The sequence below is a fragment of the Streptomyces cyaneofuscatus genome, assembly GCF_042718795.1.
Taxonomy (GTDB): Bacteria; Actinomycetota; Actinomycetes; order Streptomycetales; family Streptomycetaceae; genus Streptomyces; species Streptomyces cyaneofuscatus_A.
The window spans coordinates 1-54,365 of sequence record NZ_JBHXOX010000041.1 but is presented as its reverse complement, the minus strand read 5'-3'; the positions used below and the strand labels follow the sequence as shown (position 1 = coordinate 54,365).

At 72.2% G+C, this 54,365-nt stretch carries 57 protein-coding genes (1 of these 57 running past the window's edge); 26 read left to right on the top strand and 31 right to left on the bottom strand.

The window, feature by feature from the left end:
- The 3 genes in view from ACFWRT_RS34355 to ACFWRT_RS34345 are tightly spaced (each overlapping or abutting the next) and all read left to right on the top strand, a layout consistent with a single transcriptional unit that may run on beyond the window.
- Window positions 1-175 carry the 3' end of a putative cobaltochelatase gene (locus ACFWRT_RS34355; protein WP_380954297.1) on the top strand. 1,859 nt of this gene lie to the left of the window's left edge, so only the last 175 of its 2,034 coding nucleotides appear in the window; its start codon lies beyond the left edge, outside the window; its stop codon occupies window positions 173-175.
- The gene (cobO, locus tag ACFWRT_RS34350; RefSeq protein WP_026237554.1) at window positions 175-774 is read left to right on the top strand and encodes a cob(I)yrinic acid a,c-diamide adenosyltransferase; all 600 of its coding nucleotides are present in this window, start codon (window positions 175-177) and stop codon (window positions 772-774) included. The genes ACFWRT_RS34355 and cobO overlap by 1 nt, the downstream gene beginning before the upstream one ends.
- Complete coding sequence (locus ACFWRT_RS34345; protein WP_380954298.1) at window positions 768-2,117, top strand: cobyrinate a,c-diamide synthase; 1,350 nt, start codon at window positions 768-770, stop codon at window positions 2,115-2,117. Before cobO ends, ACFWRT_RS34345 begins: the two co-directional genes overlap by 7 nt.
- Before the next feature lie 34 nt (window positions 2,118-2,151).
- Here the strand turns inward: ACFWRT_RS34345 and ACFWRT_RS34340 are convergent, their stop codons facing one another.
- Window positions 2,152-2,874 carry a ZIP family metal transporter gene (locus ACFWRT_RS34340; RefSeq protein WP_018512214.1) on the bottom strand — a complete coding sequence of 241 codons (723 nt, stop codon included), beginning with the start codon at window positions 2,872-2,874 and terminating at the stop codon, window positions 2,152-2,154.
- Window positions 2,875-3,045: 171 nt separating this feature from the next.
- Between ACFWRT_RS34340 and cobC the strand changes: the two genes are divergently transcribed.
- Complete coding sequence (cobC, locus tag ACFWRT_RS34335; RefSeq protein WP_380954300.1) at window positions 3,046-4,626, top strand: Rv2231c family pyridoxal phosphate-dependent protein CobC; 1,581 nt, start codon at window positions 3,046-3,048, stop codon at window positions 4,624-4,626.
- Window positions 4,627-4,707: 81 nt separating this feature from the next.
- Here the strand turns inward: cobC and ACFWRT_RS34330 are convergent, their stop codons facing one another.
- Both ACFWRT_RS34330 and ACFWRT_RS34325 read right to left on the bottom strand, forming a co-directional pair.
- A complete protein-coding gene (locus ACFWRT_RS34330) occupies window positions 4,708-5,724 on the bottom strand; it encodes an SCO1860 family LAETG-anchored protein (protein WP_380954302.1) in 1,017 nt (338 codons plus the stop codon).
- Between the two features lie 319 nt (window positions 5,725-6,043).
- The gene (locus ACFWRT_RS34325) at window positions 6,044-7,120 is read right to left on the bottom strand and encodes an amidohydrolase family protein (RefSeq protein ID WP_380954357.1); all 1,077 of its coding nucleotides are present in this window, start codon (window positions 7,118-7,120) and stop codon (window positions 6,044-6,046) included.
- Window positions 7,121-7,232: 112 nt separating this feature from the next.
- On the opposite strand from ACFWRT_RS34325, the gene ACFWRT_RS34320 reads away from it, so the two are divergent.
- The 6 genes from ACFWRT_RS34320 to ACFWRT_RS34295 all read left to right on the top strand — a co-directional run bounded on the left by ACFWRT_RS34320 (window position 7,233) and on the right by ACFWRT_RS34295 (window position 13,133).
- Window positions 7,233-8,339, top strand: coding sequence for a pyridoxal-phosphate-dependent aminotransferase family protein (locus tag ACFWRT_RS34320; RefSeq protein WP_380954303.1), 1,107 nt, complete (start codon window positions 7,233-7,235; stop codon window positions 8,337-8,339).
- Window positions 8,340-8,646: 307 nt separating this feature from the next.
- Entirely contained in the window at window positions 8,647-9,177 is a 531-nt protein-coding gene (ectA, locus tag ACFWRT_RS34315; protein ID WP_380954304.1) for a diaminobutyrate acetyltransferase, read from the top strand.
- Between the two features lie 173 nt (window positions 9,178-9,350).
- Window positions 9,351-10,613: a diaminobutyrate--2-oxoglutarate transaminase gene (gene ectB / locus ACFWRT_RS34310; protein WP_380954305.1), complete on the top strand. Its 1,263-nt coding sequence runs from the start codon at window positions 9,351-9,353 to the stop codon at window positions 10,611-10,613.
- Between the two features lie 84 nt (window positions 10,614-10,697).
- Complete coding sequence (locus ACFWRT_RS34305) at window positions 10,698-11,096, top strand: ectoine synthase (protein WP_380954306.1); 399 nt, start codon at window positions 10,698-10,700, stop codon at window positions 11,094-11,096.
- 6 nt (window positions 11,097-11,102) lie between these two features.
- Entirely contained in the window at window positions 11,103-11,996 is an 894-nt protein-coding gene (gene thpD / locus ACFWRT_RS34300; protein WP_380954307.1) for an ectoine hydroxylase, read from the top strand.
- A gap of 102 nt (window positions 11,997-12,098) precedes the next feature.
- Window positions 12,099-13,133 (top strand): VOC family protein, encoded by a 1,035-nt coding sequence (locus ACFWRT_RS34295; protein WP_380954308.1) that lies wholly within the window; start codon window positions 12,099-12,101, stop codon window positions 13,131-13,133.
- Here the strand turns inward: ACFWRT_RS34295 and ACFWRT_RS34290 are convergent.
- On the bottom strand, window positions 13,109-14,179 hold the full coding sequence (locus tag ACFWRT_RS34290; protein WP_380954309.1) for an alkene reductase: 1,071 nt from the start codon (window positions 14,177-14,179) through the stop codon (window positions 13,109-13,111). The genes ACFWRT_RS34295 and ACFWRT_RS34290 overlap by 25 nt on opposite strands.
- 203 nt (window positions 14,180-14,382) lie before the next feature.
- Here ACFWRT_RS34290 and ACFWRT_RS34285 point away from each other — a divergent pair, with 203 nt between their 5' ends.
- Window positions 14,383-14,889: a MarR family winged helix-turn-helix transcriptional regulator gene (locus ACFWRT_RS34285; protein ID WP_380954310.1), complete on the top strand. Its 507-nt coding sequence runs from the start codon at window positions 14,383-14,385 to the stop codon at window positions 14,887-14,889.
- Between the two features lie 16 nt (window positions 14,890-14,905).
- On the opposite strand, the gene ACFWRT_RS34280 is transcribed toward ACFWRT_RS34285, so the two are convergent.
- From ACFWRT_RS34280 to ACFWRT_RS34265, 4 genes are all read right to left on the bottom strand, one after another.
- Window positions 14,906-15,964, bottom strand: a complete 1,059-nt coding sequence (locus ACFWRT_RS34280; RefSeq protein ID WP_380954311.1) for an aminotransferase class V-fold PLP-dependent enzyme — start codon at window positions 15,962-15,964, stop codon at window positions 14,906-14,908.
- An 87-nt stretch (window positions 15,965-16,051) separates the two neighbouring features.
- On the bottom strand, window positions 16,052-16,768 hold the full coding sequence (locus ACFWRT_RS34275) for a DsbA family oxidoreductase (protein WP_380954312.1): 717 nt from the start codon (window positions 16,766-16,768) through the stop codon (window positions 16,052-16,054).
- Between the two features lie 239 nt (window positions 16,769-17,007).
- Complete coding sequence (locus ACFWRT_RS34270) at window positions 17,008-17,619, bottom strand: DUF1349 domain-containing protein (protein WP_380954314.1); 612 nt, start codon at window positions 17,617-17,619, stop codon at window positions 17,008-17,010.
- Between the two features lie 43 nt (window positions 17,620-17,662).
- Window positions 17,663-19,183 (bottom strand): aldehyde dehydrogenase (NADP(+)), encoded by a 1,521-nt coding sequence (locus tag ACFWRT_RS34265; RefSeq protein WP_380954315.1) that lies wholly within the window; start codon window positions 19,181-19,183, stop codon window positions 17,663-17,665.
- A 142-nt stretch (window positions 19,184-19,325) separates the two neighbouring features.
- On the opposite strand from ACFWRT_RS34265, the gene ACFWRT_RS34260 reads away from it, so the two are divergent.
- The 7 genes from ACFWRT_RS34260 to ACFWRT_RS34230 all read left to right on the top strand — a co-directional run bounded on the left by ACFWRT_RS34260 (window position 19,326) and on the right by ACFWRT_RS34230 (window position 26,352).
- A complete protein-coding gene (locus ACFWRT_RS34260) occupies window positions 19,326-20,096 on the top strand; it encodes an IclR family transcriptional regulator (RefSeq protein ID WP_380954317.1) in 771 nt (256 codons plus the stop codon).
- Window positions 20,097-20,112: 16 nt separating this feature from the next.
- Window positions 20,113-20,592, top strand: a complete 480-nt coding sequence (locus tag ACFWRT_RS34255; protein WP_380954318.1) for a GNAT family N-acetyltransferase — start codon at window positions 20,113-20,115, stop codon at window positions 20,590-20,592.
- A gap of 89 nt (window positions 20,593-20,681) precedes the next feature.
- Window positions 20,682-21,764, top strand: a complete 1,083-nt coding sequence (locus ACFWRT_RS34250; RefSeq protein WP_380954319.1) for a hypothetical protein — start codon at window positions 20,682-20,684, stop codon at window positions 21,762-21,764.
- Entirely contained in the window at window positions 21,761-23,086 is a 1,326-nt protein-coding gene (locus ACFWRT_RS34245; RefSeq protein WP_380954320.1) for a sensor histidine kinase, read from the top strand. Before ACFWRT_RS34250 ends, ACFWRT_RS34245 begins: the two co-directional genes overlap by 4 nt.
- Window positions 23,083-23,751, top strand: coding sequence for a response regulator transcription factor (locus ACFWRT_RS34240; protein WP_380954322.1), 669 nt, complete (start codon window positions 23,083-23,085; stop codon window positions 23,749-23,751). Before ACFWRT_RS34245 ends, ACFWRT_RS34240 begins: the two co-directional genes overlap by 4 nt.
- Window positions 23,752-23,863: 112 nt before the next feature.
- Window positions 23,864-25,315 (top strand): peptidoglycan D,D-transpeptidase FtsI family protein, encoded by a 1,452-nt coding sequence (locus ACFWRT_RS34235; protein WP_380954323.1) that lies wholly within the window; start codon window positions 23,864-23,866, stop codon window positions 25,313-25,315.
- A 98-nt stretch (window positions 25,316-25,413) separates the two neighbouring features.
- Window positions 25,414-26,352 (top strand): alpha/beta fold hydrolase, encoded by a 939-nt coding sequence (locus ACFWRT_RS34230; protein ID WP_380954324.1) that lies wholly within the window; start codon window positions 25,414-25,416, stop codon window positions 26,350-26,352.
- Window positions 26,353-26,412: 60 nt separating this feature from the next.
- Here the strand turns inward: ACFWRT_RS34230 and ACFWRT_RS34225 are convergent, their stop codons facing one another.
- The 5 genes from ACFWRT_RS34225 to ACFWRT_RS34205 all read right to left on the bottom strand — a co-directional run bounded on the left by ACFWRT_RS34225 (window position 26,413) and on the right by ACFWRT_RS34205 (window position 31,236).
- On the bottom strand, window positions 26,413-27,567 hold the full coding sequence (locus ACFWRT_RS34225) for an LLM class flavin-dependent oxidoreductase (protein WP_380954325.1): 1,155 nt from the start codon (window positions 27,565-27,567) through the stop codon (window positions 26,413-26,415).
- A gap of 26 nt (window positions 27,568-27,593) precedes the next feature.
- A complete protein-coding gene (locus tag ACFWRT_RS34220) occupies window positions 27,594-28,766 on the bottom strand; it encodes an SfnB family sulfur acquisition oxidoreductase (protein WP_380954358.1) in 1,173 nt (390 codons plus the stop codon).
- A 74-nt stretch (window positions 28,767-28,840) separates the two neighbouring features.
- Window positions 28,841-29,395 (bottom strand): NADPH-dependent FMN reductase, encoded by a 555-nt coding sequence (gene ssuE, locus ACFWRT_RS34215; protein ID WP_380954327.1) that lies wholly within the window; start codon window positions 29,393-29,395, stop codon window positions 28,841-28,843.
- A 109-nt stretch (window positions 29,396-29,504) separates the two neighbouring features.
- Window positions 29,505-30,677, bottom strand: a complete 1,173-nt coding sequence (gene sfnG / locus ACFWRT_RS34210) for a dimethylsulfone monooxygenase SfnG (protein ID WP_380954329.1) — start codon at window positions 30,675-30,677, stop codon at window positions 29,505-29,507.
- 292 nt (window positions 30,678-30,969) lie between these two features.
- Window positions 30,970-31,236, bottom strand: a complete 267-nt coding sequence (locus ACFWRT_RS34205) for a putative leader peptide (protein ID WP_380954330.1) — start codon at window positions 31,234-31,236, stop codon at window positions 30,970-30,972.
- On the opposite strand from ACFWRT_RS34205, the gene ACFWRT_RS34200 reads away from it, so the two are divergent.
- The 3 genes from ACFWRT_RS34200 (at window position 31,211) to ACFWRT_RS34190 (ending at window position 34,028) form a co-directional block, all read left to right on the top strand.
- Window positions 31,211-32,122 carry a LysR family transcriptional regulator gene (locus tag ACFWRT_RS34200; RefSeq protein ID WP_380954331.1) on the top strand — a complete coding sequence of 304 codons (912 nt, stop codon included), beginning with the start codon at window positions 31,211-31,213 and terminating at the stop codon, window positions 32,120-32,122. The genes ACFWRT_RS34205 and ACFWRT_RS34200 overlap by 26 nt on opposite strands.
- A gap of 90 nt (window positions 32,123-32,212) precedes the next feature.
- Window positions 32,213-32,743 (top strand): MFS transporter, encoded by a 531-nt coding sequence (locus ACFWRT_RS34195; protein WP_380954333.1) that lies wholly within the window; start codon window positions 32,213-32,215, stop codon window positions 32,741-32,743.
- 67 nt (window positions 32,744-32,810) lie between these two features.
- On the top strand, window positions 32,811-34,028 hold the full coding sequence (locus tag ACFWRT_RS34190; protein ID WP_380954334.1) for a TerD family protein: 1,218 nt from the start codon (window positions 32,811-32,813) through the stop codon (window positions 34,026-34,028).
- A 117-nt stretch (window positions 34,029-34,145) separates the two neighbouring features.
- Here ACFWRT_RS34190 and ACFWRT_RS34185 read toward each other — a convergent pair whose 3' ends face one another.
- From ACFWRT_RS34185 to ACFWRT_RS34165, 5 genes are all read right to left on the bottom strand, one after another.
- A complete protein-coding gene (locus ACFWRT_RS34185; protein ID WP_003969918.1) occupies window positions 34,146-34,376 on the bottom strand; it encodes a hypothetical protein in 231 nt (76 codons plus the stop codon).
- An 85-nt stretch (window positions 34,377-34,461) separates the two neighbouring features.
- The gene (locus ACFWRT_RS34180; protein WP_380954335.1) at window positions 34,462-36,060 is read right to left on the bottom strand and encodes a TROVE domain-containing protein; all 1,599 of its coding nucleotides are present in this window, start codon (window positions 36,058-36,060) and stop codon (window positions 34,462-34,464) included.
- A gap of 379 nt (window positions 36,061-36,439) precedes the next feature.
- Complete coding sequence (locus ACFWRT_RS34175) at window positions 36,440-37,987, bottom strand: hypothetical protein (protein ID WP_380954336.1); 1,548 nt, start codon at window positions 37,985-37,987, stop codon at window positions 36,440-36,442.
- Window positions 37,988-38,089: 102 nt separating this feature from the next.
- Entirely contained in the window at window positions 38,090-38,803 is a 714-nt protein-coding gene (locus ACFWRT_RS34170) for an antibiotic biosynthesis monooxygenase (protein WP_380954337.1), read from the bottom strand.
- Between the two features lie 85 nt (window positions 38,804-38,888).
- Complete coding sequence (locus ACFWRT_RS34165; protein WP_380954338.1) at window positions 38,889-39,554, bottom strand: DUF4232 domain-containing protein; 666 nt, start codon at window positions 39,552-39,554, stop codon at window positions 38,889-38,891.
- Between the two features lie 160 nt (window positions 39,555-39,714).
- On the opposite strand from ACFWRT_RS34165, the gene dapA reads away from it, so the two are divergent.
- Window positions 39,715-40,599: a 4-hydroxy-tetrahydrodipicolinate synthase gene (gene dapA, locus ACFWRT_RS34160; RefSeq protein ID WP_380954339.1), complete on the top strand. Its 885-nt coding sequence runs from the start codon at window positions 39,715-39,717 to the stop codon at window positions 40,597-40,599.
- 1 nt (window position 40,600) lies between these two features.
- Here dapA and dapD read toward each other — a convergent pair whose 3' ends face one another.
- The 3 genes from dapD to ACFWRT_RS34145 all read right to left on the bottom strand — a co-directional run bounded on the left by dapD (window position 40,601) and on the right by ACFWRT_RS34145 (window position 42,595).
- Window positions 40,601-41,599, bottom strand: coding sequence for a 2,3,4,5-tetrahydropyridine-2,6-dicarboxylate N-succinyltransferase (gene dapD / locus ACFWRT_RS34155; protein WP_380954340.1), 999 nt, complete (start codon window positions 41,597-41,599; stop codon window positions 40,601-40,603).
- Between the two features lie 106 nt (window positions 41,600-41,705).
- A complete protein-coding gene (locus tag ACFWRT_RS34150; RefSeq protein WP_380954341.1) occupies window positions 41,706-42,269 on the bottom strand; it encodes a TetR/AcrR family transcriptional regulator in 564 nt (187 codons plus the stop codon).
- On the bottom strand, window positions 42,269-42,595 hold the full coding sequence (locus tag ACFWRT_RS34145; RefSeq protein WP_326706460.1) for a DMT family transporter: 327 nt from the start codon (window positions 42,593-42,595) through the stop codon (window positions 42,269-42,271). The genes ACFWRT_RS34150 and ACFWRT_RS34145 overlap by 1 nt, the downstream gene beginning before the upstream one ends.
- 286 nt (window positions 42,596-42,881) lie before the next feature.
- On the opposite strand from ACFWRT_RS34145, the gene ACFWRT_RS34140 reads away from it, so the two are divergent.
- Window positions 42,882-43,865, top strand: coding sequence for a hypothetical protein (locus tag ACFWRT_RS34140; RefSeq protein WP_380954342.1), 984 nt, complete (start codon window positions 42,882-42,884; stop codon window positions 43,863-43,865).
- An 11-nt stretch (window positions 43,866-43,876) separates the two neighbouring features.
- Here ACFWRT_RS34140 and ACFWRT_RS34135 read toward each other — a convergent pair whose 3' ends face one another.
- From ACFWRT_RS34135 to ACFWRT_RS34095, 9 genes are all read right to left on the bottom strand, one after another.
- Window positions 43,877-44,242 (bottom strand): VOC family protein, encoded by a 366-nt coding sequence (locus tag ACFWRT_RS34135; protein WP_380954343.1) that lies wholly within the window; start codon window positions 44,240-44,242, stop codon window positions 43,877-43,879.
- 53 nt (window positions 44,243-44,295) lie between these two features.
- Complete coding sequence (locus tag ACFWRT_RS34130) at window positions 44,296-44,634, bottom strand: metal-sulfur cluster assembly factor (protein WP_380954344.1); 339 nt, start codon at window positions 44,632-44,634, stop codon at window positions 44,296-44,298.
- The gene (gene sufU, locus ACFWRT_RS34125; RefSeq protein WP_380954345.1) at window positions 44,631-45,086 is read right to left on the bottom strand and encodes a Fe-S cluster assembly sulfur transfer protein SufU; all 456 of its coding nucleotides are present in this window, start codon (window positions 45,084-45,086) and stop codon (window positions 44,631-44,633) included. The genes ACFWRT_RS34130 and sufU overlap by 4 nt, the downstream gene beginning before the upstream one ends.
- 10 nt (window positions 45,087-45,096) lie before the next feature.
- The gene (locus ACFWRT_RS34120) at window positions 45,097-46,365 is read right to left on the bottom strand and encodes a cysteine desulfurase (RefSeq protein WP_380954346.1); all 1,269 of its coding nucleotides are present in this window, start codon (window positions 46,363-46,365) and stop codon (window positions 45,097-45,099) included.
- The gene (gene sufC / locus ACFWRT_RS34115; protein WP_019762839.1) at window positions 46,362-47,126 is read right to left on the bottom strand and encodes a Fe-S cluster assembly ATPase SufC; all 765 of its coding nucleotides are present in this window, start codon (window positions 47,124-47,126) and stop codon (window positions 46,362-46,364) included. Before sufC ends, ACFWRT_RS34120 begins: the two co-directional genes overlap by 4 nt.
- Before the next feature lie 7 nt (window positions 47,127-47,133).
- Window positions 47,134-47,451: a bifunctional 3-phenylpropionate/cinnamic acid dioxygenase ferredoxin subunit gene (locus tag ACFWRT_RS34110; RefSeq protein WP_031125577.1), complete on the bottom strand. Its 318-nt coding sequence runs from the start codon at window positions 47,449-47,451 to the stop codon at window positions 47,134-47,136.
- Window positions 47,451-48,632: a Fe-S cluster assembly protein SufD gene (sufD, locus tag ACFWRT_RS34105; protein ID WP_355867485.1), complete on the bottom strand. Its 1,182-nt coding sequence runs from the start codon at window positions 48,630-48,632 to the stop codon at window positions 47,451-47,453. Before sufD ends, ACFWRT_RS34110 begins: the two co-directional genes overlap by 1 nt.
- Window positions 48,633-48,731: 99 nt before the next feature.
- Entirely contained in the window at window positions 48,732-50,153 is a 1,422-nt protein-coding gene (gene sufB, locus ACFWRT_RS34100) for a Fe-S cluster assembly protein SufB (protein WP_380954348.1), read from the bottom strand.
- Window positions 50,150-50,893, bottom strand: a complete 744-nt coding sequence (locus tag ACFWRT_RS34095; RefSeq protein ID WP_380954350.1) for a helix-turn-helix transcriptional regulator — start codon at window positions 50,891-50,893, stop codon at window positions 50,150-50,152. The genes sufB and ACFWRT_RS34095 overlap by 4 nt, the downstream gene beginning before the upstream one ends.
- 136 nt (window positions 50,894-51,029) lie before the next feature.
- Between ACFWRT_RS34095 and ACFWRT_RS34090 the strand changes: the two genes are divergently transcribed.
- The 3 genes from ACFWRT_RS34090 (at window position 51,030) to ACFWRT_RS34080 (ending at window position 53,784) form a co-directional block, all read left to right on the top strand.
- Complete coding sequence (locus ACFWRT_RS34090; protein WP_380954352.1) at window positions 51,030-51,956, top strand: ABC transporter ATP-binding protein; 927 nt, start codon at window positions 51,030-51,032, stop codon at window positions 51,954-51,956.
- Window positions 51,953-52,720: an ABC transporter permease gene (locus ACFWRT_RS34085; RefSeq protein WP_380954354.1), complete on the top strand. Its 768-nt coding sequence runs from the start codon at window positions 51,953-51,955 to the stop codon at window positions 52,718-52,720. The genes ACFWRT_RS34090 and ACFWRT_RS34085 overlap by 4 nt, the downstream gene beginning before the upstream one ends.
- Window positions 52,721-52,797: 77 nt before the next feature.
- The gene (locus tag ACFWRT_RS34080; RefSeq protein WP_380954355.1) at window positions 52,798-53,784 is read left to right on the top strand and encodes a COX15/CtaA family protein; all 987 of its coding nucleotides are present in this window, start codon (window positions 52,798-52,800) and stop codon (window positions 53,782-53,784) included.
- Between the two features lie 58 nt (window positions 53,785-53,842).
- Here ACFWRT_RS34080 and ACFWRT_RS34075 read toward each other — a convergent pair whose 3' ends face one another.
- Window positions 53,843-54,220: a hypothetical protein gene (locus ACFWRT_RS34075; protein ID WP_380955694.1), complete on the bottom strand. Its 378-nt coding sequence runs from the start codon at window positions 54,218-54,220 to the stop codon at window positions 53,843-53,845.
- Window positions 54,221-54,365: the final 145 nt, after the last annotated feature.

Below are 54,365 nucleotides of genomic sequence, written 5' to 3'. Positions count from 1 at the left end.
GGCCGAAGGGACGGCGTCCGTCGTCGTGGACTGCGAGTCGGGGTACGTACGCCTCGGTCTCGCCGGGGAGCTCGCCCGGGAGCTGGGAGGCACCGCCGTCACGCTCGACGAGCTGCGGGCCGACTCGATCGCCGGGCTCGTCAAGGACGTCACCGCAGCCGGGAGGGCCGCTTAATGCCGCAGGGACAGCCGACATCGGTGCCGGACGACGGGCTCACCACCCGTCAGCGGCGCAACCGCCCGCTCCTGTTCGTCCACACGGGCATAGGCAAGGGCAAGTCGACAGCAGCCTTCGGGCTCGCGCTGCGGGCCTGGAACCAGGGGTGGCCGATCGGGGTGTTCCAGTTCGTGAAGTCGGCGAAGTGGAAGGTCGGCGAGGAGAACGCGCTGAAGGTGCTGGGCGCGAGCGGCGAGGGCGGCACCGTCGACTGGCACAAGATGGGCGAGGGCTGGTCCTGGGTCCAGCGCGACGGCCAGCTCGACAACGAGGAGAAGGCCCGCGAAGGGTGGGAGCAGGTCAAGCGTGACCTCGCCGCCGAGACGTACAAGCTGTACGTGCTCGACGAGTTCGCCTACCCGCTGCACTGGGGCTGGATCGACACCGACGAGGTAGTCGAGGTCATGCGGAACCGGCCCGGCACCCAGCACGTGGTGATCACCGGCCGCAACGCGCCGGACGCGCTGATCGAGGCCGCCGACCTGGTGACCGACATGTCGAAGGTCAAGCACCCGATGGACGCGGGGCAGAAGGGCCAGAGGGGCATCGAGTGGTGAGTACGCCCCGTCTGGTCATCGCCGCGCCTGCTTCCAACAGCGGCAAGACCACCGTCGCCACCGGCCTGATGGCCGCCTTCACCGCGCGCGGGCTCGCCGTCTCGCCGCACAAGGTGGGGCCGGACTACATCGATCCCGGGTACCACTCGCTGGCGACGGGCCGTCCCGGCCGGAATCTCGACGCGTACATGTGCGGGCCGGATCTCGTCGCCCCGCTCTTCGCGCACGGGTCGGCGGGGTGCGACCTCGCCGTGGTCGAGGGCGTGATGGGGCTGTACGACGGTGCCTCGGGGCAGGGGGAGCTGGCGTCCACCGCTCAGGTGGCGAAGCTGCTGCGGGCGCCGGTGGTGCTGGTGGTGGACGCCTCGTCCCAGTCCCGGTCGGTGGCGGCCCTGGTGCACGGGTTCGCCTCCTGGGACCCGGAGGTGCGGATCGGCGGGGTGATCCTGAACAAGGTGGCCTCCGACCGGCACGAGGCGCTGTTGCGGGATGCGTTGGACGAGTCGGGGCTTCCGGTGCTCGGCGTGATCCGGCGGGCCCCTCAGGTCGCCACGCCCTCGCGCCACCTGGGTCTGGTGCCGGTGGCCGAGCGGCAGGGCGATGCGGTGGACGCCGTACGGGCCATGGGTGAGCGGGTGCGCGCCGGGTGCGATCTGGACGCGCTGATGGCGCTGGCGCGGACGGCGCCCGCGCTGGCGGACGAGGCGTGGGAGCCCGCGTACGCCCCCGCCCACGGCCCCAGGCCCGTCGTCGCCGTGGCTGGCGGGGCGGCGTTCACCTTCGCGTACGCGGAACACGCCGAGCTGCTGACGGCGGCCGGTGCGGAGGTCGTCGTCTTCGATCCACTGCGGGACGAGAAGCTGCCGGCGGGGACGGCGGGGCTCGTGATCGGCGGCGGGTTCCCGGAGGTGTACGCCCCCGAGCTGTCGGCCAACGAGCCGTTGCGGCGGGCGGTCACGGAGTTGGCCCTGAGCGGCGCGCCGGTGGCGGCCGAGTGTGCGGGGCTGCTGTATCTGGCGCGGGAGCTGGACGGGAAGCCGATGTGCGGGGTGCTGGACGCCACGGCCCGGATGTCGGAGCGGCTCACGCTCGGGTACCGGCAGGCGGTGGCGGTCTCGGACAGCCCGCTGGCGGCGGCCGGGACCCGGATGCGCGGCCACGAGTTCCACCGGACGGTGCTGGAGCCGGGGGCGGGGCCGGTGCCCGCGTGGGGGATGCACCAGCCGGAGCGGCGGGTGGAGGGGTATGTCCAGCGGGGCGTGCACGCCAGCTATCTGCACACCCACTGGGCGGCCTCGCCCGAGGTGGCCCGGCGGTTCGTGGAGCACTGCCGGGCGCGGTGAGGCGTACAGGGGCGCGTAAAGGCGCGCGTACGGCTCACTCGGCGATGCCCACCACCAGCCAGATGAAGCCCACGCCCCCGATGGTGCAGAGAAGGGTGGAGCGGGCGGGATGGGTGTGGTGTGCCTCGGGAAGAATCTCCGCAGCGGCCAGGTAGAGCAGGGCTCCGCCGAAGAAACCGAGATAGCCGCCGAGCAGTTCCTCCGGAAGGGTGAACAGCAGCGTCGTCGCGGCGCCCACGACCGGTGCCAGGGCGGCCGCGAACAGCATCAGGAGCGCCTTGCGTCGGGCGTTCCCGTAAAGACTGGTGAGGGTGTACGTGTTGAATCCGTCGGCGAAGTCATGACTGATCACCGCCAGCGCGACGGCCACGCCCATGGCTCCGCTGACCTGGAAGGCGGCGCCGAGCGCGATGCCGTCCATCAGGCTGTGGCCGACCATCGCGGCGGCCGCCGTGAGCCCCACCTGCGGCACGCGTTCACCGCTCGCCCCGTGTGCCACCTGGCGTACGGCGAGCAGGCCCTCGACCAGATGGGCCACCAGGAAGCCGCCGACGAACAGCAGCAGGGCGGCGGGCACCCCGAACACCGGGGTCCCCGCGGCCTCCATCGCCTCCGGCAGGAGGTCCAGGCCGACCACCCCGAGCATCAGCCCGCCCGCGAAGCCGAGCACCAGGTGGCGGCGGTCGGTGACGCGTTGCGCGACCCAGCCGCCGGCCAGAGTCATCAGGAACGCGCCGAGCGCGACGAACACCGCCATGGGGTCTTGCTAGTCGATCGACCCCGCCGGCCGCATCTCAGGGTGTCCTTACCGGGGCCGCCCGCATCCGCCCGTACGCCGAGGTCCGTGAGCCGTACGGCCGCCGGGTCCGTGACCGTATACGGAACAGCTCCACCCCCCACCGCTTGACGTGAAAGGCAGGGCTCCGCCATGACGACCCCCACACCCGAGCCCGGCGCGCGGAACCTGGTCGTCGGGGTCGGTGCCCGCCGGGGGGCGCCGCTCGGCGAGGTGTACGGCCTGATCGAGGAGACCCTGCGCGGGGCGGGGCTGCGTACCGCCGATGTGGTGGAGGTGGCGACCGTCGACGCGAAGGCGGACGAGCCGGGGATCGTGGGGGCGGCCGCCCGGCTCGGGGTGCCGGTGCGGACGTATCCGGCGGCGGCGCTCGCCGGGGTGCGCGTGCCGAACCCGTCGGACGCGGTGGACGGGGCGTTGGGGACGCCCTCGGTCGCGGAGGCGGCGGCGCTGATCGAGGCGGACGAGCTGGTGGTGGAGAAGTCCGGCGGCAAGGGGCTCGCGACGTGCGCCGTGGCACGCCGCTTTCCGGCCGTCCTGACGTCATTCCCTGTTTCCGGCGAGAAAACTTCCACCCCACTCGTGACGGAAGGCCCCCGGCCGTTCACCATGACAGCCATGAATCCCCCCACGCATCCCCCCACACGAGACATCGAGAGCGCCGGGCCCGACCTGCGCCACCACGGCGACGCGGAGGTGCGCGGCGAGAATCTGACCGATCTCGCCGTGAACGTCCGCACCCACACACCACCGGAGTGGCTGCGCCAGCGGATAGCCGCGTCGCTGGTCTCGCTGGCCGCCTACCCCGACGGCACCCCGGCCCGGGAGGCGGTCGCCGAGCGGCACGGACTGCCGGTGGAGCGTGTCCTGTTGACGGCGGGCGCGGCGGAGGCGTTCGTCCTGATCGCCCGGGCGCTGCCGGCCCGGTGTCCGGTGGTCGTGCACCCGCAGTTCACCGAGCCGGAGGCGGCGCTGCGGGCGGCCGGGCACGGGGTGGGGCGGGTGCTGCTGCGGGAGGAGGACGGCTTCCGGCTCGATCCGGCGGCGGTGCCGGAGGAGGCGGATCTGGTGGTGGTCGGCAACCCGACCAACCCGACGTCCGTGCTGCACCCGGCGGCGCTGCTGGAGCGGCTGGCCAGACCCGGGCGGACGCTGGTGGTCGACGAGGCGTTCATGGACGTCGTGCCGGGCGAGCGCGAGGCGTTGTGCGGGCGGACGGACATTCCGGGGCTCGTCGTGCTGCGCAGCCTGACCAAGACCTGGGGGCTGGCCGGGCTGCGGATCGGTTACGTCCTGGCCCACCCGGAGACGATCGCGCTGCTGGCCGAGGCGCAGCCGCTGTGGCCGGTGTCGTCCCCGGCGCTGGCGGCGGCTCAGGCGTGCATGGAGCCGCGGGCGCTGGTGGAGGCGGCCGAGGCGGCGGACCGGATCACGGTGGACCGGGCCCATCTGCTGGCCGGGCTCGCGGAGTTCAGCGAGGTGCGGGCGGTCGAGGAGGCCCGGGGGCCGTTCGTCCTGGTCCGGCTGGAGCGGGCGGCGGAGATCCGGGAGCGGCTGCGGCTGCTGGGCTTCGCGGCCCGGCGCGGCGATACGTTCCCGGGGCTCGGGCCGCAGTGGCTGCGGCTGGCCGTACGCGACCGGGCGACGACCAACCGCTTCCTCCAGGCCCTGGACCAGGCCGTCCAGGCGCTGCCCGCGCGAACGGGGCGCTGAGGGGGGGGCTGGGGCGGGAGCGTGGGGCGGCGTTCCGTCGTAAGGATGCCGCCGCCCCACGGTCCGGTGTGCGGGCGTGGATCAGGCCTGGCTGCCGCCGCCGCGCCGGCGCGCGACCACCGTGGCGCCCGCGCCGATCGCCAGCAGGAGGGCCGCGCCGCCCGCGATGTACGGGGTGGTGGAGCTGCCGCCGGTCTCGGCGAGGTTGGCCGTGGTGGGGGCCTTGCCGGTGTCGGAGCCGGTCTGCGGCTTCACATCGGTACCGCCGTCGCCCTGGTCGCCGCCGGTGGAGCCGGTGTCGGAGCCGCCCGTACCGGAGCCGCCGGTGTTTCCGCCCGAGGAGCCGCCCGTGGAACCGCCGTTGCTGCCACCCGGCTTCTCAGGGGTCTTCGGGGTCTCGCAGGTCGCCTCGGCCAGGGTGACCTCGCCGTCCACCTCGGCCACGTTGAGGTCGAGCGGGTTCACCGAGACCTTCAGCCGGAGCGCCGTCGCGGCCGCCGTACGCGAGGTGGTCTCCGTCTTCGACAGGTCGAGGCTCACCTCACCGACGCCCGGCACCACGACCCGGGTCGGGCCGCCCGCGGAGAGCGTCACCTTCTTGCCGAGCACCGTGACATGACCGAGCACGTTCGATTCGGCGACCGGCTGCTTACCGGCCTCGCAGAGCGCCTTGGAGGTCACCTTCTCGACCTCGATGAGCGAGAGCAGCGGCAGACCGGGGACATGGACCCGGGCCTTGGCCAGGTTGGTGTACCCCTCGGCCTTGTGCTCGTCCACGGTGGCGTTCGCGGTGGCGACGTCGGCGCGCAGGACGCTGACCGGCTTTCCGCCCTCCACGCCGTCCAGGTTCACCGTGAGCGCGGTCCTCCCCGCGCTGGCCGGTGCCTGCACCTCGTTGAGCGTGACCTTGAGGGGCACCTGGACGGACTTGTTGAGGAGCGAGACGTCGAGCCCGGTACGGAGCACGACCGCGCTCGCCTTGCCCTCGCCGCCGGTGGCGGGCGTCGCCGGGGCTGCCTGCGCGGGGACGGCGGCAAACAGAGCGACGGGAGCGGCGGCGACCGCCAGGGCGGCGAGACGGAAGGTGTTGCTGTTCAAGATGGTGGAACCCCCACAAGAGACATGGAGCCACCGGCACAGTCCAATGGGGGACATCGCCTGCGCCGGTGGCCTCGACTCCGTGAATCTTTACGCACTGTGGGTGAACTGGCGGATACCTGAAGTGAGTTCACCTCAAAGGGGGGTTTCCGCGCGCATATTCGAATCTTTCGGCACGTGCGTTCCCTCTCGCCTCATTCCGTCACCCGTTTCACACGGTGGGGGCCGAGCGTCTCGATGGACCGAGGTATGCGAACGAGCCGGGGGCCGCATCCGTCACTGCCCGTCAACCCACCGCACCGCCGGCCCCTCCGCGACCTCAGCCGATCACCCGCCCGTTCAGCACGATGTGGCGCGGCGCCGCCAGCACCCGGACGTCCGCGCGCGGATCCGTCTCGTAGACGACCAGGTCGGCCGGAGCGCCCTCCTCGAGACCCGGCCGCCCCAGCCACCGCCTCGCCCCCCATGCGGTGGCGGAGAGGGCCTCCAGGGCCGGGATGCCCGCCTTCACGAGTTCGGCGACCTCTCCCGCGACCAGGCCGTGCGCCAGCGAGCCGCCCGCGTCGGTGCCGACGTAGACCGGGATGCCGGCGTCGTACGCGGACCGGACGGTGTCGTACCGCCTCTCGTACAGCTGCCGCATATGCGCCGACCAGCGCGGGAACTTGGCCTCGCCGCCCGCCGCGAGGTCGGGGAACGTGGCGATGTTGACCAGCGTCGGGACGATCGCGACGCCGCGCTCCGCGAAGAGCGGGATGGTCTCCTCGGTGAGGCCGGTGGCGTGCTCGACGCAGTCGATGCCCGCCTCCACCAGATCGCGCAGCGCGGCCTCGGCGAAGCAGTGCGCGGTGACGCGGGCGCCCAGCCGGTGCGCCTCGGCGATGGCCGCCTCGACCTCGCCGCGCGGCCAGCAGGCGGTGAGGTCACCCGCGTCCCGGTCGATCCAGTCCCCCACCAGCTTGACCCAGCCGTCGCCGCGCCGGGCCTCCTGGGCGACGTACGCGACGAGGTCGCCGGGCTCGATCTCGTGGGCGTAGTTAAAGATGTAGCGGCGGGTCCTGGCGATGTGGCGGCCCGCCCGGATGATCTTCGGCAGATCCTCACGGTCGTCGATCCAGCGGGTGTCGGAGGGCGATCCGGCGTCCCGGATGAGCAGGGTCCCGGCCTCCCGGTCGGTGAGCGCCTGCTTCTCGGCGGTCGCCGCGTCGACCGGGCCGTGCCGGTCCAGGCCGACATGGCAGTGCGCGTCGACGAGGCCGGGCAGCGCCCAGCCCGTGACCGTCTCCGCGCGGTCCGCGCCCGGCGGCCGGTCGAAGGTGATCCGCCCGTCGACCGCCCACAGTCCGTCCCGCACCTCGTCCGGGCCGACGAGGACCCGTCCCTTCACCCGCAGCACCCGCTGCCCTTCCCGACCGCGCACCTGATCACTCATACGCGGCACTGTACGAGGCCCTCGGTAGGCTGCCATGACCTGTCGACCGCCGATCGCATCCGAAGAGAGCACCGCCGTGACGCACCCCTTCCTCGACCTCCCCCCGCTGACCGCCGGGCACTTCGCGGCCATCGAGCGACGGGTGGCCGCGCTCCTCGCCACCGAGCAGGACGTCGTCATCACGCAGGGCGAGGCGCTGCTGCCGCTGGAGGGCTGCATCCGCAGCGGCGCCCGGCCCGGCTCGACCGCGCTGAACGTGGTCACCGGACCGTACGGGCAGACCTTCGGCAACTGGCTGCGGGACTGCGGCGCCGAGGTCGTCGACCTCGCCGTGCCCTTCCACACCGCGGTGACCGCCGACCAGGTCGCCGAGGCGCTCGCCGCGCACCCGGAGATCGATTTCGTCTCCCTGGTGCACGCCGAGGCAGCGACCGGCAACACCAACCCGGTCGCGGAGATCGGTGAGGTGGTCCGGGCGCACGGGGCGCTGTTCATGCTGGACGCGGTCGCCTCGGTGGCCGCCGAGCCGCTGCTGCCGGACGCCTGGGGCGTCGACCTGTGCGTGATCGGCGCGCAGAAGGCGATGGGCGGTCCGGCCGGGGTGTCGGCGGTGTCGGTGAGCGAGCGGGCCTGGGAGCGGATCGCCGCCAACCCGGCTGCGCCACGCCGCTCGTACCTGTCGCTGCTGGACTGGAAGGAGCGCTGGATCGACGGCGGCCGCAAGGCCCTGCCGCACGCCCCGGCGCAGTTGGAGATGCTGGGGCTCGAGGCGTGCCTGGAGCGGATCGAGGAGGAAGGCCTGGACACGGTGACGGCCCGCCACGCCTTCGCCGCCGCGGCGACCCGGGCGGGCGCCGAGGCGCTGGGCGGCGGTCTGGAGCCGTACGTCCTTCAGGCGCGGGACGCCGCTCCGGTGGCCACGACGCTGCGCGCCCCGGCGGGGACCGACGCCTCCGCGCTGGTCGCGCGGGCGTTGGAGCTGGAGCCCTCGCTGCCGCTCATCGCGGGCGGCGGGGCGCTGGCCAAGGAGCTGATCCGGGTCAATCACTACGGGGCGGATGCGACGGAGAGCGCGGTGCTGACCTCGCTCGCGGCTCTGGGGGCCGCGCTGGCCGGCACGGGCCGGCCGGTCGACTTCGATGCTGCCCGCCGTGCGGTATCGAAAACCTGGCCGGACGCCTGATATTCATTATGCGGGGAGCTGCTTTACCGAAAGCAGCTCCCCGCATTCTTCTGCCCGCTTTCCCGACCGCTAAACTCGGAAGTTTTTTCGGGACTCGAACTGCATGATTCGGACACGTCTCAGAGGAGTTACAACCCTGTGACCGACTCCACACGAGCGGCATTATGCCCGAAAAATTCAGGACAAAGAGCGTGAAATCGTACCCGGATCGCGAGGATCTTGCGCACGCCTGATAACACATACAGGCGCTCCACCCAACCCTTTGCCTCGATGCAATTTAGAAATTTGCTGGGTAAATTCAATTCGCATGACCGCCGCACCAGCAGATTTTGCCCGTGCCCGAAGCGAATTCCTGAGTATCGACACGCCACGAGTGGAGGACGGAGCCGCGATCTGGCGCATAGCCCGCGACTCCCAGGTCCTGGACCTGAACTCCTCGTACAGCTACCTGCTGTGGTGTCGTGACTTCGCCGCGACGTCCGCCGTCGCCCGTGGCGAGGACGGCGAGCCGATCGCGTTCGTCACCGGCTACATCAGGCCCGACCGCCCCGAGACCCTCGTCGTCTGGCAGGTCGCCGTCGACCAGGCCCATCGCGGCAAGGGACTCGCCGCCACCCTGCTGGACGCGCTGACCGCCCGCGTCGCCGCCGACCAGGGACTCTCCTGCGTCGAGACGACGGTGACCCCGGACAACACCGCCTCCGACCGGCTGTTCACGTCCTACGCCCAGCGCCACGACATCCCGCTGGAGCGGGAGGTCCTCTTCGACGGGGGGCTGTTCCCCGAGGGGACGCACCTGCCGGAGGTCCTCTACCGGATAGGCCCCTTCACCGACTGAGCGGACCGGTCCGAGCGGACCAGCCCCTTCCACGGCCCGGCGTACCTGACCCGTACGCCGGTTTCCCCACGACTTTTCGCGCCGGCCGACCACCCGGCGCGGTCCCGGCCGCCTCCGTGCGGCAGGGAGCACCGACCACTGCCCGTCACACCCCCTCACGCAGGAGATCCGCTGTGACCATCACCCCGCCCGCACTGAGCGTCTTCGAGACCCTGGAGTCGGAGGTCCGTAGCTACTGCCGCGGCTGGCCCGCCGTGTTCGACCGCGCGCAGGGCGCCCGGTTGACCGACGAGGACGGCCACACCTACCTGGACTTCTTCGCCGGGGCCGGCTCGCTCAACTACGGCCACAACAACCCCGTGCTGAAACGAGCGCTGATCGACTACATCGAGCGCGACGGCATCACCCACGGCCTGGACATGGCGACCACCGCCAAGCGCGCCTTCCTGGAGACGTTCCAGAACGTCATCCTGCGCCCGCGCGACCTTCCGTACAAGGTCATGTTCCCCGGCCCGACGGGCACCAACGCCGTCGAGTCGGCCCTGAAGCTGGCCCGCAAGGTCAAGGGCCGCGAGTCGGTCGTCTCGTTCACCAACGCCTTCCACGGCATGTCGCTGGGCTCGCTCGCCGTCACCGGCAACGCGTTCAAGCGGGCCGGCGCCGGCATCCCGCTGGTGCACGGCACCCCGATGCCGTTCGACAACTACTTCGACGGCACCGTCCCGGACTTCCTCTGGTTCGAGCGGCTGCTGGAGGACCAGGGCTCCGGGCTGAACAAGCCCGCCGCCGTGATCGTGGAGACGGTCCAGGGCGAGGGCGGCATCAACGTGGCCCGTGCCGAGTGGCTGCGCGCGCTCAAGGAGCTGTGCGAGCGCCAGGACATGCTGCTGATCGTGGACGACATCCAGATGGGCTGCGGCCGTACCGGCGGCTTCTTCTCCTTCGAGGAGGCCGGCATCGTCCCGGACATCGTCACGCTCTCCAAGTCCATCAGCGGCTACGGCCTGCCGATGTCGCTCTGCCTGTTCAAGCCGGAGCTGGACATCTGGGAGCCGGGCGAGCACAACGGCACCTTCCGCGGCAACAACCCGGCCTTCGTCACGGCCGCCGCCGTCCTGGACGCCTACTGGGCCGACGGCCAGATGGAGCAGCAGACCAAGGAGCGCGGCCTCCAGGTCGAGCAGGCGCTGCTGGCCGTCTGCGCCGAGGAGCCGACCGCGCAGTTCCGCGGCCGCGGCCTGGTCTGGGGCATGGAGTTCGAGGACCCGGCGCGCGCCTCGGCGGTCTGCGCCCGCGCCTTCGAGCTGGGGCTCCTGCTGGAGACCTCCGGCCCGCAGAGCGAGGTCGTCAAGCTGCTGCCGCCGCTGACCATCACCACCGAGGAACTGGACGAGGGTCTGCGCACGCTGGCCCGCTGCGTCCGCGAAACGGCCTGACCCGGCGAGTCCGGGGCAGGCGGAGAAGGAGCGCCCCGGGCCCGCGGGCCCGGGGCGGAGTTCAAGAGAAAGGCACTGCTCACCGTGATCGTCCGATCGTTCGAGGACATCGAGAACACCGACCGGCATGTGAGGTCCGCGTCCGGCACCTGGGAGAGCAAGCGCATCGTGCTCGCCAAGGAGAAGGTGGGCTTCTCGCTCCACGAGACCGTGCTCTACGCGGGTACGGAGACCTCCATGTGGTACGCGAACCACATCGAGGCCGTCCTGTGCACCGAGGGCGAGGCCGAGCTCACCAACGACGAGACCGGCGAGACCCACTGGATCTCCCCGGGCACGATGTACCTGCTGGACGGGCATGAGCGGCACACCCTGCGGCCCAAGACCGACTTCCGCTGCGTGTGCGTCTTCAACCCCCCCGTCACCGGACGGGAGGACCATGACGAGAACGGTGTCTACCCCCTGCTGACCGAGGAGGCCTGAACCACCATGACCACCGAAGTACGCGCCGATCTGTACCCCTCGCGCGGCGCCGCCGAGATGACCACTCCCCGCCAGGACCCGGTCATCTGGTCCGCGCCGGGCGCACCGGGCCCGATCGCCGCCAAGGATCTCCAGGGCTACGAGCACGACGGCTTCCTCACCGTCGACCAGCTCATCACCCCGGACGAGGTCGCCGTCTACGAGGCGGAGCTGGACCGGCTGGTCGCCGACCCGCTGATCCGGGCCGACGAGCGCTCCATCGTCGAGAAGCAGACGCAGAACGTACGGTCCGTCTTCGAGGTCCACAAGATCAGCGAGGTCTTCGCGGCGCTGGTCCGCGACGAGCGGGTGGTGGGCCGGGCCCGCCAGATCCTCGGCTCGGACGTGTACGTCCACCAGTCCCGGATCAACGTGAAGCCGGGCTTCGGGGCCACGGGCTTCTACTGGCACTCGGACTTCGAGACGTGGCACGCCGAGGACGGCCTGCCGAACATGCGGACCGTCTCCGTGTCGATCGCGCTCACCGAGAACTTCGACACCAACGGCGGGCTGATGATCATGCCCGGTTCGCACAAGTCGTTCCTCGGCTGTGCGGGCGAGACGCCGAAGGACAACTACAAGAAGTCGCTCCAGATGCAGGACGCCGGCACCCCGTCCGACGAGGCGCTGACGAAGATGGCCGACCGCCACGGCATCAAGCTCTTCACGGGCAAGGCCGGTTCGGCGACCTGGTTCGACTGCAACGCCATGCACGGCTCGGGCGACAACATCACGCCGTACGCCCGCTCCAATGTCTTCATCGTCTTCAACAGCGTGGAGAACGCGGCGCAGGAGCCGTTCGCGGCGCCGATCCGCCGTCCCGAGTTCATCGGGGCGCGGGACTTCACCCCGGTGAAGTAGCACCTCGCACAGACAGCTCAGGGCCCGGGACGGTACGCCGTCCCGGGCCCTGCCGCGTAACTCGCTGGACCCGGCCACCGGCCGCCGGAGAGGGTGGCGGCCATGACTTCTCACGTACGGCACATCACCGTCGGCTGCGCCGACGCCCACGCGCTCGGCAGCTTCTGGTCCCAGGTGCTCGGCGCCCCGCTCGCCGACGACGACTTCCCCGGCGATCCGGAGGCCCTGCTCGAAACCCCCGGCGCGGCGATCCTCTTCGTGCAGGGGCCCGACGCGAAGACCGTCCGGAACCGGGTCCACCTCGACATCCAGCCGCAGGACCGCACCCGGGACGAGGAGGTGGAGCGGCTTCTCACGCTCGGCGCCACCCTGGTGGAGGACCACCGGAAACCGAACGGGCGGGGGTGGGCGGTCCTGGCGGATCCCGAGGGCAACGAGTTCTGCGTGGAGCTCTCGGCCGCCGAGCGGGCCGCGCTGACCGGGACCCGGCTGCCGGTCACCGCCGACGACGTGACGGCCGCCGTGCGGCTCGCGGTGGACACCCTGGCCGGGGCTCCGGCGGACCGCTGGGACACGCCTGCCGGGACGCTGGAGTGGAGCTGCTGGGAGACGGCGGAGCACCTGGGCGACGATCTCGTCTCGTACGCCGTGCGGCTTGGCCCGCGCACACCTCCGCTGGAGCGGAACCTCCCCTTCCGATGGACTTCCGAACGCCCGGACGGGCCGTACGGCTTGCTCTACGCCGACCGCGAGGCCGGACCCGCCGGGTTGCTGGCGGTGGTGGAGGCGAGCGGAGGGCTGCTGGCCTCGATGGTGCGGACGACGCCGCCTCAGGTGCGCGCCTACCACGTCTACGGCGTCTCCGACCCGGAGGGCTTCGCCGCGATGGGTGTGGTGGAGACCCTGGTGCACACCCATGACCTCGCGCAGGGCCTGGGCCTGACGTGGGCGCCGCCCGCCGAACTCTGCGACCGGGTGCTGGCCAGGCTGTTCCCCGACGCCCCGGCGGGCGGCGACCGGTGGACCGTCCTGCTGTGGGCCACCGGCCGCGCCGAACTGCCGGACCACCCGCGTCGCGCACAGTGGCGGTGGGACGGGCGGCCCCTGGAGGATCAGACGGCGTCGAGCGCCGGGTAGTCGGTGTAGCCCTTGGCGTCGCCGCCGAAGAAGGACGCCGGGTCGGGGGTGTTGAAGGGGCCGCCGGCCTTGAGCCGGGCGGGCAGGTCCGGGTTGGCGAGGAAGAGCACGCCGTACGAGATGAGGTCGGCGATCCCGTCGTCGATCACGGTGTGGGCGTCCGGCCCGGTCGGCCCGTCGGAGTGCACGTTGATCAGGACGGTGCCGGTGAACACCTTCCGCAGAGTGAGGGTCAGCTCGCGGATCGGGGCGCCCTCCAGGATGTGCAGGTAGGCGAGGCCGAGCGGCTCGATCTCCTGGGCCAGCGCGGTGTAGACGGCGTCCGGGGCGGGCTCGTCGATGTCGTTGTACCCGTTCGAGGGCGAGATCCGCAGCGCGGTGCGGGCCGCGCCGATCTCGGCCGCGACCGCCTTGACGACCTCCACGGCGAACCGGATGCGGCCGGTCTCCGAGCCGCCCCACGCGTCGGTGCGCAGGTTGGTGTTGGGCGCGAGGAACTGGTGGATGAGGTAGCCGTTGGCGCCGTGCAGCTCCACGCCGTCGAACCCGGCCTCGATGGCGTTACGGGAGGCGGAGACGAAGTCGGCGACGGTCTGCCGGATCTCGGCGTCGGTCAGCTCGTGCGGCTCCACGAAGTCCTTGGGGCCCTCGTGGGTGTAGACCTGCCCCTCGGCCCTGACGGGGGAGGGGCCGACCGGGACCAGTCCTTCGGGGAGCAGGACCGGGTGGCCGATGCGGCCCGCGTGCATGATCTGGGCGAAGATCCGGCCGCCCTCGGCGTGCACCGCGTCGGTGACCTTGCGCCAGGAGGCGACCTGCTCGGCGCTGTGCAGCCCCGGCGTGAAGGGGTAGCCCTGGCCCACGACGGAGGGCTGGATGCCCTCGGTGATGACGAGGCCGGCGGAGGCGCGCTGGGCGTAGTAGGCGGCCGTGAGCTCGGTGGCCGTACCGCCCTCGCCCGCCCGGCTCCGGGTCATCGGGGCCATCACGATGCGGTTGGCCAGCGGGGTGCCGGACAGGTCGATCGGGTCGAATGCGGTGGTCATGCGGGCTCTCCAAAGAATATGCGGCAAGGAGCACGGGGGACGAGACCGGCCGGGCAAAGTATGTGGTCGGCCAATCATTGGCGCTGGCGTCACTGTAGCTCATTACTTGGCCGACCAAGGTAAAGTGTGGGCAAGAGCCGCCGGGCATCATCGAAGCCCCACCGGAGCAGCACCACCGGAGCAGCACCACCGAGGAGCCCGACATGGACACCGGCCACGCCGCCACCGCGGAAGCCCCCTGTACCGACGCGCTGCCCGGAGCAGCGCTCGGCGGTCCCGTCAGCCATGCCGTCTCGCGCGTCGCCCGGCTGCACCGGATCGCGGCGGGGAAGCTGCTGAAGGGGCTGGGCCTCTACCCCGGCCAGGAGCTCCTGATGATGCACCTGTGGGACTCGGGGCCGGTCCGCCAGTCCGAGCTGATCAGGACCCTGGACCTGGACCCGTCCACGGTCACCAAGATGCTCCAGCGCCTGGAGCAGACCGGGCACGTACGCCGCCGCCCCGACCCGGACGACCGGCGGGCCGCGCTGGTCGAGGCGACGGACGAGAGCTGCGCGCTGCACGCGGCGGTGCGGGACGCGTGGGGCAGCCTGGAGGAGCACACGCTCGCGGGGCTGGAGAGCGATGAGCGTACGGAGCTGACGCGGCTGCTGGCGAAGGTGGAGGCGAACCTCTGCCAGGAGACGGAGGGGTGCCCGGAGCGGGGCTGAACCACCACCGGACCCCTCAGCCCAGCACGTCCAGCACCCGGTCCACATCCGCCTCCGTGTTGTAGAGGTGGCAGGAGATCCGCAGGTTCCCGGCCGGGGCCGAGACCGCGATCCCGGCCCGCGTGAGTTCGTCGTGGCGGTGCTCCAGCCCCGGCACGGAGACGATCGCCGACTCCCCCGGCACCACCGTGTGCCCCAGCTCCGTCAGCCCCGCGCGCAGCCGGGCGGCGAGCGAGGTGGCGTGCGCGTACAGCGCGTCGGTGCCGATCTCCGCGAGCAGCGCGAGGGAGTGCTCGGCCCCGTGGTACGAGAGGAAGGCGGGCGGCTCGTCGAACCCCCGGGCTCCCGGGGCGACCCGCTCCAGCGCCCCGTAGTTGTTCGTCCAGGGCGCACCGGCGGCGACCCAACCCGCGAAGAGGTTCGGCAGGGTGGCCTGCGCCTCCTCGGTCACGGTGAGGAACGACGTACCCCGGGGGCAGAGCAGGAACTTGAAGCCGCCGGTGACGGTGTAGTCGTACGCCCCGGCGTCCAGCGGGGACCAGCCCGCCGACTGGGTGGCGTCCAGCAGCGTCCGGGCCCCGTGGGCGGCGGCGGCCGCGCGGACGGCGGCGAGGTCGGCGACCCGGCCGTCGGCCGACTGGACCGAGGAGAAGGCGACGAGCGCGGTGGTGGGCCGTACGGCGTCGGCGAGGCCGGCGAGCGGGACGTATCGCATCCGCAGGTCGCCGCGGAGCGCGAACGGGCTGACGACGGAGGTGAACTCCCCCTCGGGTGCCAGGACTTCGGCGCCCGTCGGCAGCGAGGCGGCGATCAGCCCGACGTGGACGGTGACCGAGCTGCCGGTGGCGACCCGGTCCGGCTCGACCCCGGCGAGCCGGGCGAAGCCGGCCCGGGCCGCCTCCACCACGTCGAAGCTGCCCGCGCCGATCCGGCGGCCGGCGGCGTTCTCGTCGGCGAGGGCCTTGACGGCGGCGACGGTGCGGCGGGGCAGCAGCCCCCAACTGGAGGTGTTGAGGTACGTGACCTCGGGCGCGAACTCGGCGGCGGCCACCTTGCTGAGCGGAGAAATCGTCATGCGCCCAGCCTGGAGCCGCCGCGCCTCACGGTCAATTGCCGGAATCGGCAGGGCGCATCCAAGGAACGCTTAGGCCGGCGGCGGCGCTCAGCTCTTCGGGACCTCGCAGGCGCCGTCCGTGTCGCAGGCCGCCGCGTCGCCGCCGACGGTGGTCAGCGCGGTGGCGGGGCGGTCCTTCCACGCCTGCTCCAGCGCCTGGACGAAGACCTCGGAGGGCTGGCCGCCGGAGATCCCGTACCGCCGGTCGAGCACGAAGAACGGCACCGCGTTGGCGCCCAGCTCCGACGCCTCGCGCTCGTCGGCCCGGACCTCGTCGGCGTACGCCTCGGGGTCGGCGAGCACCGCACGCGCCTCGTCGGCGTCGAGCCCGGCCTCCACGGCGAGGGCGAGCAGCACGTCGTCGTCGAAGACGGACCGCTCCTCGGCGAAGTTGGCCCGGTAGGCGAGGGTCAGCAGCTCGTCCTGGCGGCCCCGGGCCTTGGCCAGGTGCAACAGCCGGTGGATGTCGAAGGTGTTGCCGTGGTCCCGGCCCTCGGTGCGGTAACCGAGACCCTCGGCCTGCGCGTTGGCCGCGACGTTGGCCTCCATCGAGGCGGCCTCCTCGCGGGTCCGCCCGTACTTGGCGGCCAGCATGTCGATGACCTGCTCGGTCTCCCCCTTGGCCCGCCCGGGGTCGAGCTCGAAGGAGCGGTGCACGACCTCGACCTCGTCCCGGTGGGCGAACTCGGCGAGGCCCTTCTCGAAGCGGGCTTTGCCGATGTAGCACCAGGGGCAGGCGATATCGGACCAGATCTCGACGCGCATGACTCTTCTTCTCTCCAGGGGTGACGGGGGTCGCGGACGGGTGTGCGGAGGCCGCCCCGCGGGGACGGGTTACGGAGGCCGCCGCGCAGGACGGTCCTCCCGGTCGAACACCGGACCTGACCTGGTCATTCCCGAGGCCGGAACGACGGAGCGCGCACGTCAGGAGGGAGGCGTCTGCCACGGGTGGACACATGTCATCAGCTCGGGGTGGTAGAGCGTGCCTCGACAGCCCCCGTACGTCACCGCCCGTCGCGCAGGTCCGCCACTCCCCCGGCCAGGAACGCGATCCGGTCGAAGACCGCGCCGCACCCCTGTCCCGTGGGGGACTGTACGAGGAAGCCGGCCTGGGCGGCGGCCCGCTCCGCCGGCGTACCGAGGGTGAAGACGCGCACGAAGGTCCAGGTCTCGCCGTCGGCGGAGGCGTGGAAGGCGTAGGCGTTGCCGGTGCGGCTGAGGCGGAGCCAGTAGCTGTCGTCCTCCACCACGAAGGCGTTGGCGTCGTCGGAGTGACCGCGGGTGACGACGCTGCACACGGTCGCCAGGCCCGAGGAGTGCTCCAGGCAGAGCTTGGCCCAGTCGCGGTCGCCGAGGTGGAGGTGGAGCGCCCCGGCGTCGCCCGCCGCGACCAGGCCGGGGCGGACGCGGGCGAGGAGGCGGAAGTCGCCGTCGCCCACCGCGCCGAGCAGGCGTGGCGTGTCGGTCGCCGGGTCCAGGGCGTCACCGGACGGCGGTACGAAGAGGTCCTGGCCAGGGCCCGCGCGGCCGGTCAGGATGCCGTCGGCGTGGGTCCAGCGGCCGTCGGGGCCTTCCGGGGACAGGGCGAAGGGGAGGCCGTCCAGGTGCAGGGTCATGCGCGGAATCCGATCGGGTGCAGGTGCAGGTGCGGGTTCAGGCTCATGCGCGGCGTCCGTCCACGCGGCGGGGCAGATCCAGGGGGTTGGCCTCGCGCAGTTCCGGCGGGAGGAGCGGGTCGGGGGTGTTCTGGTACGTCACCGGGCGCAGCCAGCGCTCGATGGCCGTCGCGCCGACCGAGGTGGAGGGGGAGGTGGTGGCCGGGTAGGGGCCGCCGTGGTGCTGGGCGGGCGCGACGGCGACGCCGGTCGGCCAGCCGTTGACCAGGATGCGGCCGGCGAGCGGGGTGAGGGCGGCGAGGAGCGGGGCCGCCTCCGGGTCGTCGCCCTCCGTCGCGGTCTGGAGGGTGGCGGTGAGGTTGCCGGGGAGCCGGGCGAGTACGGCGGCGACCTCGTCCTTCGAGCCGTAGCGCGCGATCACGGTGACCGGGCCGAAGCACTCCTCCAGGAGCGCGTCGTGCGGGCCCTCGGCGGTGAGACGGGCGGCGGGCACGGTCAGGAATCCGGCGGAGACGGTGTGGTCGCTGCCCGCGCCGGGAGTGACGGGGGCCTCGACGTCCGGGAGTTCGGCCCGTTCGCGTACGCCTGCGAGGAACGCGTCCCGCATCCGGTGGTCCAGCATCACGCCGGAGCCGGTGGAACTGACCGTCCCGGTCAGAGCCTTGACCAGGTGGTCGCCCGCCTCACCGGCCGGGACGAGGACGAAGCCGGGCTTCGTGCAGAACTGGCCGGTGCCCAGGGTCATGGAGGCGCCGAGCCCCGCGCCGATCTCCGCCGCACGCCCGGCGGCGGCCGCCTCGGTGACCACGACCGGGTTGAGCGAGCCGAGTTCGCCGTGGAAGGGGATGGGGGCGGGGCGGGCGGCCGCCGCGTCGAACAGGGCGCGTCCGCCGCGTACGGAACCGGTGAAGCCCGCCGCGCCCACCAGCGGGTGGCGGACCAGCTCGACGCCCGCGTCGAAGCCGTGGACCAGGGTCACCACGTCCTCGGGAAGCCCGGTGCGGGCGGCGGCGCGGCGGAGGACCGAGGCGCAGAGCTCGGAGGTGGCCGGGTGGCCCGGGTGCGCCTTGACGACGACCGGGCAGCCCGCCGCGAGGGCGCTGGCGGTGTCGCCGCCGGGGACGGAGAAGGCGAGGGGGAAGTTGCTCGCCGCGTAGACGGCGACGACCCCGAGCGGGATCTTCCAGCGGCGCAGGTCGGGCCAGGGCGGGGTGCGGGAGCCGTCCTCGTGGTCGATGCGGATGTCGAGGTAGGCGCCCTCCTCGACATCCTCCGCGAAGGCCCGCAACTGGGCGGCGGTACGCGCGAGTTCCCCGCTGAGCCGGGCCGGGCCGAGGGCGGTCTCCGCGTCGGCGGCCTCGATGATGTGCGGGCCGGATCCCTCCAGCAGCTCCGCGGCCGTACGCAGGAAGGCGGCGCGTGCCGTGCGGTCGGCGAGGGCGCCGCGTACGGAGTGGGCCGCCCGGACCGCCCGGTCGACCTCCTCGGCGGTAGCCTCCACAGCTACCTGCTCGCGCGGGTTCCCGCTGCGGGGGTCGACGCTCCAGACTGGTGCTGCACTCACCGTGATTCCCCTCGGGTCCTGGAACACCGGTCAGACACGTTCGGTATTCTGAACAGAGTTCCTGATCGTGAATGTGCTCGGACTCTATTTCCGGGCCTTCCGTGTTGGCAATGGCCGAAGGCCGGAGAAGGAGCGTGGGGCGATGTCGGTCGCCGAGTCCGGTGGGGCGCAGGTCAAGTCCGCGGTACGGACGGTGGAGCTGCTCGAATACTTCGCGGGGCGCCCCGGCATGCACTCGCTCGCCGCCGTCCAGGAGGCCGTCGGCTACCCCAAGTCCAGCCTCTACATGCTGCTGCGCACCCTGGTGGAGCTCGGCTGGGTGGAGACGGACGCGACGGGCACGCGGTACGGGACCGGGGTGCGGGCCCTGCTGGTGGGCACGTCCTACATCGACGGCGACGAGGTCGTGGCCGCCGCCCGGCCCACCCTGGACCGGCTCTCCGACGACACCACGGAGACCATCCACCTGGCCCGGCTCGACGGGACGAACGTGGTCTACCTCGCCACCCGCCAGTCCCAGCACTACCTGCGCCCCTTCACCCGGGTCGGCCGCCGGCTGCCCGCGCACTCCACCTCGCTCGGCAAGGCCCTGCTGGCCACCCACAGCGACGAGCAGGTCCGCAAGATGCTCCCCGAGACGCTCCCCGCGCTGACCGAACACACCATCACCGACCGTGAGAAGCTCATCGAGGAGCTGCGCCTGGTCCGCGAGCAGGGCTACGCGGTGGACCGCGAGGAGAACACCCTCGGCCTGCGCTGCTTCGGCGTGGCCATCCCCTACCGGACCCCCGCCCGCGACGCGATCAGTTGCTCGGTCCCGGTCGCCCGCCTCACGCCCGGCCACGAGCAGACGGTGAAGGACGCCCTGCTGGACGCCCGCGACCGCCTCACCCTGGCGACGCGGCGGCTCTGATGACCGGGCGGCTCCGATGACCGAGGTGGTCCTGCGCCCGGTGGAGGACGGCGACCTGCCGCTGTTCTTCGCCTGGACGAGCGACCCCGCGGCGACGCGCGTCGCCGCGTTCACCTCCGAGGACCCCGCCGACCGCGCCGCGTTCGACGCCCACTGGGCGCGGATCCGCGCCGGATCCGGCGGGGCGGTGATGCGCACGGTGGTGGCCGACGGTGTGGTGGTGGGCCATGTGGGGGCGTACGGCGAGGTCGGCGACCGCCAGGTCACGTACTGGATGGGCCGTGCGTACTGGGGCCGCGGACTGGCGACGTCCGCCCTGCGCGCCTTCCTCCGCGAAACACCCACGCGCCCTCTGTACGCGTGGGCGGCGGCCGACAATCTCGGCTCGCTCCGGGTGCTGGAGAAGTGCGGCTTCGTGGTGACCGGCCGGGACCGCGGGTTCGCCCACGCCCGTGGCGAGGAGACGGACGAGGTTCTCACGACGCTGCACGGCTGAGACCGCGCTCTTGCTCTCCCCCGCGCGGCGGAGGTGGATCGTCGCCGGGCAGGAGGTGCGGGCGGCGGCTCCGCAGGAGCGTTGTCGTCATGACGACAACCAACCGGGCCCCCGCCGAGCCCTCGACCGTCCCGTCTCCGGTGGAGCACCCGCCCCCGGCCGTCCCGACCGGCCCGCCTCCGAAGGCCCCGTACCGCGTCGGCCCGGTCCGGGCCGTGGCGCGGGTGCTCGCCGTCGCGGCCTGTGTGCCCTACGTCGGCCTCAAGCTCGCCTGGTTGGCGGGCAGTCGGCTCGGCATCCCGGTCGGGAGCCCGCTGCTGGACGGCGGCACCGTGCTGGCCGTCGGCAACGCGGCCATGGTCCTCATGGTCGGCTGCGTCGTCGTCCTCGCCCTGCTGCTCACCCGGCCCTGGGGCCTGCGGGTGCCCGCCTGGCTGCTGGTGGTGCCGATGTGGGTGGCGAGCGGTCTGCTGCTGCCGGTCATGACGGCCTATCCGCTGCAGACGGCCGTCCGGCTCCTCGGTGGCGACGGCGGGCGGACTTCCGGAGGGGCGGGCGATCCGTTCCTCGAACCGTGGGTCTTCGGTGTCGTCCACGGCGGCTTCATCGTCCAGGGTCTCGCGCTGGGCACCCTGTTCGCGCTGTACGCCAGGGAGCGCTGGGGCCACCTCTGGCAGGGGCGGCTGCGGGATCTTCCCGTGCTTCCGGCCTCCCCCGTCCTGCGGGTCACCGCCGTGGCCGCCGCCCTGGCCGCCCTCGCGCCGGGGCTCGCCCATCTGCTCTGGGCGGCCGGGTCGACGGCCGGGCTCGACGAGGGGCGCGTGGCGGGGCGCACCAGCGACTTCCACGTGCTCGAAGCCGTCGACGCGCTCTTCGTGGCCGCCGCCGTCACCGGGGCACTGCTGCTCGCCTTCCGGCGCGGGGGCCGGCTCCCGTTGCGGGTGCCGCTCGTCCTCGTCTGGGCCGGATCGGCGCAAGTGGCTTGCTGGGGAGGGTGGTTGGCACTCGCCGCCCTGGTGGGTGCGGGTGACGTCGCCGATCGGCCGACGACGGCGATGGTGCTGATCTACGCTGGGCAGATGCTGGTCGGGACCCTCATCGCGCTGCCCGTCGCACGCCTCCTCGCGGAGCGCGCGGCGGCCGCCTCCACGCCGTCCGGCTTTCGCGCTTGAGGCTGATCGGGCGGCGGGCGCGGCTGCGCTGGCTGCATCTCATCATCGGCGGCGCGCTGCTGATACCGTACTTCCTGGTCGGCACGGTCCTGGTCAGCCTGGCGGGCGGCGGGGCGGGGCTCTTCTCCTCCGTGCCCGCCCAGTTGGCAGCGTTCGCGTGTGCCCTGCCGATGGTGGCGGTCAGCGGCTTCTTCCCGCTCGTCCGGCCGCTGTGCGTGGCCGCGGCCCGGGCCCTGTGCGGGGTGCCGCCCGCGCTGTTCGCGGAGGGGCCCGCCCGGACCCGGCAGGCCCGGGTGCGGACCACCGCCTGGTTCACGCTGCACCTGGGCCTCGGCGGGGTCGTCAGCGGGATGACGCTGGCGCTGACGCCGTTCGCCGTCGCGGTGGCGGGGCTGCCGTTCTCGGCGGCGCTGCGGGAGTCCTGGCAGGCGGCGGCCGGCAGCGACGTGCTGGTGGAGCCGTGGGCCCTGGCCCTCGCGCCGTTCGCCGGGCTCGCGATGCTGGTGGCGATGGCGCTGGTGGCGGCGGGCGCCGGGGAGTTGCTGGCCCGGCGGGTGCCGGTGCTGCTCGGGCCGACGCCCGAGGACCGGCTGGCCGCCGCCGAGCGCCGGGCGGCGGACCTGGCCGTGCGCAACCGGCTCGCCCGGGAGCTGCACGACTCGGTGGGCCACGCCCTGAGCGCGGTGACCCTTCAGGCGGGGGCGGCCCGGCGGGTCCTGGACCGGGATCCGGAGTTCGTCCGCCGGGCGCTGACCGCGATCGAGGAGACGACGCGGCGGACGGTCGGCGAGCTGGACGCCGTGGTGGGGCTGCTGCGGCGGGACGAGGAGGCGGGGAGCGGGGATCCGGGGGATGAGGGGACGGCGTACGGGGAAGCGGCGTACGGTCCCGGGCTGGACGCGCTCGACGGGCTGCTGGCGCACTGCGGGGTGCCGGTGGCGTACGAGCGGGAGGGCGACCCGGGCGACCCGCGCGTGGTGGTGCCGGTCGTCTCGCGGGAGGCGTACCGGATCGTGCAGGAAGGGCTGAGCAACGTCCTGCGGCACGGCGGGGGCGGCCCGTCCCCCGTACGGCTGCTGATCGCGGTACGGGAGAGGGAGCTGGAGATCGTGATGGAGAACCCGGTGGGCGAGCGGCCCGCGGTGGTGCGGCCCGGAGGCGGCCGGGGGCTGCCCGGTATCGCGGAGCGGGCCGCGCTGCTGGGCGGCCGGAGCGAGGCGGGACCGTACGAAAGCACCGTCGGCACCGACGGCACCGACGGCTCCGCCTGGCGGCTGGCCGTCCGGCTGCCGCTGACCGGCCGCGCCGAGGAGCGGCCATGAGCGGGGCGCAGCCGCCGGTACGGGTCGTGGTCGCGGACGACGAGGAGATGGTGCGTACGGCGCTGCGCGCGATCCTGGACGCGGAGGAGGGCATCGAGGTGGTCGGGGAGGCCGCCACCGGGGCGGAGGCCGTCTCCGTGGTGCGCGCCCTGCGGCCCGACGTGGTGCTGATGGACGTGCGGATGCCGGAGATCGACGGCATCCGGGCCACCGAGCAGATCCTCGCGACCCTGGAGGACCCGCCGCGGATCGTCGTCGTCACGACCTTCGAGAACGACGCGTACGTGTACGACGCCCTGCACGCCGGAGCCGCCGGGTTCCTGCTGAAGCGGTCGGCGGCCGAGGAGCTGGTGCAGGCGGTCCGGCTCGTGGCGTGCGGCGACTCGCTCCTCTATCCGGCGGCCGTCCGCACCCTGGCCGGCCGGCACACCCGGCGGCGGGAGACCCCCGCCCCCGCGTGGGTGGCGCGGCTGACCGGGCGGGAGGCGGACGTGCTGCGGCTGATGGCGGCGGGGCTGACCAACACGGAGATCGCGGGGCGGCTCGCGGTCGGTGCGGCGACGGCGAAGACCCATGTGGCGGCGATTCTCGCGAAGACCGGTGCCCGGGACCGTACGCAGGCGGTCATCGCGGCGTACGAGTCCGGGTTCATCACCCCGGGCTGAGAGCCCGGGGCCCCGAACCCGGTCTGCACAGCCCTGCGGGCCGCGTGAGAAATAGGTGAGAAGCGGCACAACCGGGAACGGCCGGAACGCCCCCGCTCGTCCCTCCAGCGGGATGAACAAGACAATCAGGCGCGCCTCGGTCTTCTGCCTGCTCGCGGTCCTCGCCCTGCTGGTGCGGGCGACGTGGGTGCAGGGCTACCAGGCCAAGGCGCTCGCAGACGACGAGCACAACCGGCGGAACACCATCGCGCAGTACGCGCACCCGCTCGGGGACATCATCGTGGCCGGTTCGCCGGTCACCGGATCGAAGGGGACCAGTGGCGGCGACCTCCGGTACAAGAGGACCTACACGCAGGGCGAGCTCTACGCGGCCGTGACGGGCTACAGCTCGCAGGCGTACGGGGCGACCCAGCTCGAAGGCATCTACAGCGACGTCCTGGACGGCACGGACGACCGCCTGAAGAACCCGGCCGACCTGATCACCGGCAAGCAGGCCACCCCGGGCAACGTCCTGACCACGATCGACCCGGGCGTCCAGAAGGCGGCGTACGAGGCGCTCGGCGACGACAAGGGCGCGGCCGTGGCCATCGACCCGAAGACCGGCCGCATCCTGGGCATGGTCTCCACGCCCTCGTACGACCCGTCGAAGATCAGCGGTACGAACGACGGCGACGCCTGGCAGAAGCTGCTCGACGACAAGGAGAAGCCGCTGGTCAACCGGGCGCTGCGGCAGCCGTTGGCGCCGGGCTCCACGTTCAAGCTGGTGGTCGCGGCGGCGGCGCTGGAGAACGGGCTGTACGGCTCCGTCGACGAGGCGACCGACAGCCCCGACCCGTACACGCTCCCCGGCACCCGTACGATCCTGCGCAACGAGAACGCCTCCGCCCCCTGCGAGAACGCGACCCTGCGCACCGCCCTCCAGTACTCCTGCAACAACGTCTTCGCCAAGGCGGCCGCCGACCTCGGCCAGGACAAGGTGAAGAAGACGGCGGACGCGTTCGGCTTCGACACCGAGAAGCTGGACGTCCCGGTGCGGGCCGCCGAGAGCGTCTACCCGACCGGCATGGACAAGGCGCAGACGGCGCTGACGGGGATCGGCCAGTTCGAGGTCACCGCGACCCCGCTCCAGATGGCGATGGTCACCTCGGCGCTGGCCAACGGCGGTGAGCTGGCCGCGCCGCACATGGTGTCGGCGGTGACGGACGGGGATGGCTCCACGCTGGAGGAGACCGGCGACGGGGAGAGCGAGCGGGTGGTGGACGAGAAGACCGCCGAGCAGCTCCGTAGCGCGATGGTGACCGTCGTCGAGGAGGGCACCGGCACCAACGCCAGGATCGCCGGGGCCGAGGTCGGCGGGAAGACGGGGACCGCGCAGAACGGCGTGGACAACAGCAACACCCCGTACGCCTGGTTCACGTCGTACGCGAAGGCCGACAGCAGTGGCAAGGAGGTCGCCGTCGCGGTGATCGTCGAGGACTCCGGCTCGGCGCGCTCCGAGGTCAGCGGCAACGGCCTGGCGGCGCCGATCGCGCAGAAGATGATGAAGGCGGCGCTGGAGCGGTGAGTCGCTCACCTCGACATTCGACTTAGGTTACCCTTGCCTTACTTGGCGCCCCGGACGGTCCCGGGGCGCCAACGTGACGAGGTGCAGGGGGTACGGGGATGGGTCCGGCGGAACACGGCACGACGGGGCCCGACGCCGACGCCCCCGCCCACAGCCAGGGCGAACCGGGCATCGCGCGCACACGGGACGGGCGGGAGCTGTTCTACCAGCGGCTCGCGGGGCCGACGACGGCGCCCACGGTGGTCTTCGAAGGCGGACTGGCCGCCGGGCGCTCGTACTGGGCCCCGGTCCAGGCCGCGCTCGCCGATGTCGCGCCGACCGTGGTGTACGACCGCAGCGGTCTCGGCCGCAGCCCCGCCGCCCCGGCCGGAGCCTCGCGCCGGCTGCACGCGCTCGCCGACGACCTGGGCGATCTGCTGGACCACCTGGACCGTCTCGGCGGACCCGGACGCTCTCAGGGCTCGTACGTCCTGGTCGGCCACAGCTGGGGCGGACCCCTGGTGCGGCTGGCCGCCGCCGCGCGGCCCGCGCGGGTGGCCGGGCTGGTACTCGTCGACCCCTCGGACGAGGCGTGCGAGCTGCTGTTCCGCCCCTCGATGCGGCGGGTCGAGCGGGTCGGGCAGGTGGCGACGGTGCTGATGGCCCGGCTGGGGCTGCTGGGCCGCGCCTACCGCTCGCTCACCGCCGTCCTGCCGCCCGACGCCGCCGCCGACATGCGGGCCGAGGGGTACACCGTCGCCATGACCCGCACCCGGGGCCGCGAGCTGGAGGACGCGGCGGGCGACCTGCGGGCGCTCCTGGAGAACCCGCCGGGGCTCGCGGGGCTGCCGGTGACGGTGGTGTCGGCGGGGCGGGTCTCCCCCGGGATGCCGAAGGCCGTACGGGAGCGGGCCACGGTCTCGCACGCGTACCGGGCCCGGCAGTCGCCGCATGGCCGCCATGTGGTGCTGCGGGAGGCGGACCACATGGTGCTGACCACCTCGGCGGCGGAACTGGCGGAGGAGATACGGCGGTTGGTGGTCAGCAGCGCTCGCTAGCGCGATCCGCCACCCCTCACCGCGCCCCGCCGCCCCTCACCCACCGCGACCCGCCACCCCTCACCGCGCCCCGCCCGCGAACGGGATCTCCGCCGCGCCGCGCGGTCGGACCGGCCCCGCCGGGTGCGTCCAGAGGCCGGCGTCGGCCAGCCGGGGCAGGACGCCCTCGCCGAACCAGTACGCCTCCTCCAGATGCGGGTAGCCGGAGAGCACGAACTCGTCGATGCCGAGCGCGTGGTACTCCCGGATCCGATCCGCGACCTCCGCGTGGCTGCCGACCAGGGCGGTGCCCGCGCCGCCCCGGACGAGGCCGATGCCCGCCCACAGGTTGGGGTGGATCTCCAGACCGTCCCGGCCGCCGCCGTGCAGCTCCAGCATCCGCCGCTGCCCCTCCGACTCGCTGCGCGCCAGCCCCTCCTGGACCGAGCGCACGGTCGCCGGGTCGAAGCCGGCGAGCAACCGGTCCGCCTCGGCCCAAGCCGCCTGCGACGTGTCCCGCGTGATCACGTGCAGCCGGATGCCGAACCGTACGGTACGGCCCTGCTCGGCGGCGAGCGACCTGATCCAGGCGATCTTCTCCGCGACCTGGGCCGGGGGCTCGCCCCAGGTGAGGTAGACGTCCGCGTGGCGGGCGGCGACGCGTCCGGCGGCCGGGGAGGAGCCGCCGAAGTAGACGTCGGGGACGGGGTCGGGGAGCTGGGTGAGCCGGGCCTGCTCGACGTGGAGATGTTCGCCGTCCAGGTCAACGGTCTTGCCGTCCCACAACTGCCGGACGATCTCCAGGAATTCGCCGGTGCGGGCGTACCGGGCGTCCTTGTCGAGGAAGTCCCCGTACGCGCGCTGCTCGTGGCTCTCGCCGCCGGTGACGACATTGAGCAGCAGCCGGCCGCCGGTCTGCCGCTGGTAGGTGGAGGCCATCTGGGCGGCCAGCGTCGGCGAGATGAAGCCGGGACGGAAGGCGACCAGGAACTTCAGCCGCTCGGTGTGCTGGCTGACCATCGCGGTGGTCAGCCAGGCGTCCTCGCACCAGGCGCCGGTCGGCGTGAGCACCCCGGTGAAGCCGACGTCCTCGGCGGCGCGGGCGATCTGGGCGAGGTAGCGGACGGTCGGCGGGCGGTCGCCGCCCGCCGCCGTGACCGGGGTGCCGTGGCCGCCGCCGACGACATGGCGGCTGTCGCCGTTGGTGGGCAGGAACCAGTGGAAGGTCAGTGACATCGGTTCTCTCCGCAGGGGGTGGTGGTTCAGAGCAGGCCGTGGCGGGGCGGGCGGGCGCCGTTGAGGACGTACCGCCCGAGGTGCTGGATCTTCCAGCGCACCGGATCGTGCAGGGTGTGGGTCCGGGCGTCGCGCCAGTGCCGGTGCAGGTTGAGGCTGTCGAGGGCGGCGCGGGTCCCGGAGACCTCGAAGAGCGCGTCCGCGATCTCCAGCGCCGCGCTCCCCGCGTACGCCTTCGCCGCCGCGACCGCGATCGACGCCTCGGCCGCGCTGTCGTCGTCCAGGTCGGCGCGCGCCGCGTCCACGGCCCGCGCGGCGGCGGCGAGCAGGGCGTCGGCGGCACGGTGGCGGAGTTCCAGTTCGCCGAAGCGCTGGATGAGGAGCGGGTCCTCGGCGGCGGTGTCGTACCCGCTCTCGAACCAGGGCCGACTCCGGGTCGTCACGAACTCCACCGCCTCCGCCAACGCGCCCGCCGCGATCCCGGCGTCGATGGCGGTGTGCAGCAACTGGGCCAGCGCGCCGTGCAGTTGGGGGCCGGTGAAGGTGAGGTGGTGGGGGACGACGTGGGCTTGTGGGACCTGTACGGATTCCAGGCGCACCGTGCCGCTCGCGGTCGTCCGCTGGCCCATGCCGTCCCAGTCGTCGGTCACCGTGAGGCCGGGCGCGTCGGCGGGGACGTACGCGACCTGGAGCAGGTCGTCCTCGGCGCGGGCGAGGACGGGGATCCAGTCGGCGAACAGGGCGCCGGTGGAGTAGTTCTTCACCCCGGTCAGGAGGTACGAGCCGTTCTCGCCGCGCACCAGCCGGGTCCGGATGTCCTGGAGGTGCTTGGTCCCGGCCTCGGACTGGGCGTTGCCGAAGCGGCGGCCGGCCAGCACCTCGGCGAAGAAGAAGGCCTGCTGCTCCGGACTGCCCTGCTGCCGAAGGACGTTGACGTACGCGAAGTGGCTCTGCGGGATCTGCGCCAGGCTGGCGTCGGCGGAGGCGAGCAGCCGGAAGACCTCCGCGAGCGTGGCGGCGGAGACGTCGGCGCCGCCGTGCTCGGCCGGGACGGTGACGGCGAGGAGGCCGGTGGCGGTGAGGCGGTCGAGTTCGGTACGGGGAAGCTCGCGCCGGGCGTCCCGCCCACAGGCGCCCGGGCGGAACTCCTCGGCGAGTTCGGCGGCGGTGCGCAGCGCCTCGGCACCGTCGCGGATCACCCGCGCGGTGAGGGGTGGTCGTCGTCGGGTCGGCGCGGTCACGGCCTGCCTCCAAAGGGGGTTGCGGGTTGGGGTCAGCGGGTGGCGGGGACCGGGGCGGTCCGGTCCAGGGCGGCGGCGAACTGGGCGACCACCTGGTCGAGCGGGGCGGCCGACGCGGGGTCGAGGACGACCGAACCGTCCTCGCCGGTCGTGATGTGCCGGTCCAGGACGAACCACCCCGGGACGATGTGCGCGGCGCCCATGGACGAGAGCACCGGGCGCAGCGCGTAGTCGAGGGCCAGGACGTGGGCGGTGGTGCCGCCGGTGGCGAGCGGCAGGACGGTCTTGCCGGTCAGCGCGTACTGGGGCAGCAGGTCCAGGAGGGTCTTGAGGAGGCCGGAGTAGGCGGCCTTGTAGACGGGGGTACCGATGACGATGCCGTCGGCGCGGGCGAAGAGTCCGGTGGCGCGGACGATCTCGGGGTGCGCGAAGTCGGCGCCGAGGAGGGCCTCGGCGGGCAGCGTACGGACGTCGAGCGGTATCACCTCGTGGCCCTGGGCGATGAGGTCGGCGTCGAGGTGGCGCAGGAGGCGGGCGGTGCGGGAGGTGGCGGAGGGGCTGCCGGAGACCGAGAGGACGGTGGCCATGGGGACCTCGTTTCTGGGGTGCCCCGGGCCCGGCGCGGTGTCGTGGCGGTGCGCGCCGGGGCCGGGACGGCGGGTCAGGAGTACCTGGTGGGTTCGGGGAGTTCGCCGGTCAGGACGTGGCGCCCGACCTCGCGGCGCTTGTAGGCGACCGACTGAGTGGCCTGGTGGTCCCCGGCCCGTGTTCCTCCAGCTCGCGGACGAGCGGCAGGACGTTCTTGCCGAAGTACTCGACCTCCTCGTGGTAGTGCAGGAAGCCGAGGAGCAGCAGGTCGACGCCGAGGCGCTTGTAGGCGACGATGCGCTCCGCGATCTGTTCCGGGGTGCCGATGAGTCCCGTACGGAAGCCGTCGTTGTACTGGACGAGGTCCTCGAAGGAGGAGTCCTGCCACATGCCCTTGCCGTCGGCGGTGGAGCTCCCGGCCTGTCTGACGGCCGAGCCGAAGCCGTGGACGGCCTCCGTGTCGGCCTTGGCGACGATCTCGCGGAGGGTGTCGCGGGCCTCGGCCTCGGTGTCGCGGGCGATGAGGAAGCCGTTGAGGCCGAAGCGGGGCGGGGTGCGTCCGGCGCTCTCCGCGGCGGCCCGGACGTCCTCGATCTGCTCGGTGACGCCGTCGAAGTCCTTGCCGTTGGAGAAGTACCAGTCGGAGACGCGTCCGGCCATCCGCCGGGCCGCGGTGGAGTTGCCGCCCTGGAAGATCTCCGGGTGCGGGCGCTGAGGTGAGGCGATCGGCTTGGGCTTCAGGGTGAAGTCCCGGATGCGGTAGAAGTCCCCGGCGAGTTCGGCGTGGTCCTGGGTCCAGATCGCGCGCAGGGCCCGGATGAACTCCTCGGAGCGGCGGTAGCGCTCGTCGTGCTCGAGCCAGGGTTCGCCGAGCGCGGTGAACTCGTCCTTGAACCAGCCGCTGACCACGTTGACGGCGAACCGCCCGTTGCTCAGGTGGTCGGCGGTGGCGCCCAGTTTGGCGAGGACGCCGGGGTGCCAGAGGCCGGGGTGGACGGCGGCGATGACCTTCAGCCGCTGGGTGGCGAGGAGGAGGGCGAGGCTGAAGGAAGTGGACTCGTGCTGGTACTCGGCGCCGTAACTGGCCATGTAACGGACCTGGCTGAGCGCGTAGTCGAATCCGTTGTTCTCGGCGAGGACGGCGAGTTCGCGGTTGTAGTCGTACCCCCAGTCGGTGCGCTGCTCGATCGTGCTGGTGACGAGGCCGCCACTGACGTTGGGCACCCAGTACGCGAAGCGGACCAGGTCGGAGGAGAAGGAGGAGGAGGAGGACGCGGGCATGGGTTCTCCGGGAGGGCTGGGCATGGCGGAGTGGCCCCGGTGATCGAGAAACCCGATCAGGGGCGAGGGCGCGGGAGGAGAGGAGCGTCCGGGCTACGGCGGTCACCGCACCAGCGCGACGGCGTACGCGGAGGTGCGCGGCGTACTCGGGCGGGCACGGTGTACGCGGGCGGGCGGGCACGGCGTAAGCAGGCCGGCCCGGCGTACACGGAGGCGCCCGGCGTACACGGAGGCGCCCGGCGTACACGGAGGCGCCCGGCGTGCACAGGGGCGCGAAGGAGGGAGGCTCTCCTCAGATTTCGCGACAACAGAAGGCGCTGGAAACGCGGCCGAGGTCGATGTGGCGGCGACGGGTCAAGCGGCGCACATCCCTCTCCTTTCGCGTTCCGCGGCGGACACCCGGTGGACCCGGGGGCGCCTTCGGGTTCCAGAGTAGGGCGCCGGAACGCTCCGGGTCGAGAAGGCATCGGCGAGGGAGCGATAGGGTTTCCCTTTCACCAAAGTCAGGCGGGGAAGTCGAGGGAGAGGCCGCCGTGCGGATCGAACAGCTGGAGTACATCGAGGCCGTCACCCGGCTCGGGTCGCTGCGCCGGGCGGCGGAGGAACTGCACCTGTCCCAGCCCGCGTTGAGCGAGACCGTGCGGAACCTGGAGCGCGAGCTCGGGGTGGCCGTGCTGGACCGGAAGCGGTCCGGGGCGACGATCAGTGACGCGGGGCGTGAGCTGCTGCCGCACATCATCGGGGTGCTGGACGCGGTCGACCGGCTGCGCCGGGCCGCCGACGAGCAGCACCGCACCAGCCGTACGGTCCGCCTCGGCACGGTGTTCGCGGCGACGGTCCCCCTTCTCGTACCGGCGATCCGGGAGTTCCACGCGCTGCACTCGGCCACCGAGGTGGAGGTGATCGCCGCCCAGCAGTCGGTGATCCACCGCTCCCTGCTGGAGGGCGGTGTGGACCTCGGCCTGGTGAACTACCTGGAGGGCGACGACCTGGCCCCCGACCTGCACACGACGGAGCTGCTCCGCGGCCGTCCGGTGGTCTGCCTGCGCCCCGACAGCCCGCTGGCGTCGCTGGAGTCGGTCGGGGTGGACGACCTGCTGAGCGAGCCGCTGATCGTGATGCGGGCCGGCTATCTGATGCACCGCTTCACCCACCGGCTGCTGAAGGGCCGGGCGCCCTCGTTCTCGTACTCCGCCGACGGCGCGGAGATGGGCAAGCTGATGGTGGCGGAGGGGCTCGGGGTCACCGTGCTCCCGGACTACAGCGTGGTCGGGGACCCGCTGGAGCGCACCGGCGCGATCACCTGCCGCCCGCTGAGGGACGACACGACCACGGTGCTCCTGGTGGTGCAGCGCAGCCGCTCGGGTTCGGTCACCCGGGCCGCCCGCGACCTGCACCGGATCTTCGTGGAGCGCGCGGAGGCGCACCGCACGGCGCAGCCGTAGGGCATCCGCCCGATGCCTCCGGGCCTCCTTACTCCCCAGCATGAGCCGCACGGGCGACGGATGTGCGGCACAGGCGGGAGAGGCGGCGGCATGGGCGGTTCGGCGATGGTCAGGGTCCTGCGGGACCCGACGGCGGGGCGCGCTCTGGCGGGGGTGGTCGTCTCCGGATTCGGTACGTCGGCGATGTGGCTGCTGGCGGGGCCGCTGCTGCGCCGGCTGCCGGAGCGGGTGTTCGCAGCGGGCGGGATGGCGCTGTTCGGGCTGGCGGTGGGGGCGCGGGCGGTGCCGCAGGAGGCGGTGGCCCTGGCGGCGAGTGCGGCGATCGGGTTCGGGCTGCCGTGCGTGCTGGTCGCGGCGGTGACGGCGGTGCAGCGGGAGACCCCGGACGCGGTGCTGGGCCGGACGGCGGCCACGGCGGGCTCGCTGATGACGGTCCCGAACGCGGCGGCCCTGGCGGTGGGGGCGGGGCTCGTCGCGGTGGTGGACGCCCGGGTGATCGCGGCGGGCGCCGGGGCGGTGGGGGTGGTGGCCGCGGCGGCGCTGGCGCGCGGGGCCTTCGTACGGCCTCGTGCCCGGCACAGCGCCTGCGCCCGCCCACGCCCGCCCGGGTACGTCCCGTGAAGAGACGGGCGCCGGACGGCCGCGAAGGTAAGGGAACGGCAAAGCGGGGTCGTTCGTTACCCCGTGCATGACCGTAATGACCCCCGGCTCGAACATCCCTCTCTCCGCCGTCCGTGTGGCGGTGGACGTCGCCGCTCCGGTGCGGCTCGACGTCTCGGGCCTGCTGCTCACCGCCGACGGCAAGGTGCGCTCCGACGACGACTTCATCTTCTACAACCAGCCCTCCGGTCCCGGTGTGACCTACCGCGCCGGCGGGGGCTCCGCACCCGACGCCATCGTGGTGGACACCACGGCGGTCCCGCCCGGCATCGAGAAGATCGTGGTCACCGCGAGCCCCGACGCCGCAGGCCAGACCTTCCAGGGCGTCGAGCCCACGGCCACCGTGCGCAACGCCGACGACGGCACCGCGCTGGCCACGTTCACCCCGCCCCAGTTGGGCGGCGAGACGGCGCTCGTGGTCATCGAGGTCTACCGGCGCAACGGCGCCTGGAAGGCCCGCGCGGTCGGCCAGGGGTATGCGAACGGGCTGGCCGGCATCGCCACGGACTTCGGCGTATCGGTCGAGGAGCCGGCCGCCCCGCCGGTCCCGGCCGCGGCCGCCCCGGTGGCTCCGGCGGCGGCTCCGGTAGACCCGAGGATCGCCCCGCCGGCCCCCGCCGCCCCCGCCGTTACCCCGGCACCGCCCGCCGCCCCGCCCCTGGGCGCCGGGAAGATCAACCTCGACAAGGGGCGGGTGAACCTCCAGAAGAACCAGACGGTCTCCCTGGTCAAGGGCGGCGCCCCGCTCCTCTCCCAGGTCAAGATGGGCCTCGGCTGGGAGCCCGCGTTCCGCGGCAAGGACATCGACCTGGACGCCTCGGTCATCGCGTACGGCCCCAACCGGAACCACCTGGACAGCTGCTACTTCGGCAAGCTCTCCATCCTCAACGGGGCGATCAAGCACTCCGGCGACAACCTCACGGGTGAGGGCGCCGGGGACGACGAGACGATCGTCGTGGACCTGGGCCGGATCCCGGCCGAGGCGACGGGCCTGGTCTTCACGGTGAACTCGTTCACCGGCCAGAAGTTCAACGAGGTCGCCAAGGCCTACTGCCGCCTGATCGACGCCGCCACCGGCGAGGAGCTGGTCCGCTTCGACCTGACCGGCGCCGAGCCGCAGACCGGCGTCATGATGGCCAAGCTGATCAAGCAGTTCACCGGCGAGTGGGAGATGACGGCCATCGGCGAGTTCGTGAAGTCCCGCACTGTACGAGGCATGGTGAAGCCGGCCGCCCAGGCCTTGTAGCTCCCGGAGCCCGGGCCACAACGGCATCCGGGGCACCCGAGGTGACTCAGGTGCCCCGGATCCGGAGAGGGAGGAGACGGAGACGGGCGCTGACGCTGCTCGTGCTCGTCCGGTGTCTCAGAGCTTGGTCAGCTTGGAGTACGGGCTCAGGATCCTCCCCTGTCGCCCGGAGAAGTCGATGAGGACTGCATCGTTGTCGCCCTCGACAGCAAGGATTCTGCCGAGCCCGAACTGGTCGTGCGACACCCTGTCGCCCACATCGAAGCATTCGACCGGTGGGGCCTCCTGGGCCGGGCGGTTGAAGGGACTGGACGGCAGGTGACGCCGGGAGCCGGCTGACTGTTTCATTAAGTCGAGTATGCGCCCTGTGAAGGCCCGACGCCATGCCCGTTTGCCGCCCGAGCCCCAGAAGTGCCGGATTCGTGACCCGCGCTCACCAGGGCCAGTCAGCGCTTACCCCCGCCTCCAGCAGCGGAACCATGCGGAACGCGGCGTCGGAAAGCCCCCCGAACGTGTGGCGGTTTCCGTCGCCGGACGGGGCGTGGCCGAGCCGGTATCCGGCCAGGTTCCAGGTGTAGACGGGCACCGTGTCCGGAACGCTCCGGGTGGCGTCGCCACGGTAGGTGTACGACGCCTGCTCGTCGGTGACGATGAGCACCTGGTCGTGGCCCCGGTAGTGGCGCTCCACCGCGCCTGCGGTGTCGGTGCCGCCCAGGTTGCCGAAGCGCTCCAGGACCCTGAGCACCGATTCGCCCGCGCGGTACGCCACCGGCGCGCTGGTGGTGCCGAACTGCACCAGGTCCGCGTCGGCGGCGCGCAGCGCGAGGGCGGCGCCGAAGACGGCGGCGGCGTCGGCCCGGTTCAGCTGGGAGCGCTCGGAGAGTGGCGACCACATGGAACCGGAGCGGTCGACCAGGACCAGGGTGCGCCCGGGCAGCGCCGGAACCTGGCTCAGCGAGTGGCCGAGCGCCTGCTCCAGCGGGTACGCCCAGCGCAGCGAGGGCGCGTGCCGGTGGGCGGCCAGGTAGCGGAAGGGGAACTGCCGGGACGCGGCGACGGCCTCCGGGTCGCGGATCCGCTCCGCCGCCTCGGCCGCGGCCTCGTCGCTCACCCCGGCCTCGTCGAAGTTCCGGAGGTTGCGGACGAGCGCCATCGTCCCCATGGACGGCATCACCGCCTCCCAGGCCGCCGCGTCCATCGGCCCCTGCAACCAGCCCGCCAGCGCCTCCCAGGTCATCCCGGCCTCGGCCAGCCGCTCGGCGCCGCCGGGCCCGGTGACGACCGCGCGACGCTCGGCGACCGGCAGCTCCATGAGGGCCCGGTGGGCGTTCAGGGTGCGGTCGCCGACCGGCGGCACGGCGGTCTCGGGCCGGTGCCTGCGGTCGAGCGCGTACCGGAACAGCTCGCCCTGCCAGGGCTTGGCCGGGTCCGGCGCGGCGTGCACCAGGTTGAGGACGTCACCGAAGCGGAACCCCTTGGAGGCGGTGTCGTACTTCAGCAGCGACCGGCCGGTGTAGAGGCGGCGTACGGCATCGGCGATGCCCCGCTTGAGAGGTTTGGGCAGGGCACGCCCGTAGCGGGAGGTCCAGTAGCCGAGCAGCTCGCCCGGCTCGTCGGCACGCAGCAGTACGGAGTCGATGACCTGCCGGTTCGCCGGTCCCTCGGTGCACCCCGCGTCCAGCCGCGCCTTCACGTACTCCGCGCCGCCGACCAGCGAGGCGGTCCGCATCTGCCCGTCCCGCCGCAGCCAGTGGAGGAGCCCCGCGGTCCAGGCGGGGTCCTCGACGGCGAGGCGGCGCACGAGGACGGCGAACCGGGTGTCGCGCTCCTCACCGCCCTCGTAGAAGGTCTCCTGCGCCACGAAGTTGGCGACGGCGAGAAGGAAGAGCTCGGACCGGGCGTCCCGCACGCGCCCGGTCCCACCCTGGTGATTGGCTGCGAGCGCACCGGTCGTGGCGACGGGCGACAAGGGCGAGACGGGCCGCGAAAGGGCGGACCGGAGCTGGGTGACGCGCTGATTGAAGCGGGCCATGAGAATTCCCCCGAATTCCTGAATCCTGGTTCGTGATTCGTGGTTCCCGGGGAGGACGCGGCGGCGGAACGGGGTGCCCGAGATCAGGGCCGGTGAAGGCCGGTCGACGACGGAACAGTCGGGTGCTCTACCCACTTGAGCTACCGGCCGGAGCCGGGCGGGACTCGAACCCGCAACCGCCAGATCCAGAAGTATCCGTCGTCTGCGCACCGGGCACCCCGGCGCTCGCGCCTCCCGAGATCGACAGTGGCTGCGGCGTATTTCGTTGGAAGAAGGAGCCGCGGCCTTCGCACCGGGAGGTGCATGTCCATGACCTTAGGGAACAACCCCCGGGAGCGCGAAGGGATTTCTACGCCCCATCACGCCTCTTCACGCCCCTTCAGCCCCCCGCGCGCGACCGGGCCTTGAACGCCGCCTTCCGGGCGTCCTTCGCCGCCTTCTTGTCGCTGTGCAGGCGCCCCATGGCCTCCAGCACATCGGCGGTGGCCGGGTGGTCGACGCGCCAGACCTCGTCGAAGAAGCCGCTGTGCTGGGCGGAGAGTCCCTCGACCAGGCCCTGGAGCTCGTCGAGTTCGCCGTCGGCGTCCAGTTGGGCGGCGATCGTGTCGATGGCCAGCCAGAAGATCATCGCCTCCGGCGGGGGCGGGACGTCGGACGCGCCGTGCTCGGCGAGCCAGACCCGGGCCAGGCCGCCGAGCTCCTGGTCGCCGAGGACCGCGCGTACGGCGGGTTCGGCCTCCTCCCCGGCGAGGGCGAGGGCCTGCTGGCAGTGGAGGCGGCGCAGTGGTGCGCCCTCGTCCGTGCCGCGTGCCGCCGCCAGCAGTTCGGCTGCCGCCGCGACCGCGCCCTGGGCGCCGCGCGCGGCGAGCCAGAGCTGGATCTCGGCGCGGGCGGCGGCCTCCGGGTAGTACGCGATGCCGTCGAGGAGGGCGTCGGCGCCCTTGTCGGCCAGGTCGCCGACGGCGGGGGCGTCCACCCCGGCCTCCAGCATCCGGGCCCGGACGCCGTACAGGCCGAGCGGGGTGAGCTTGACCATCCCGTACCGGGTGACGTCCTCCTCGTCGGCCCCGGCGGCGGAGGCGTCCGCCGTCTCGCCCTCCTCGGCCATCAACGCCTCGTCGACCGGCTGGTACGCGACGATCCCGATGGGTTCGAGGAGCCGGAACTGGTCGTCGAGGCGCATCATCGCCTCCGACACCTGCTCCAGGATGTCGTCCGTGGGCTCGCCCATGTCGTCGGGGACGATCATCGACGCGGCGAGGGCGGGCAGCGGCACCGGGCCGTCGCCCGCGCCGTTGTCCGCGAGGGTGAGCAGGTAGAGGTTGCCGAGGACCCCGTCGAGGAACTCCGCCTCCGCCTCCGGGTCCCAGTCCAGGGCATCGAAGTCGATCGAGCCGTCCTCGCCGACGAGGTCCGCGAAGTCGTCCAGGACGGGCGCGGTGGCGTCGGCGTGCACGGCGTCGAGGCCGTCGAGCCAGATGGCGAGGACGTCCTGCGGGGAGCCGGAGGTGAGCAGCGCCAGGTTCTCGCCTGCGGTGACGGTGCCCTCGGCCTCCGATTCCTCCGAGCCGCCCGAGCCGCCCGAGCCGCCCGAGCCGCCCGAGCCGCCCGAAAGCTTCCCGGAACCGTCCGGAAGCTCCCCCTCCTCCGGGTCCGTCACATCGAGGAGCCCGGTGTCCACAGCGAGCCGCCAGGCCTCGCTGGCGTACGCGGCGCCCTCCTCGTCGGCGGGGAGGCCGAGGTGCTCGGCGGCGGCGGGCAGGTGCGCCTCGACGAGTTCGCCGCCCGCGCCGACACGGGTGTCCGGGCCGGCCCAGCGGGCGAGCTTCACGGCGCGCACGAACAGCGGTGCGGCGAGCGCGTCCCGCGCCAGTTCGGCCTCGGAGTGCAGCCGCACCGGCGGCAGGATGGGGCGCTCTGCGGACATCGGGAGTTCTCCTCGGTGCGTGCTCGGGAGCGTACGGAGTGCGTACGCGGTTCAGCCGCCCAAGCCTAGACGTCATTCGCCGCCCGCCGCCCGGCGCGCCCGTTATGCGCCCGCGCCCGTCTCCATGCTGAGCGCGGGCGTGTAGCGGTTTACGCCCCCGCCGACGATCCCCGGGTACGTCTGGACGCGTTCCCACAGCGGTGACGGGGAGCCGACCCCCTCGCCGGGCGCGGCGAGGGCCGCGATGTGGTGGTCGGCGCTCTCCCACTCGGCGTAGTTGAGGACCCGGCTGCCGTCGGTGCTGACGTGGAAGTGTGCGGCGATGCCGCCGGCGGGGGTGTCCGGGTCCTCGCCGAGCGCCTCGACCACGGCGTCCACCCAGTCCCGTTGCCGGGCCGGGTCGGGGCCGGCGAACTCCAGATCGACGATCACGACGCACCCGGGCGCGCGGGTGTCGCCCTCGGCCCGGAGCACGGAGCGGTACAGCTCGTACGTGTGCAGGGAGAGGCGTTCGACGCCCGGCACGGCGGCGTCGATGTCGGCGTTGCGGGTGTCCCGGCCGTCCCGGAAGAAGTCCTGGTAGGCCTGCTCGCCCGCCCACTGGGAGTAGTGCAGCAGGGTTCTGCCGTCCTCGCCCGTGTGGACGCTGTACGAGAGGAGCCCGGGGTGCGGCCACTCCCGGCTCCGCCACGTCTTCCGGATGGCGTCGACTGCCTGCCGCTGCCGCTCCGGCGTACCGACGTCCCACATGCTGACCTTGACGATCCCGGCGTCGTCACGGGCCAGGTCCGGGCGGTCGGTGAACTGCGCGGTCATGGTGTTCTCCCCTCTCTCACACGCACCGACCGGTGCGTCGTGGTCACCACCGTCCCAGCTCAAGTCCGCTTGAGGTCAAGGGCGGTCATTCCGGCAGCTCCGCCCGCCAGGCCGTGATGTTCAGCTCGTCCATGTACCGGATGTCGTGGCCTTCCAAGGGCTGGACCCGCGCCCCGGCGTCGGGGGCTGCGGCCAGTTCCAGGGCGTCCGCCATGACGAGCTCGCCGCCCTCCTGGGTGGAGACCCAGGCGAGCATCGACCTCACGGTGCCGCCCGGCTTCAGGGTGAGCGCCTTGGGACCCTGGTCGCGGCCGAACTGCGAGCCGGCCGGGTTGACCTTCACCGCCAGGCGCGCGCCGTCCTCGCCGAGCGCCTGGACCGAGGGGTAGCCGTCGACCCGGTAGGGCTTCGAGCCGCAGTTGGTCAAGGTCAGGACGGCCGCACGGCTCATCATCACGGTCAGCACCTCCCCCATGGTCACCACGGCCCCAGAGGCGGGACACGTGCCGGTGGGGGTGGGCGTGGGCGTGGGGGACGGGGCCTGCGCCGGTACGTCGGCGACCGGCGGCGGGGTGACGGAGGGCGGCGTCGCGGCCCGGGCGGTCGGGGTGGGCTCGCGTTCGCCCTCACCGGCCGGGACGAGGAACCCCGAGCAGCCGGTCAGCGCCGTCAGGAGCACCACCACCGAGGCCGGCCCCCACACCCGTCCCCGCCCTCGCACCCGCACCCGCTCACCCAACTCGCCGCCCATCCCTCGCCCGCCCCTCATCTCAGCCCTCCGGCCGTACGCCGTCCGCGTGTTCGATCATGTCAGGGGGCGGGCTCCCCAGGGCACTGTTCAGCATCTCTTCGAGGCCCGGGCAAGCAGATCTAAGTGGACCTTCACGGTCACCGGAGCCGACACTTCGGACATGACAGCCACCGCGCCCCGCCCCTTCGGCCGCGCCCTCTGCGCCATGATCACGCCGTTCACCGCCACCGGGGCGCTGGACCTCGACGCCGCCCGCGCCCACGCCGCGCACCTGGTGGCCGAGGGGTGCGACGGGCTGGTGCTCAGCGGCACCACCGGGGAGTCGCCCACCACGTCGGACGCGGAGAAGGCGGACCTGCTGCGGGCGGTCCGGGCGGAGGTCGGTGCCGGGGTGCCGCTGCTCTCCGGTGTCGGCAGCGCCGACACCGCGCACGCGGTGCGCCTGGCACGCGAGGCCGAAGAGGCGGGCGCGGACGGGCTGCTGGTGGTGCCGCCGTACTACAGCCGGCCGCCGCAGGCCGCCGTGGAGACGTACTTCCTGCGGATCGCCGAGGCCACCGGCGTACCGCTGATGCTGTACGACATCCCCGGCCGCACCGGTGTCCGGATCGAGCCGGAGACCCTGCTGCGCCTCGCGGACCACCCGCGGATCGTCGCGGTGAAGGACTGCGCGTACGACCTGCTCGGTTCCACGAAGGTGATCGCCCGCACCGGGCTGGCGTACTACTCCGGGTGCGAGGAGCTGAACCTCCCGCTGTACGCGCTGGGCGGCGCGGGCTATGTCAGCACCGTCGCCAACGTGGCCCCGCGTCAGATGCGGGCGCCGCTGGACGCGTTCGACGCGGGGCGGACGGACGAGGCGGCACGGCTCAACGGGCTGACCGTCCGCCTCGCCGAGCTGATGATGGCGGGCGGCCTGCCCGGCACCGTCACCGCGAAGGCCCTGCTGGACGCGGGCCCGGTCCGGGAACCGCTGCAGCCCGCCGGCCGCGAGGCGGTCGACGGGCTACGTGCGGCGTACGAGGAACTCCTCGCGGCCCGCTGAGTCAGTTGTGGGCGTGCAGCACGTCGTTCAGGCCGCCCCACACCGCGTTGTTCGGGCGGGCCTCGACGGTGCCGGTGACCGAGTTGCGGCGGAAGAGGATGTTGGAGGCGCCGGAGAGCTCACGGGCCTTGACGACCTGGCCGTCCGGCAGGGTGACGCGGGTGCCGGCCGTGACGTACAGACCGGCCTCCACCACGCACTCGTCGCCGAGCGCGATGCCGACGCCGGCCTCCGCGCCGACCAGGCAGCGCTCGCCGATGACGATGCGGACGTTGCCGCCGCCGGAGAGGGTGCCCATGGTGGAGGCGCCGCCGCCGATGTCGGAGCCGTCGCCGACGACGACACCCGCGGAGATGCGGCCCTCGACCATGGAGGTGCCGAGCGTGCCCGCGTTGAAGTTGACGAAGCCCTCGTGCATGACGGTGGTCCCGGCGGCGAGGTGCGCACCGAGGCGGACCCGGTCTGCGTCGGCGATGCGTACGCCCTTGGGGGCGACGTAGTCCGTCATGCGCGGGAACTTGTCGACCGACGTCACCTGGAGGTGCAGCCCCTCGGCGCGGGCGTTGAGGCGGACCCGCTCCAGGTCGTCGACGGCGACCGGGCCGAGCGAGGTCCAGGCGACGTTGGCCAGCAGGCCGAAGACGCCGTCGAGGTTCTGGCCGTGCGGCTGGACGAGCCGGTGCGAGAGCAGGTGCAGGCGCAGGTACGCGTCGTGCGCGTCGAGCGGCTTGTCCTCCAGCGAGGAGATGACCGTGGAGACGGCGACGACCTCGACGCCGCGCCGGGCGTCCACGCCGATGGCCTTGGCGGCGCCCTCACCGAGGCGGTTGACGGCCTCGTCCGGGGTGAGCCGCTGCGTACCGGCCGGGCCGGGCTCGGCACTCAGCTCGGGGGCGGGGAACCAGGTGTCGAGGACGGTGCCGTCACCGGCGACGGTGGCGAGGCCGGCGGCGACGGCGCCGGTGGTACGGGAAGTGGCCTGGGAAGTCGTGTCGGTCATGGACAGAAACCTAACCGGCCGGGGCCCGCTCGGGCGAACCGGTCTCAGCCTCCGGCCCCGCTCCCGCAGATACCCTCACCCGCCCGCCGCCCTCCGCCCGCCCCGCTCAGGCGCAGCCGTCCACCACCCGCGCCACCATCTCGCGGGTGTAGGCAGGATCGAAGGCGGAGCCGGTCAGCAGCACCTGGAGGCAGACGCCGTCCAGCAGCGCGACCAGCGCCCGCGCGGTGGCCGGGTCGGTGCGCGCGGACAGCACCTCGACCGCCGACGTGGTCCACTCCGCGGCGACGGGGCGCAGGGCCGGGCGGCGCAGGGCCGCGAGGTACAGCTCGTACTCCAGCTCGATCGCGCCCCGGTCGCCCCCGAGCCACTCCCCCAGCACCCGGGTCAGCTCATCGGCGAGGCCGGTGCCGGGCCCGTCCCCGGCGGACGGGGCGGCACCGACACCACTGGTGCGCAGCGCCCGGGCGAAGTTCTCGTTGGACCGGCGCAGGGCGGCCGTCAGCAGCTCGTCCAGCGAGCCGAAGTGGTACGTGGTCGAGCCGAGCGGCACATCGGCCTCGGCGGCCACGGTCCGGTGGCTGAGCCCGGCTATCCCGTCGGCCGCTATCACCCGCAGCGCCGCGTCGATGATCCGCGTCCGCCGCTCGGGGTCGTACCGGCGGGCCATCAGTGCGCCCCGCCCAGATTGAGCACGACGACCCCGACGACGATCAGGCCCACGCCCGCGAGCTTGACCGGGCTGCTGGACTCCCCCAGGAACAGGATGCCGATGAGGGCCACGGCCGCCGTGCCGACACCGGCCCAGATCGCGTACGCGGTGCCCACGGAGAGCGTCTTGAGGGTCTGCGCGAGCAGGGTGAAGGCGATCAGATACCCCACCGCCGTGCCGATCGAGGGCCAGAGCCGGGTGAAGCCCTCGCTGTACTTCATGGCCGTCGTCCCGGCCACCTCCGCCGCGATCGCCGCGGCCAGCAGTCCGTATGCGTATCCCATGTGTACGAGTGTACGCATCGTTGCGTACGACCGTACATATCATCGGCCCACGTCGGGGGCGCTACGGTGTGCCGATCGATGACACGGCCCGGGACCACGGGCCGACGACAGGAGCGGAGAGACAGTGGCGCAGGACGCAGGGTGGGGCGGTGGCCCGTACGGGGGCGCGCCCCACGGTGGGGGGCCCTTCCACGGGGGAGCGCAGGGACCGGGTGGCTGGAACGGCGGATGGGCGGCCCCGCCCAAGCCGGGGGTGATACCCCTGGCGCCGCTGAGGGTCTCGGACATGCTCAGCGGCGCCTTCGCGACGATCGGCCGCTACTGGAAGCCGCTGGTCGGGACAGCCCTGGCGCTCTTCGGCGCGGCGACGGCCGTGCTGGGCGTCGGGGTGGCCATCGCCTTCTCCACCGTGGCGGCCAACTGGGACGACCTGACCGGGCCTGGCGAACCGGACACCGCCCAACTGGTCCCGCTGGGCATTGCGTTCGGCGTCCTGATGGTCATCGGCATCATCGCCTACCTGCTGGCGTCGGCCGTCGTCCAGGCGGCGGTCCCGGTGGTCCTCCAGGAAGCGGTCCTGGGCCGCCCGGTCGGCTTCGGCACCGTCTGGAAGCGGGCCTGGTCGCGGGTCTGGGCCGTGATCGGCACGGTGTTCCTGCTGGGGCTGGCCGTGGCCATCCCCTTCCTGCTCATCATGTTCACCATGGTCGCCACCGTGGTCCACTTCGTCTCGCTCGGCGACTCGGACACCGCGGGGCCGCTGCTCCTGATCGGCCTCCTCGGCTGGCTGGTGATCGCCCCGGTCGCGATCTGGCTCTGGGTGAAGTTCTCCCTGGCCCCGACGATCGTGGTCTTCGAGGCACAGCGCCCGGTCGCGGCGCTCCGCCGTTCGGCCCGCCTCGTGCAGGGCAACTGGTGGCGGGTCCTCGGCATCACCCTGCTCGCCTTCGGGCTGGCGTCCGTGGTCGGCTACCTGATCCAGATGCCGTTCCAGGCGCTCGGCATGATCCCCGGCTCCCTGGACAGCACGGAGATGACGGGCGAGCCGAGCGGCGGAGAGATCCTCGCCCTGTTCGGCGGCATCATGGTGCTGTCCATGATCAGCGGGCTGGTGAGCCAGCTCTTCTCGTCGATCTTCCCGCCGCTGATGACCGGACTGCTGTACGTGGACCTCCGCATGCGCAACGAGAACCTGGCCCCGGTCCTGGCGGAGGCGGCGGCGCAGAACCTGCCGGAGCAGTACGGACCGCCCCCGGCCACACCCGCGTAGGCCTCAAGGCCTCAGTCGGTCAGCGTCCGCTTCGGCCGCAGCACACAGAACTCGTTGCCCTCGGGGTCGGCCAGCACCACGAAGGTGGCGTCCGGCCCCTGCCCGACGTCGATCCGCCGGGCGCCGAGCGCGATGATCCGCTCGACCTCGGCGTCCTGGTCGTCGGGGGTCAGGTCGAGGTGCATCCGGTTCTTGACGGTCTTCCCCTCCGGCACGGGGAGGAAGCACATGCCCGGCAGCGCGGTCTCGTGTGCGCCGATGACGATCTCGTGCTCGTCCTCGAAGAGCACCTGCCAGTCCAGCACGGCGCTCCAGAAACGGGCGAGCAGCGGCAGGTCGTGGGCGTCGACGGCGAGGTGGTACAGGGAAACGGCCATGCCCGCCAGTCTGCCTGGCGGGCATGGCCGTTGACCGCTCTTCGCGGAGCGTGTCAGACGTTGAAGCCGAGCGCGCGGAGCTGCTCGCGCCCGTCGTCCGTGATCTTGTCCGGGCCCCACGGCGGCATCCAGACCCAGTTGATCCGGAGCTCGTTGACGATGCCGTCGGTGGCGGACTTCGCCTGGTCCTCGATGACGTCGGTCAGCGGGCAGGCCGCGGACGTCAGGGTCATGTCGAGGGTGGCGATGTTGGCGTCGTCGACGTGGATGCCGTAGATCAGGCCCAGGTTGACGACGTCGATGCCCAGCTCGGGGTCGACGACGTCGTACAGCGCCTCGCGGACCTCCTCCTCGGAGGCCGGCTTCATGGTCACGGTCTCGTTCTCGCTCATGCGGTCTTCCCTTCGGACAGCGCCTTGGCCGTCGCGTCCTTCCACGCCATCCAGCTCAGCAGCGCGCACTTGACCCGGGCGGGGTACTTGGAGACGCCGGCGAACGCGACCGCGTCCTCCAGCACCTCCTCCATCGCGTCGTCCGGCTCCAACTGGCCCTTGGACTGCATCAGCTCCAGGAAGGTGGCCTGGATCTTCTGCGCCTCGGCCAGCTCCTTGCCGACGAGCAGCTCGTTCAGCACGGAGGCGGAGGCCTGGCTGATGGAGCAGCCCTGGCCCTCGTAGCTGACGTCGGCGATGGTCTCGCCGTCGTACTTCACCCGGAGCGTGATCTCGTCGCCGCACGTCGGGTTGACGTGGTGCACCTCGGCGTCGCCGTCCCGCAGGCCACGCCCGTGGGGGTGCTTGTAGTGGTCCAGGATCACTTCCTGGTACATGGAATCAAGCTTCACCAGTCAACCCTCAGCCGAAGAAGTTCCGGACGTGCTCCAGCCCGTCCACCAGTGCGTCGACCTCGGCGGGCGTGGAGTACAGATAGAACGACGCTCGCGTCGTCGCGGGAATTCCGTACCGCAGGCAGACCGGGCGGGCGCAGTGGTGGCCGACCCGGACACAGATGCCCAGCTCGTCGAGGACCTGGCCCACGTCGTGCGGGTGGATGTCGCCGAGCGTGAAGGAGATCGTCGCCCCGCGGTCCTCGGCCGTCGCCGGACCGATGATCCGCAGATCGGGGACCTCCAGCAGGCGCTTCACCGCGTACTCGGTGATGGCCTTCTCGTGCTGGTGGATGTTCTCCATGCCGATCGAGGTGAGGTAGTCCACGGCCGCGCCGAGGCCGACGGCCTGCGCGATCGGGGGCGTACCGGCCTCGAACTTGTGCGGCGCCGGGGCGTACGTGGACGAGTGCATCGACACGGTCTCGATCATCTCGCCGCCACCGAGGAACGGCGGCAGGTCCTCCAGGAGCTCCTGCCGTCCCCAGAGCACGCCGATACCGGTCGGGCCGACCATCTTGTGGCCGGTGAAGGCCACGAAGTCGGCCTGGAGCGCCTGCACGTCCAGCACCATGTGCGGGGCCGCCTGCGAGGCGTCGATGCAGACCAGCGCGCCGACCTGCTGGGCGCGGCGGATGATCTGCTCGACCGGGTTGACGGTGCCCAGGATGTTGGAGACCAGCGTGAAGGAGACGATCTTCGTCTTCTCGGTGATGATCTCGTCGATGTTCGACAGGTCGAGCCGGCCGTCGTCGGTGATGCCGAACCACTTCAGCTTCGCGCCGGTGCGCTGCGCGAGCAGCTGCCACGGCACGATGTTGGAGTGGTGTTCCATCTCCGTGGTGACGATCTCGGTGTCGCGGTCCACCCGGTAGGGCTCGTCCGCCCAGCCGAGCATGTTGGCCACGAGGTTGAGCGACTCCGAGGCGTTCTTGGTGAAGATCACCTCGTTGCGGCTCGGCGCGTTGATGAAGGCCGCGACCTTGTCACGGGCGCCTTCGTACAGCGCGGTGGCCTCCTCGGCGATCGTGTAGACGCCTCGGTGCACGTTCGCGTTGTGGCGCTCGTAGTACGTGTTGAGCGCGTCGAGGACCTGGCGCGGCTTCTGCGAGGTCGCCGCGGAGTCCAGGTAGAGGATCTTCTTGCCGTCGTGGACCGTGCGGTCCAGGATCGGGAAGTCCTTGCGGATCGCCTCGGTGTCGAGGAGGCCGGTGAGCCCCTGTCGGGCGTCAGTCACGCTGAAGCGCCACCCTTCGTGTATGCCTCGTAGCCCTCGTTCTCGAGCTGGTCGGCCAGCTCGGCACCGCCGGAGGCCGCGATCCGGCCGTTGGCGAAGACGTGCACGAAGTCGGGCTGGATGTACTTCAGGATGCGGGTGTAGTGCGTGATCAGCAGCGTGCCGACCTCACCGGTCGCGCGGACCCGGTTGACACCCTCGGAGACGGTCTTGAGCGCGTCGACGTCCAGGCCGGAGTCGGTCTCGTCCAGGACGGCGATCTTCGGCTTGAGGAGCTCCAGCTGAAGGATCTCGTGGCGCTTCTTCTCACCGCCGGAGAAGCCCTCGTTGACGTTGCGCTCGGCGAAGGACGGGTCCATCTGGAGCCCGGCCATCGTCTCCTTGACCTCCTTGACCCACGTACGCAGCTTGGGGGCCTCGCCGCGGACGGCGGTGGCGGAGGTGCGCAGGAAGTTGGAGACCGAGACACCGGGGATCTCGACGGGGTACTGCATGGCGAGGAAGAGGCCGGCGCGGGCGCGCTCGTCGACGGACATCTCCAGGACGTCCTCGCCGTCCAGGGTGACCGTACCGCCGGTGATCGTGTACTTGGGGTGACCCGCGAGCGAGTACGCGAGGGTGGACTTGCCGGACCCGTTGGGGCCCATGATGGCGTGGGTCTCGCCCTGCTTCACGGTCAGGTCGACGCCCTTGAGGATCTCCTTCGTGGCGTTGTCGGCCTCGACGGAGACGTGCAGGTCGCGGATTTCAAGCGTTGCCATGGGTGACTCAGGACTCCTGGGTGACGGAGACGAGCACATCGTCCCCTTCGATCTTTACGGGGTATACGGGGACGGGGCGCGTCGCGGGAAGGCCGGACGGCTTGCCGGTGCGGAGGTCGAACGACGAGCCGTGCAGCCAGCACTCGATCGCACAGTCCTCCACCTCGCCCTCCGAGAGCGACACGTTCGCGTGCGAGCAGATGTCGTTGATCGCGAACACCTCGCCCTCGGTGCGGACGACGGAGACGGGTGTGCCGTCGAGCTCCACCCGCTTCGGGGTGTCGTCCTCCAGCTCACTCAGCGCACAGGCTTTGACGAAGGTCATCAGACGGACGCCTTCAGCTCGGCCTCGATCGTGTCGAGCAGCCGCGCCTCCACGTCCGGCAGGCCGATCTGCTGGACCAGCTCGGCGAAGAAGCCGCGCACGACCAGACGGCGGGCCTCCTCGGCCGGGATGCCGCGGGACTGGAGGTAGAAGAGCTGCTCGTCGTCGAAGCGGCCGGTCGCCGAGGCGTGGCCGGCGCCGACGATCTCGCCGGTCTCGATCTCCAGGTTGGGTACGGAGTCGACCCGGGCGCCGTCGGTGAGGACGAGGTTCCGGTTCATCTCGTAGGTGTCGGTGCCCTCGGCCGCGGCCTGGATGAGCACGTCGCCGATCCAGACGGCGTGCGCGCCGTCGCCCTGGAGTGCGCCCTTGTACACCGCGTTGGACTTGCAGTGCGGGGTGTTGTGGTCGACCAGGAGGCGGTGCTCCTGGTGCTGGCCCTTGTCGGTGAAGTACAGGCCGAAGAGCTCCGCCTCGCCGCCGGGCGCCGCGTAGGCGACCCGCGGGTGCAGGCGGACCAGGTCGCCGCCGAAGGTGACGACGATCGACTTGAAGGAGGCGTCCCGGCCGACCAGCGCGTTGTGCTGGGCGACGTGGACGGCGGTGTCGTCCCAGTCCTGGACGGAGACGACGGTCAGCTTGGCGCCGTCACCTAGCACGTAGTCGACGTTGGCGGCGAGCACCGCGTCACCGGTGTGGTCGATGACGACGACGGCCTCGGCGAAGGCCTTCAGCTCGATGAGCTGGTGGCCGTAGGCGGTGCCGCCCTCGCCGTGCACGGTGATCCGGATCGGCTCGGCGAGCACGGCCTCCTTGGCGACGGTGACGACCGAGGCCTGCTCGAAGGAGCTGTACGCCTGGGCGGCGACCCGGTCCACCGGCGTACCGGCCTTGCCGAGCCGCGCGTCGTCGCGGCCGACGGTCTCGACGGTGACGCCCTCGGGCGCGTCGATCGCGACCTTCACGCCGCTGCCCGTGGCGACGGCGGTGCCGTCGTGCAGCCCGCGCAGCCGCTCCAGCGGGGTGAAGCGCCACTCCTCCTCGCGACCGTGCGGGACGGGGAAGTCCGCGACGTCGAAGGACGGGGGTGCGCTCATGCGCGTGGCGACGGTCGACTCGGCGGCCACCGCGATGGAGCCGGCGGTGGTGGAGCCCACCGGAGTGTTCTGAGCCTCAGCCATGGCTGTCGTAGTGCTCGCTTTCTCAGTCAAGAAGGGGGGTGGTTCGGTGGGGGCGGGGGCGGCCGCGAGGGCCGCCCCACAGGATCCTCGTACGAGGTCCTAGCCGACCGAACCCTCCATCTGCAGCTCGATCAGCCGGTTGAGCTCCAGGGCGTACTCCATGGGCAGCTCCTTCGCGATCGGCTCGACGAAGCCGCGCACGATCATCGCCATGGCCTCGAACTCGGTGAGTCCGCGGCTCATGAGGTAGAAGAGCTGGTCCTCGGAGACCTTGGAGACGGTCGCCTCGTGGCCCATCGACACGTCGTCCTCGCGGACGTCGACGTAGGGGTAGGTGTCCGAGCGGGAGATCGTGTCGACGAGGAGAGCGTCGCAGAGCACGTTGGACTTCGCGCCCGGCGCGCCCTCACCGATCTCGATCAGACCGCGGTAGGAGGTACGGCCGCCGCCTCGCGCCACCGACTTGGAGACGATGTTCGAGGAGGTGTTCGGCGCCATGTGGACCATCTTGGCGCCGGCGTCCTGGTGCTGGCCCTCGCCCGCGAAGGCGATGGAGAGGGTCTCGCCCTTGGCGTGCTCGCCCATCAGGTAGATGGCCGGGTACTTCATGGTCACCTTGGAGCCGATGTTGCCGTCGACCCACTCCATGGTCGCGCCCTCGTAGGCCACGGCCCGCTTGGTGACCAGGTTGTAGACGTTGTTCGACCAGTTCTGGATCGTCGTGTAGCGGCAGCGGCCGCCCTTCTTCACGATGATCTCGACCACGGCGCTGTGCAGCGAGTCCGAGGAGTAGATCGGGGCGGTGCAGCCCTCGACGTAGTGGACGTAGGCGTCCTCGTCGACGATGATCAGCGTCCGCTCGAACTGGCCCATGTTCTCCGTGTTGATACGGAAGTAGGCCTGGAGCGGGATGTCCACGTGGACACCCTTGGGCACGTAGATGAACGAGCCGCCGGACCAGACGGCCGAGTTCAGCGAGGCGAACTTGTTGTCACCGACGGGGATGACGGTGCCGAAGTACTCCTTGAAGAGCTCCGGGTGCTCCTTCAGCGCGGTGTCGGTGTCCATGAAGATGACACCCTGCGCCTCCAGCTCCTCGTTGATCTGGTGGTAGACGACCTCGGACTCGTACTGCGCGGCGACACCGGCGACGAGGCGCTGCTTCTCCGCCTCCGGGATGCCGAGCTTGTCGTACGTGTTCTTGATGTCCTCGGGCAGCTCCTCCCAGGAGGCCGCCTGCTTCTCCGTGGACCGCACGAAGTACTTGATGTTGTCGAAGTCGATGCCCGACAGGTCCGAGCCCCAGTTCGGCATGGGCTTCTTGTCGAAGAGCTTGAGGCCCTTGAGCCTCAGCTTCAGCATCCACTCGGGCTCGTTCTTCTTGTCCGAGATGTCGCGGACGACAGCCTCGGAGAGGCCGCGCTTCGCCGCCGCGCCTGCCGCGTCGGAGTCGGCCCAGCCGAATTCGTACGTACCCAGACCTTCGAGCTCAGGGTGGGCAGTCTCCGTGGGGAGCGTCATGCGGGGTTCCTCCCGGCCGTGCTTGCAGATGCTGAATGGGTGGTCTGTGGGGGTGCTGTCTGACCGCTGCGCGGCACATAGGTCGTGCACACGCCGTCGCCGTGGGCGAGGGTGGCCAGACGCTGCACATGGGTCCCGAGGAGGCTGGAGAAGAATTCCGTCTCCGCCTCGCACAGCTGTGGGAACTGCTCGGCGACATGCGCCACCGGGCAGTGGTGCTGGCACAGCTGCTCGCCCTGCTGCGGGCCCGGCGCGCTGCGCGCCGTAGCAGCGTACCCGTCGGCGCTCAGGGCCCTGGCGAGGGCCTCCGTGCGCTCTTCGGGCTCCGCGGCCTCGACCGCGGCGCGGTACGCCTCGCCCATCGCCGCCATCCGGGCCCGGGCGAAGGCGGTGACCGCCTCGTCCCCGCCGGATGCGGCGATGAAGCGCAGGGCGTCCGCGGCCAGCTTGTCGTAGGACTGGTCGAAGGCGTCCCGGCCGCAGTCCGTCAGGGCGAACACCTTGGCGGGCCTGCCGCGGGTCCGCGCCCCGTAGACCCGCTGTTCACGGGCTTCGACGACACCGTCGGACACGAGGGCGTCGAGGTGGCGGCGGACGGCGGCCTGGGTGAGGCCGACGCGCTTGGCCAGATCGGAGGCGGTGGACGGACCGTGGTCCAGGATGGAGCGCGCGACCCGGTTGCGCGTCGAGCGCTCACCGGTCGCGAGTTCCTCCTGAGGAGACCCACCGTCGTATTTCACAACACCATTGTTGCGTAATTCATTCGGCCATGACAACCACGGTCCGGAACGATCTACGGTGTGGTTCGTCACTTAGGGTTACCTAATCTGGCCCCGCGGGCGGGGCGGCCCGAACCCCTGCCTAGACTTACGCGCCATGGAGAACGAGCCCGTCGTAGAGGTCAAGGGCCTGGTGAAGCGGTACGGCACGAAGACCGCGGTGGACGGCCTCGATCTGGTCGTGGCGTCGGGCGCGGTGACGGCCGTCCTCGGCCCGAACGGCGCCGGGAAGACCACCACGATCGAGACCTGCGAGGGCTACCGCCGCCCCGACGCCGGCACCGTACGGGTCCTCGGACTCGACCCGGTCGCCGACGCCGAGCGGCTGCGCCCCCGGATCGGGGTCATGCTCCAGTCCGGCGGCGTCTACTCCGGCGCCCGCGCCGACGAGATGCTCCGGCATATGGCCAAGCTCCACGCCCACCCGCTGGACGTGGACGCCCTGATCGAGCGCCTCGGCCTCGGCTCCTGCGGCCGCACCACCTACCGCCGGCTCTCCGGCGGCCAGCAGCAGCGCCTGGCCCTGGCCCTCGCGGTCGTCGGCCGGCCCGAGCTGGTCTTCCTGGACGAGCCGACTGCGGGTCTGGACCCGCAGGCCCGCCGCTCCACCTGGGACCTCGTGCGCGAGCTGCGCGCCGACGGGGTCTCCGTCGTGCTGACCACCCACTTCATGGACGAGGCCGAGGCGCTCGCCGACGACGTCGCGATCATCGACGCGGGCCGGGTCATCGCCCAGGGCTCCCCCGAGCAGCTCTGCCGGGGCGGCGCCGAGAACACCCTGCGCTTCACCGGCCGTACGGGGCTCGACCTCGGCTCCCTGGTCAAGGCGCTGCCCGACGGCTCCGAGGCGGCCGAGCCGCTCCCGGGGACGTACCGCATCACCGGAGCCATCGACCCGCAGCTCCTGGCCACCGTCACCTCCTGGTGCGCGCAGCACGGCGTGATGCCCGACGGCATCTCGGTGGAGCGGCACACGCTGGAGGACGTCTTCCTCGAACTGACCGGCAAGGAGCTGCGCGCATGAGCGCCGGTACGTACACCCCGCGCCCCGGCGCCGCCCCGCTCCCCCGGATGATCGCCGCGCAGACCGCGCTGGAGACCCGGATGCTGCTGCGCAACGGGGAGCAGTTGCTGCTGACGGTGATCATCCCGACGCTGCTGCTGGTGCTGTTCAGCGCGGTGGACATCGTCGACACGGGGTCGGGCGCGTCGGTCGACTTCCTGGCGCCGGGCATCCTCGCGCTCGCCGTGATGTCGACGGCTTTCACCGGCCAGGCGATCGCCACCGGCTTCGAGCGCCGTTACGGGGTCCTCAAGCGGCTCGGGGCCTCCCCGCTGCCGCGCTGGGCGCTGATGACGGCGAAGACGCTGTCGGTGCTGGTCACCGAGGTGCTCCAGGTGCTGCTGCTGACCGCGATCGCCTTCGCGCTGGGCTGGTCGCCGCAGGGCAACCCGGTCTCCGTGGTGCTGCTCCTGGTGCTGGGGACCGCCGCGTTCTCCGGGCTCGGGCTGCTGATGGCCGGGACGCTGAAGGCCGAGGCGACGCTCGCCGCCGCCAACCTGGTCTTCCTGCTGCTGCTGGTCGGCGGCGGGGTCATCGTGCCGCTGGACAAGTTCCCGGACGCGGTGCAGTCGGTGCTGGGGCTGCTGCCCATCTCGGCGCTCTCCGAGGGGCTGCGGGACGTCCTCCAGCACGGCGCGTCGATGCCGTGGGGCCAGGCCGCGATCCTGGCGGTCTGGGCGGTGCTGGGGCTTGGCGCGGCGGCGAAGTTCTTCCGCTGGGAGTAGCCCCGGCCGCAGGGATCTTCGCGGGCAAGCCGCCACGAACCACCCCTCGTGAAAACGTGCACAAGCCTCGTCCTACGATGGTCCGCGTGGAAACCCCCATCTCTGCCATCGCCAAGCGCTGGACGCCGTCCACCAAGGTGGTGAAGCGCGCCGCGCTCTCCGCCGTCCTGATGAGCGTCTTCATCATCGTGACCGGCGGCGCCGTCCGGCTGACCGGTTCGGGCCTCGGCTGCGACACCTGGCCCAAGTGCACCGACGACAGCCTCTTCGCCACGCCCGCGCAGGGCATGCACGGCGCGATCGAGTTCGGCAACCGTCTGCTGACGTACGTCCTGTCGGCCGCCGTCGGCTGGGCGATCATCGCCGTCAGTTCGATGAAGCCGCGCCGGCGCAAGCTGACCCGGCTGGCCTGGTCGCAGTTCTGGATCGTGCTCGGCAACGCCATCCTCGGCGGTATCACCGTCTGGGCGGGGCTCAACCCGTGGACGGTGGCCGGGCACTTCCTGCTCGCCAACGCGCTGCTCGCGGTCGCCGTGATCACCTGGGTCCGGATCGGCGAGGGCGACGGCCCGGCCCGCCCCCGTGCCCCTCTGCCGGTACGCCGCCTCTCCTGGGCGATCCTGGCGACCACCGTGGTCCTCATCGTGCTCGGCACCTCGGTGACCGGTTCCGGCAAGCACGCGGGCGACAGCAGCGACGTACCGCGCATGCCGTGGGACTGGTCGGCCGCCGCACACATCCACGCCATCGCTGCCTGGGTGGTCTGCGCGCTGGCCATCGCGATGTGGCTGGCCCTGCGGGTGGTCGACGCCCCCGCCGACACCCGGGCGCGCGCCCGTGACCTGCTGGTCGTGCTGCTCGCCCAGGGCGCGATCGGGTACGTGCAGTACTTCAGCGACGTCCCCGAGATCCTGGTCGGCGTCCACATGTTCGGCTCCGCCATCATGTGGATCGCCGTGGTCCGGCTGGTGATGAGCATGCGCGAGCGCGGCGACGAGGAGCCGGCCACGCTGCCGGGCCCCGCCGCCTCCGCCGAGCGGCGGGAGTCGGCGCAGGCCCTCTGAACGGCCGTACGGCGAAGGGGCGGCGGGCCCAGGCCCGCCGCCCCTTCGCCGTACCCGCTCAGCTGTCGTTGGACGGGCCGCCGACCTGGATCCCGGCCATCCGCGACCACTCGTAGGGACCCGTGCGGACCTTGAGGGCGAAGTCGCCGTCGAACTCCTCGTGCATCGTGATCCCGGATTTCTCCGCCGCGCTCTCGGCCACCGCGTACGTCGGAGCCACCAGGTCGCCCCAGGCGCCGTCCTGGCCGACCAGGACGATGCGGGCGCCCGCCTGGCCGATGTAGGCGAGCTGCCCCTCGGCGCCGCCGTGCTCCTTGGCGAAGGACCCGATCTCGCGGGCCAGCTTCGCCGCCCTGCGCTCCGCGCGGGCCGCCTTCCTGGCGTCCGTCCGCGAGGTCTGCTCCGTGTCTGCTGCGTCTGCTGCCGTCTCTCCCATGGACAGGATGCTACCGACGGGTAGGAGGAACGGCGACGGGCGGGGGGCGGGGGGGGTGGCCACGGTACCCCCCCGGGAGGTAAGTGGGAAGCGGGGGAGGGGGGCCCCCCCCCCGCCCCGCACAGCCCCCCCGAGGAAGTTGTGG

Coding starts and splice junctions, on each gene's coding strand:
- cobO (WP_026237554.1), top strand. CDS start 175: ATGCCGCAGGGACAGCCGACATCGGTGCCGGACGACGGGCTCACCACC.
- ACFWRT_RS34340 (WP_018512214.1), bottom strand. CDS start 2,874: ATGGCGGTGTTCGTCGCGCTCGGCGCGTTCCTGATGACTCTGGCCGGC.
- cobC (WP_380954300.1), top strand. CDS start 3,046: ATGACGACCCCCACACCCGAGCCCGGCGCGCGGAACCTGGTCGTCGGG.
- ectA (WP_380954304.1), top strand. CDS start 8,647: ATGACCGCCGCACCAGCAGATTTTGCCCGTGCCCGAAGCGAATTCCTG.
- thpD (WP_380954307.1), top strand. CDS start 11,103: ATGACCACCGAAGTACGCGCCGATCTGTACCCCTCGCGCGGCGCCGCC.
- ACFWRT_RS34295 (WP_380954308.1), top strand. CDS start 12,099: ATGACTTCTCACGTACGGCACATCACCGTCGGCTGCGCCGACGCCCAC.
- ACFWRT_RS34290 (WP_380954309.1), bottom strand. CDS start 14,179: ATGACCACCGCATTCGACCCGATCGACCTGTCCGGCACCCCGCTGGCC.
- ACFWRT_RS34285 (WP_380954310.1), top strand. CDS start 14,383: ATGGACACCGGCCACGCCGCCACCGCGGAAGCCCCCTGTACCGACGCG.
- ACFWRT_RS34280 (WP_380954311.1), bottom strand. CDS start 15,964: ATGACGATTTCTCCGCTCAGCAAGGTGGCCGCCGCCGAGTTCGCGCCC.
- ACFWRT_RS34275 (WP_380954312.1), bottom strand. CDS start 16,768: ATGCGCGTCGAGATCTGGTCCGATATCGCCTGCCCCTGGTGCTACATC.
- ACFWRT_RS34270 (WP_380954314.1), bottom strand. CDS start 17,619: ATGACCCTGCACCTGGACGGCCTCCCCTTCGCCCTGTCCCCGGAAGGC.
- ACFWRT_RS34260 (WP_380954317.1), top strand. CDS start 19,326: ATGTCGGTCGCCGAGTCCGGTGGGGCGCAGGTCAAGTCCGCGGTACGG.
- ACFWRT_RS34255 (WP_380954318.1), top strand. CDS start 20,113: ATGACCGAGGTGGTCCTGCGCCCGGTGGAGGACGGCGACCTGCCGCTG.
- ACFWRT_RS34250 (WP_380954319.1), top strand. CDS start 20,682: ATGACGACAACCAACCGGGCCCCCGCCGAGCCCTCGACCGTCCCGTCT.
- ACFWRT_RS34240 (WP_380954322.1), top strand. CDS start 23,083: ATGAGCGGGGCGCAGCCGCCGGTACGGGTCGTGGTCGCGGACGACGAG.
- ACFWRT_RS34235 (WP_380954323.1), top strand. CDS start 23,864: ATGAACAAGACAATCAGGCGCGCCTCGGTCTTCTGCCTGCTCGCGGTC.
- ACFWRT_RS34230 (WP_380954324.1), top strand. CDS start 25,414: ATGGGTCCGGCGGAACACGGCACGACGGGGCCCGACGCCGACGCCCCC.
- ACFWRT_RS34225 (WP_380954325.1), bottom strand. CDS start 27,567: ATGTCACTGACCTTCCACTGGTTCCTGCCCACCAACGGCGACAGCCGC.
- ssuE (WP_380954327.1), bottom strand. CDS start 29,395: ATGGCCACCGTCCTCTCGGTCTCCGGCAGCCCCTCCGCCACCTCCCGC.
- sfnG (WP_380954329.1), bottom strand. CDS start 30,677: ATGCCCGCGTCCTCCTCCTCCTCCTTCTCCTCCGACCTGGTCCGCTTC.
- ACFWRT_RS34205 (WP_380954330.1), bottom strand. CDS start 31,236: ATGTACTCCAGCTGTTCGATCCGCACGGCGGCCTCTCCCTCGACTTCC.
- ACFWRT_RS34195 (WP_380954333.1), top strand. CDS start 32,213: ATGGGCGGTTCGGCGATGGTCAGGGTCCTGCGGGACCCGACGGCGGGG.
- ACFWRT_RS34190 (WP_380954334.1), top strand. CDS start 32,811: ATGACCGTAATGACCCCCGGCTCGAACATCCCTCTCTCCGCCGTCCGT.
- ACFWRT_RS34185 (WP_003969918.1), bottom strand. CDS start 34,376: ATGAAACAGTCAGCCGGCTCCCGGCGTCACCTGCCGTCCAGTCCCTTC.
- ACFWRT_RS34180 (WP_380954335.1), bottom strand. CDS start 36,060: ATGGCCCGCTTCAATCAGCGCGTCACCCAGCTCCGGTCCGCCCTTTCG.
- ACFWRT_RS34175 (WP_380954336.1), bottom strand. CDS start 37,987: ATGTCCGCAGAGCGCCCCATCCTGCCGCCGGTGCGGCTGCACTCCGAG.
- ACFWRT_RS34170 (WP_380954337.1), bottom strand. CDS start 38,803: ATGACCGCGCAGTTCACCGACCGCCCGGACCTGGCCCGTGACGACGCC.
- ACFWRT_RS34165 (WP_380954338.1), bottom strand. CDS start 39,554: ATGGGCGGCGAGTTGGGTGAGCGGGTGCGGGTGCGAGGGCGGGGACGG.
- dapA (WP_380954339.1), top strand. CDS start 39,715: ATGACAGCCACCGCGCCCCGCCCCTTCGGCCGCGCCCTCTGCGCCATG.
- dapD (WP_380954340.1), bottom strand. CDS start 41,599: ATGACCGACACGACTTCCCAGGCCACTTCCCGTACCACCGGCGCCGTC.
- ACFWRT_RS34150 (WP_380954341.1), bottom strand. CDS start 42,269: ATGGCCCGCCGGTACGACCCCGAGCGGCGGACGCGGATCATCGACGCG.
- ACFWRT_RS34145 (WP_326706460.1), bottom strand. CDS start 42,595: ATGGGATACGCATACGGACTGCTGGCCGCGGCGATCGCGGCGGAGGTG.
- ACFWRT_RS34140 (WP_380954342.1), top strand. CDS start 42,882: ATGCTCAGCGGCGCCTTCGCGACGATCGGCCGCTACTGGAAGCCGCTG.
- ACFWRT_RS34135 (WP_380954343.1), bottom strand. CDS start 44,242: ATGGCCGTTTCCCTGTACCACCTCGCCGTCGACGCCCACGACCTGCCG.
- ACFWRT_RS34130 (WP_380954344.1), bottom strand. CDS start 44,634: ATGAGCGAGAACGAGACCGTGACCATGAAGCCGGCCTCCGAGGAGGAG.
- sufC (WP_019762839.1), bottom strand. CDS start 47,126: ATGGCAACGCTTGAAATCCGCGACCTGCACGTCTCCGTCGAGGCCGAC.
- ACFWRT_RS34110 (WP_031125577.1), bottom strand. CDS start 47,451: ATGACCTTCGTCAAAGCCTGTGCGCTGAGTGAGCTGGAGGACGACACC.
- sufD (WP_355867485.1), bottom strand. CDS start 48,632: ATGGCTGAGGCTCAGAACACTCCGGTGGGCTCCACCACCGCCGGCTCC.
- sufB (WP_380954348.1), bottom strand. CDS start 50,153: ATGACGCTCCCCACGGAGACTGCCCACCCTGAGCTCGAAGGTCTGGGT.
- ACFWRT_RS34090 (WP_380954352.1), top strand. CDS start 51,030: ATGGAGAACGAGCCCGTCGTAGAGGTCAAGGGCCTGGTGAAGCGGTAC.
- ACFWRT_RS34085 (WP_380954354.1), top strand. CDS start 51,953: ATGAGCGCCGGTACGTACACCCCGCGCCCCGGCGCCGCCCCGCTCCCC.
- ACFWRT_RS34080 (WP_380954355.1), top strand. CDS start 52,798: ATGGTCCGCGTGGAAACCCCCATCTCTGCCATCGCCAAGCGCTGGACG.
- ACFWRT_RS34075 (WP_380955694.1), bottom strand. CDS start 54,220: ATGGGAGAGACGGCAGCAGACGCAGCAGACACGGAGCAGACCTCGCGG.